49 protein-coding genes (2 of these 49 cut by a window edge) are annotated in these 57296 nt (G+C 71.4%); 25 read left to right on the forward strand and 24 right to left on the reverse strand.

Translation table 11 applies throughout. The features are described from left to right. Both ACLQ3F_RS00280 and ACLQ3F_RS00285 read left to right on the forward strand, forming a co-directional pair. On the forward strand, positions 1-171 hold the final stretch of the coding sequence (locus ACLQ3F_RS00280) for a VOC family protein (protein WP_357199553.1). 195 nt of this gene lie to the left of the window's left edge; 171 of the gene's 366 nt are visible here — the last part of the coding sequence; its start codon lies off the left edge, out of view; the stop codon is at positions 169-171. 223 nt (positions 172-394) lie between these two features. Continuing rightward, entirely contained in the window at positions 395-1405 is a 1011-nt protein-coding gene (locus tag ACLQ3F_RS00285; RefSeq protein WP_357199556.1) for an ADP-ribosylglycohydrolase family protein, read from the forward strand. A gap of 323 nt (positions 1406-1728) precedes the next feature. Here ACLQ3F_RS00285 and ACLQ3F_RS00290 read toward each other — a convergent pair whose 3' ends face one another. Further along, entirely contained in the window at positions 1729-2265 is a 537-nt protein-coding gene (locus ACLQ3F_RS00290; protein ID WP_355005347.1) for a type II toxin-antitoxin system PemK/MazF family toxin, read from the reverse strand. 310 nt (positions 2266-2575) lie between these two features. On the opposite strand from ACLQ3F_RS00290, the gene ligA reads away from it, so the two are divergent. From ligA to gatA, 4 genes are all read left to right on the forward strand, one after another. Beyond that, the gene (gene ligA / locus ACLQ3F_RS00295) at positions 2576-4711 is read left to right on the forward strand and encodes an NAD-dependent DNA ligase LigA (protein WP_425844972.1); all 2136 of its coding nucleotides are present in this window, start codon (positions 2576-2578) and stop codon (positions 4709-4711) included. A 157-nt stretch (positions 4712-4868) separates the two neighbouring features. Next, positions 4869-7529, forward strand: coding sequence for a putative bifunctional diguanylate cyclase/phosphodiesterase (locus tag ACLQ3F_RS00300; RefSeq protein ID WP_425844974.1), 2661 nt, complete (start codon positions 4869-4871; stop codon positions 7527-7529). 145 nt (positions 7530-7674) lie between these two features. Continuing rightward, the gene (gatC, locus tag ACLQ3F_RS00305) at positions 7675-7980 is read left to right on the forward strand and encodes an Asp-tRNA(Asn)/Glu-tRNA(Gln) amidotransferase subunit GatC (RefSeq protein WP_354889995.1); all 306 of its coding nucleotides are present in this window, start codon (positions 7675-7677) and stop codon (positions 7978-7980) included. Positions 7981-8056: 76 nt separating this feature from the next. Further along, positions 8057-9532 (forward strand): Asp-tRNA(Asn)/Glu-tRNA(Gln) amidotransferase subunit GatA, encoded by a 1476-nt coding sequence (gene gatA, locus ACLQ3F_RS00310; RefSeq protein ID WP_124859764.1) that lies wholly within the window; start codon positions 8057-8059, stop codon positions 9530-9532. 36 nt (positions 9533-9568) lie between these two features. On the opposite strand, the gene ACLQ3F_RS00315 is transcribed toward gatA, so the two are convergent. Then, on the reverse strand, positions 9569-10096 hold the full coding sequence (locus ACLQ3F_RS00315) for a hypothetical protein (RefSeq protein WP_425844977.1): 528 nt from the start codon (positions 10094-10096) through the stop codon (positions 9569-9571). A 195-nt stretch (positions 10097-10291) separates the two neighbouring features. On the opposite strand from ACLQ3F_RS00315, the gene gatB reads away from it, so the two are divergent. Together gatB and ACLQ3F_RS00325 are read left to right on the forward strand one after the other, a co-directional pair. Further along, positions 10292-11791, forward strand: a complete 1500-nt coding sequence (gene gatB / locus ACLQ3F_RS00320) for an Asp-tRNA(Asn)/Glu-tRNA(Gln) amidotransferase subunit GatB (protein ID WP_145785165.1) — start codon at positions 10292-10294, stop codon at positions 11789-11791. 122 nt (positions 11792-11913) lie between these two features. Continuing rightward, positions 11914-14271 (forward strand): transketolase-like TK C-terminal-containing protein, encoded by a 2358-nt coding sequence (locus ACLQ3F_RS00325; RefSeq protein WP_425844979.1) that lies wholly within the window; start codon positions 11914-11916, stop codon positions 14269-14271. A gap of 33 nt (positions 14272-14304) precedes the next feature. On the opposite strand, the gene ACLQ3F_RS00330 is transcribed toward ACLQ3F_RS00325, so the two are convergent. From ACLQ3F_RS00330 to ACLQ3F_RS00340, 3 genes are all read right to left on the reverse strand, one after another. Continuing rightward, a complete protein-coding gene (locus tag ACLQ3F_RS00330) occupies positions 14305-15915 on the reverse strand; it encodes a metallophosphoesterase (RefSeq protein ID WP_425844981.1) in 1611 nt (536 codons plus the stop codon). Positions 15916-15975: 60 nt separating this feature from the next. Continuing rightward, on the reverse strand, positions 15976-17148 hold the full coding sequence (locus ACLQ3F_RS00335) for a PQQ-dependent sugar dehydrogenase (protein ID WP_355005337.1): 1173 nt from the start codon (positions 17146-17148) through the stop codon (positions 15976-15978). A gap of 92 nt (positions 17149-17240) precedes the next feature. Then, a complete protein-coding gene (locus ACLQ3F_RS00340; protein ID WP_425844985.1) occupies positions 17241-19058 on the reverse strand; it encodes a SpoIIE family protein phosphatase in 1818 nt (605 codons plus the stop codon). Between the two features lie 185 nt (positions 19059-19243). Here ACLQ3F_RS00340 and ACLQ3F_RS00345 point away from each other — a divergent pair, with 185 nt between their 5' ends. Next, positions 19244-20170 carry a 2-hydroxyacid dehydrogenase gene (locus ACLQ3F_RS00345; protein ID WP_425844987.1) on the forward strand — a complete coding sequence of 309 codons (927 nt, stop codon included), beginning with the start codon at positions 19244-19246 and terminating at the stop codon, positions 20168-20170. Here the strand turns inward: ACLQ3F_RS00345 and ACLQ3F_RS00350 are convergent. Next, positions 20164-20556 (reverse strand): PH domain-containing protein, encoded by a 393-nt coding sequence (locus ACLQ3F_RS00350; RefSeq protein ID WP_425844989.1) that lies wholly within the window; start codon positions 20554-20556, stop codon positions 20164-20166. The two genes, ACLQ3F_RS00345 and ACLQ3F_RS00350, sit on opposite strands and share 7 nt — an antisense overlap. A 225-nt stretch (positions 20557-20781) precedes the next feature. Here ACLQ3F_RS00350 and ACLQ3F_RS00355 point away from each other — a divergent pair, with 225 nt between their 5' ends. Next, the gene (locus ACLQ3F_RS00355; RefSeq protein ID WP_425844991.1) at positions 20782-23154 is read left to right on the forward strand and encodes an EAL domain-containing protein; all 2373 of its coding nucleotides are present in this window, start codon (positions 20782-20784) and stop codon (positions 23152-23154) included. Positions 23155-23160: 6 nt separating this feature from the next. On the opposite strand, the gene ACLQ3F_RS00360 is transcribed toward ACLQ3F_RS00355, so the two are convergent. Then, a complete protein-coding gene (locus ACLQ3F_RS00360) occupies positions 23161-24180 on the reverse strand; it encodes a LacI family DNA-binding transcriptional regulator (protein ID WP_357221587.1) in 1020 nt (339 codons plus the stop codon). 112 nt (positions 24181-24292) lie between these two features. Here ACLQ3F_RS00360 and ACLQ3F_RS00365 point away from each other — a divergent pair, with 112 nt between their 5' ends. From ACLQ3F_RS00365 to ACLQ3F_RS00375, 3 genes are all read left to right on the forward strand, one after another. Further along, the gene (locus ACLQ3F_RS00365; protein ID WP_425844993.1) at positions 24293-26758 is read left to right on the forward strand and encodes a glycoside hydrolase family 2 protein; all 2466 of its coding nucleotides are present in this window, start codon (positions 24293-24295) and stop codon (positions 26756-26758) included. A 309-nt stretch (positions 26759-27067) separates the two neighbouring features. Further along, a complete protein-coding gene (locus ACLQ3F_RS00370) occupies positions 27068-27238 on the forward strand; it encodes a hypothetical protein (protein WP_425844996.1) in 171 nt (56 codons plus the stop codon). A 72-nt stretch (positions 27239-27310) separates the two neighbouring features. Beyond that, a complete protein-coding gene (locus tag ACLQ3F_RS00375) occupies positions 27311-27847 on the forward strand; it encodes a hypothetical protein (protein ID WP_425844998.1) in 537 nt (178 codons plus the stop codon). A 118-nt stretch (positions 27848-27965) separates the two neighbouring features. Here ACLQ3F_RS00375 and ACLQ3F_RS00380 read toward each other — a convergent pair whose 3' ends face one another. Genes ACLQ3F_RS00380 through ACLQ3F_RS00405 form a run of 6 tightly spaced genes read right to left on the reverse strand, consistent with a single transcriptional unit; the run spans position 27966 to position 32965 of the window. Continuing rightward, positions 27966-28709: a copper homeostasis protein CutC gene (locus tag ACLQ3F_RS00380; protein ID WP_425845000.1), complete on the reverse strand. Its 744-nt coding sequence runs from the start codon at positions 28707-28709 to the stop codon at positions 27966-27968. Next, complete coding sequence (locus ACLQ3F_RS00385; RefSeq protein ID WP_425845002.1) at positions 28706-29725, reverse strand: asparaginase; 1020 nt, start codon at positions 29723-29725, stop codon at positions 28706-28708. The genes ACLQ3F_RS00380 and ACLQ3F_RS00385 overlap by 4 nt, the downstream gene beginning before the upstream one ends. Continuing rightward, entirely contained in the window at positions 29722-30591 is an 870-nt protein-coding gene (locus ACLQ3F_RS00390; RefSeq protein ID WP_124859725.1) for an amino acid ABC transporter permease, read from the reverse strand. The genes ACLQ3F_RS00385 and ACLQ3F_RS00390 overlap by 4 nt, the downstream gene beginning before the upstream one ends. Further along, positions 30588-31232 (reverse strand): amino acid ABC transporter permease, encoded by a 645-nt coding sequence (locus ACLQ3F_RS00395; protein ID WP_112582064.1) that lies wholly within the window; start codon positions 31230-31232, stop codon positions 30588-30590. The genes ACLQ3F_RS00390 and ACLQ3F_RS00395 overlap by 4 nt, the downstream gene beginning before the upstream one ends. Positions 31233-31248: 16 nt before the next feature. Then, on the reverse strand, positions 31249-32217 hold the full coding sequence (locus ACLQ3F_RS00400; RefSeq protein ID WP_357203148.1) for a glutamate ABC transporter substrate-binding protein: 969 nt from the start codon (positions 32215-32217) through the stop codon (positions 31249-31251). Between the two features lie 19 nt (positions 32218-32236). Then, complete coding sequence (locus ACLQ3F_RS00405; RefSeq protein WP_425845005.1) at positions 32237-32965, reverse strand: amino acid ABC transporter ATP-binding protein; 729 nt, start codon at positions 32963-32965, stop codon at positions 32237-32239. Positions 32966-33128: 163 nt separating this feature from the next. On the opposite strand from ACLQ3F_RS00405, the gene ACLQ3F_RS00410 reads away from it, so the two are divergent. After that, on the forward strand, positions 33129-34304 hold the full coding sequence (locus ACLQ3F_RS00410; RefSeq protein ID WP_357203146.1) for an ROK family transcriptional regulator: 1176 nt from the start codon (positions 33129-33131) through the stop codon (positions 34302-34304). A 176-nt stretch (positions 34305-34480) separates the two neighbouring features. Beyond that, complete coding sequence (locus ACLQ3F_RS00415; RefSeq protein WP_425845008.1) at positions 34481-35308, forward strand: DUF3152 domain-containing protein; 828 nt, start codon at positions 34481-34483, stop codon at positions 35306-35308. A gap of 16 nt (positions 35309-35324) precedes the next feature. On the opposite strand, the gene ACLQ3F_RS00420 is transcribed toward ACLQ3F_RS00415, so the two are convergent. The 8 genes from ACLQ3F_RS00420 to ACLQ3F_RS00455 form a co-directional block, all read right to left on the reverse strand. Further along, positions 35325-35819, reverse strand: coding sequence for an RloB family protein (locus tag ACLQ3F_RS00420; protein ID WP_425845010.1), 495 nt, complete (start codon positions 35817-35819; stop codon positions 35325-35327). Between the two features lie 88 nt (positions 35820-35907). Beyond that, entirely contained in the window at positions 35908-37239 is a 1332-nt protein-coding gene (locus ACLQ3F_RS00425; protein WP_357230477.1) for an AAA family ATPase, read from the reverse strand. A gap of 442 nt (positions 37240-37681) precedes the next feature. Further along, positions 37682-37945 carry a hypothetical protein gene (locus ACLQ3F_RS00430; protein ID WP_425845014.1) on the reverse strand — a complete coding sequence of 88 codons (264 nt, stop codon included), beginning with the start codon at positions 37943-37945 and terminating at the stop codon, positions 37682-37684. Between the two features lie 94 nt (positions 37946-38039). Beyond that, positions 38040-38471: a hypothetical protein gene (locus tag ACLQ3F_RS00435; protein WP_425845016.1), complete on the reverse strand. Its 432-nt coding sequence runs from the start codon at positions 38469-38471 to the stop codon at positions 38040-38042. Then, the gene (locus tag ACLQ3F_RS00440) at positions 38419-39129 is read right to left on the reverse strand and encodes a hypothetical protein (RefSeq protein ID WP_425845018.1); all 711 of its coding nucleotides are present in this window, start codon (positions 39127-39129) and stop codon (positions 38419-38421) included. Before ACLQ3F_RS00440 ends, ACLQ3F_RS00435 begins: the two co-directional genes overlap by 53 nt. Beyond that, a complete protein-coding gene (locus tag ACLQ3F_RS00445) occupies positions 39126-39386 on the reverse strand; it encodes a hypothetical protein (RefSeq protein ID WP_425845020.1) in 261 nt (86 codons plus the stop codon). Before ACLQ3F_RS00445 ends, ACLQ3F_RS00440 begins: the two co-directional genes overlap by 4 nt. 87 nt (positions 39387-39473) lie before the next feature. Further along, entirely contained in the window at positions 39474-39668 is a 195-nt protein-coding gene (locus tag ACLQ3F_RS00450; RefSeq protein WP_425845022.1) for a DUF397 domain-containing protein, read from the reverse strand. After that, on the reverse strand, positions 39661-40641 hold the full coding sequence (locus tag ACLQ3F_RS00455; RefSeq protein WP_425845024.1) for a helix-turn-helix domain-containing protein: 981 nt from the start codon (positions 40639-40641) through the stop codon (positions 39661-39663). The genes ACLQ3F_RS00450 and ACLQ3F_RS00455 overlap by 8 nt, the downstream gene beginning before the upstream one ends. 108 nt (positions 40642-40749) lie before the next feature. Between ACLQ3F_RS00455 and ACLQ3F_RS00460 the strand changes: the two genes are divergently transcribed. Genes ACLQ3F_RS00460 through ACLQ3F_RS00470 form a run of 3 tightly spaced genes read left to right on the forward strand, consistent with a single transcriptional unit; the run spans position 40750 to position 43312 of the window. Further along, positions 40750-41043 (forward strand): DivIVA domain-containing protein, encoded by a 294-nt coding sequence (locus ACLQ3F_RS00460; RefSeq protein WP_425845027.1) that lies wholly within the window; start codon positions 40750-40752, stop codon positions 41041-41043. After that, positions 41040-41291 (forward strand): hypothetical protein, encoded by a 252-nt coding sequence (locus ACLQ3F_RS00465; RefSeq protein WP_425845029.1) that lies wholly within the window; start codon positions 41040-41042, stop codon positions 41289-41291. The genes ACLQ3F_RS00460 and ACLQ3F_RS00465 overlap by 4 nt, the downstream gene beginning before the upstream one ends. After that, positions 41288-43312 carry a hypothetical protein gene (locus ACLQ3F_RS00470; RefSeq protein ID WP_425845031.1) on the forward strand — a complete coding sequence of 675 codons (2025 nt, stop codon included), beginning with the start codon at positions 41288-41290 and terminating at the stop codon, positions 43310-43312. The genes ACLQ3F_RS00465 and ACLQ3F_RS00470 overlap by 4 nt, the downstream gene beginning before the upstream one ends. Before the next feature lie 126 nt (positions 43313-43438). On the opposite strand, the gene ilvD is transcribed toward ACLQ3F_RS00470, so the two are convergent. Continuing rightward, positions 43439-45286: a dihydroxy-acid dehydratase gene (gene ilvD, locus ACLQ3F_RS00475; protein WP_357200844.1), complete on the reverse strand. Its 1848-nt coding sequence runs from the start codon at positions 45284-45286 to the stop codon at positions 43439-43441. Positions 45287-45415: 129 nt separating this feature from the next. Between ilvD and ACLQ3F_RS00480 the strand changes: the two genes are divergently transcribed. The 5 genes from ACLQ3F_RS00480 (at position 45416) to serA (ending at position 53532) form a co-directional block, all read left to right on the forward strand. Continuing rightward, a complete protein-coding gene (locus ACLQ3F_RS00480) occupies positions 45416-47770 on the forward strand; it encodes a putative bifunctional diguanylate cyclase/phosphodiesterase (RefSeq protein WP_425846136.1) in 2355 nt (784 codons plus the stop codon). A 187-nt stretch (positions 47771-47957) separates the two neighbouring features. Continuing rightward, entirely contained in the window at positions 47958-49838 is a 1881-nt protein-coding gene (locus tag ACLQ3F_RS00485; RefSeq protein WP_425845033.1) for an acetolactate synthase large subunit, read from the forward strand. Between the two features lie 79 nt (positions 49839-49917). Then, positions 49918-50433, forward strand: a complete 516-nt coding sequence (gene ilvN / locus ACLQ3F_RS00490) for an acetolactate synthase small subunit (RefSeq protein WP_088991111.1) — start codon at positions 49918-49920, stop codon at positions 50431-50433. Positions 50434-50527: 94 nt separating this feature from the next. Next, positions 50528-51541 (forward strand): ketol-acid reductoisomerase, encoded by a 1014-nt coding sequence (ilvC, locus tag ACLQ3F_RS00495; RefSeq protein WP_425845037.1) that lies wholly within the window; start codon positions 50528-50530, stop codon positions 51539-51541. 392 nt (positions 51542-51933) lie between these two features. Beyond that, entirely contained in the window at positions 51934-53532 is a 1599-nt protein-coding gene (gene serA, locus ACLQ3F_RS00500; protein WP_357200830.1) for a phosphoglycerate dehydrogenase, read from the forward strand. 75 nt (positions 53533-53607) lie between these two features. Here serA and ACLQ3F_RS00505 read toward each other — a convergent pair whose 3' ends face one another. Next, positions 53608-53964, reverse strand: coding sequence for a hypothetical protein (locus tag ACLQ3F_RS00505; protein ID WP_091393184.1), 357 nt, complete (start codon positions 53962-53964; stop codon positions 53608-53610). Between the two features lie 309 nt (positions 53965-54273). Then, positions 54274-55116: an FAD:protein FMN transferase gene (locus tag ACLQ3F_RS00510; RefSeq protein WP_425845040.1), complete on the reverse strand. Its 843-nt coding sequence runs from the start codon at positions 55114-55116 to the stop codon at positions 54274-54276. A gap of 225 nt (positions 55117-55341) precedes the next feature. Between ACLQ3F_RS00510 and ACLQ3F_RS00515 the strand changes: the two genes are divergently transcribed. Both ACLQ3F_RS00515 and ACLQ3F_RS00520 read left to right on the forward strand, forming a co-directional pair. Then, entirely contained in the window at positions 55342-56373 is a 1032-nt protein-coding gene (locus ACLQ3F_RS00515; RefSeq protein ID WP_350863040.1) for a 3-isopropylmalate dehydrogenase, read from the forward strand. 143 nt (positions 56374-56516) lie between these two features. Further along, on the forward strand, positions 56517-57296 hold the 5' portion of the coding sequence (locus ACLQ3F_RS00520; protein ID WP_355005302.1) for a branched-chain amino acid aminotransferase. The gene runs 318 nt beyond the window's last position; the window shows 780 of its 1098 coding nt (coding positions 1-780); the start codon lies at positions 56517-56519; its stop codon lies off the right edge, out of view.

Below are 57296 nucleotides of genomic sequence, written 5' to 3' on the forward strand. Positions count from 1 at the left end.
CCGGATCCCGAGCGCCCACAGCAGTTCCACCTCGATGTAACGGTGGACGACATCGAGGCCGCCGAGAAGGCTGCGCTCGCGCTGGGCGCGCGGCGGCTGCCAGGTGAGGGTGAGGGCTTCCGCGTCTACGCCGACCCGGCCGGCCACCCGTTCTGCCTCTGCTGGGACTAGGGCCTGTGTCAAAGTCCTCGGTCGAGCCGAGGTGGAGTCCAGGCGGCGGTCCCGGCAAGGCGGAGATTCGTTCGGATACCGGTGTTGTATCCGGGCGGAGCTCCAACGCGGTCGGTCGTCGCCTGGGCCCGCCGCAGGCCGGCCAGGGGCTTTGACACAGGCCCTAGGGCGCTGGTTTCGGAAGAGCTGGCCGGACCGGCATGGGTTGCGGCGGCCGGGCATCATGGCCGCCGTGATCCACACCTCTGCGCTTCGCGCCTCCGGTTCGCTCTTCGGCCTCGCCTACGGTGACGCGCTGGGCAAGCCGACCGAGTTCCTGACCGTCGCCGAGATCGAGCGCCGGTACGGCCCGACCGGCCCACGCGAGCTGGTCGGCGAGCCCGCACTGGTCACCGACGACACCCAGATGGCCCTGGCGGTGGGTTGGGCGCTGCACGAGGCGCCGTCGTTCACGCCGGAAGCGGTCGAGCCACTGCTGCGGCGACGCTTCCTGGCCTGGGCGGTCAGCCCGGACAACAACCGTGCCCCGGGCATGACCTGCCTGCGCGCCTGCGCCGAGCTGAGCCGTGGGGTGCGCTGGCAGGAGGCCACCGTGAGCGGGTCGAAGGGCTGCGGGGCCAACATGCGGGTCACCCCGGTCGGGTTGCTCGACGTGGACCTCGACACGCTCGCCGGGTTGGCGCAGTTGCAGGCCGGGCTGACCCACGGCCATCCGACCGGGCTGGCCGCCAGCGAGCTGACCGCTTATGCGGTCTTCGTGCTGCGCGCGGGCGCCACCCTGCCAGAGGTGCCCGCGCTGCTCACCGAGCGGGCGCTCGCCCAACGCCGGATCTACCGGGAGCGGTGGCTGGGCGACCTCTGGCAGCGCCCGGGGGTCGGCTCGCCGGAGGAGTTCATCGCGCGAGGCTGGGACGAGTGCCTGGCGGTGCTGGGCCGACTGACAGACACACTGGCGCAGCCGGACGACGGTGGTGACCCGTGCCAGGCCACCGGGGAGGGCTGGGTGGCCGAGGAGGCGCTGGCCACCGCGCTGCTCTGCGCCGTACGGCACGCCGACGACCCGGTCTCGGCGCTGGCCCGGGGCGCGACCACCGCCGGGGACTCCGACTCGATCGCCGCCCTGGCCGGCGCGTTCGTGGGCGCGGCCGCCGGCATGACCGCCTGGCCGCGGGAATGGGTCAACCGCATCGAGTACGCGGACCAGCTCGCCACACTAGGCGCGACCTGGGACTGATCCGGCGCGGTCCGCCCCGACCGGCGCGGCTGGGGGCGGTCTGCCCCGACCGGCGCGGCCGGCGTGTTCTGCCCCGACTGACCCGGCCGGCGTGTTCTGCCCCGACCGGCGCGGCTGGGGCGCGGTCTGCCCCGACTGGCGCGGCCGGCGTGTTCTGCCCCGACCCGCGCGGCCGACCCCCGCTCATGACCAACTCGGGTTCCTGTAAATCGGGGCATCCGGGAGCTCGGGACACCGCGACTTTCAGGAACCCGAGTCGATCATGGCTGGCGGGCGGGCATGACGGCGGTCGAGGGTGGTCGACGGGCGGCCACGCGGGGTGATTAGGAGGTGGGGAGGTGGCGCAGGCTGCGGACCTTCCGCCACAGGTCGGCGTCGCAGCGGCCGGCGTGGTCGGCGAAGGCGGCCGAGTTGAGTCGGATCGGCTCGGTGAGGCTGAGGTAACTGTCGTGCTCCGCGCCCGGGTCCCAGTCCCGGGTCGGAATCCGGACGTGGTCGTCCCGGTCGCTCTTGTCCTGGCTGGTGATCTTCAGGACGTCGGCGCCTCGGGAGTCGGCACGCAGGACCAGGCACGGGCGCACCTTCGATCCGGTGCCGTCGGCGTACGGCACGTCGGCCCACCAGATCTCGCCGGCCGCCGGGGCGTCGCCATGCCGGTCGGTGTCGCGCGAGCGGGGTTTGGTGGAGGGCCGTTCGGCGCCACGGGGGCGCGGCGGGGTGGAACGACGGCCACCGGCGTCGCCCCGATCCGGCCGGGTGCCCGGACGCCGGTTGGCCACCCGGTGCCGCCAACTGTTCCACGCCCAGCCGGCGGCCACGGCCAGCAGGATCGCCACCGCCCAGAGCAGTGCCTCGCGCATCCGTACCTCCGTGTTGCGGCGACCCGCCGGTCGCACCGTCCGGCGATCCTTGCACGCCGCCGCCCGTGCCGCCCGCCAACCACACCGCCGCCGCCCGCACGCACGCCTCGACGACGCCACGCCGGCCGCCACTCGGTGGGTCGGTAGCTGGAACGGCCGGCCGACGGCTACCGAGCGTCACGGGATCACCGGACGCGGCTGAGGGCAGGGTCGCTTCGGGCGCGGGTGGGCGGCGGATTGTCCCACCGGCCCGATACGGTGCCGGAGTAGCGTGATCAGGGAGGTCGAAGGCGTGTCCGAAGGTGGCGGTGTGTCCGAGGAGCAGATCGGTCAGCAGGTCAGCCCGGCGCAGGAGGCGGCGGCCGGGGCTGAGCCGACGCCGCAGGCCCGGGAACGGCACGCCGCGCTCAGTCAGGAGTTGACCGAGCACCAGTACCGCTACTACGTGCTGGACACGCCGACCATCCCCGACGCCGATTTCGACAGGCAGTTGCGCGAGCTGGAGGCACTGGAGGAGGAGTTCCCGGCGCTGCGGACGCCCGATTCGCCGACCCAGCGGGTGGGTGGCACGTTCTCCACCGACTTCACCCCGGTCACCCATGCCGAACGGATGCTCTCGCTCGACAACGCCTTCGCCGACGAAGAGTTGGCAGCCTGGGCCGAGCGGGTCGAACGGGACGCGGGCGGTCCGGTGCCCTACCTGTGCGAGCTGAAGGTCGACGGGCTGGCGATCAACCTGACCTACGAGAACGGCCGGCTGGTCCGGGCCGCCACCCGGGGCGACGGGCGCACCGGTGAGGACGTCACGGCAAACGTGCGCAGCATTCGGGACGTGCCCAGCCAGCTCGTCCCGTCCGCCGAATTCCCGGACGTCCCCGAGTTGGTGGAGGTCCGGGGCGAGATCTACTTCCCGATCGCGGCGTTCGCCGATCTCAACGCGGGTCTGGTGGAGCAGGGCAGGGCGCCCTTCGCCAACCCCCGCAACGCCGCCGCCGGCAGCCTGCGACAGAAGGATCCACGGGTCACCGCCACCCGGCCGTTGCGCCTGGTGGTGCACGGCATCGGCGCCCGCCGTGGGTTCCAACCCACGGCGCAGTCCGAGTCGTACGCGGCACTCAGGTCGTGGGGGTTGCCGACCAGCGACCGGTGGCGGGTCGTCCCGGATCTGGCCGGCGTGGCGGAGTACATCGCCTACTACGCCGAGCACCGGCACGACGTCGAGCACGAGATCGACGGCGTGGTGGTCAAGGTCGATCCGGTCTCCATCCAGGGCCGGCTCGGGTCGACGAGTCGTGCGCCGCGCTGGGCGATCGCCTTCAAGTACCCGCCGGAGGAGGTCACCACCAAGTTGCTCGACATCGACGTCAACGTGGGGCGCACCGGCCGGGTCACCCCGTTCGCCGTGCTCGAGCCGGTGCGCGTGGCCGGTTCCACGGTCGCGCTCGCGACCCTGCACAACGCCCGCGAGGTGGAGCGCAAGGGGGTGCTGATCGGCGACACGGTGGTGCTGCGCAAGGCCGGCGACGTGATCCCCGAGGTGCTCGGCCCGGTGGTCGATCTGCGGCCCGCCGACGCCCGGCCCTTCGTCATGCCGACCAGTTGCCCGGCCTGCGGCACCCCGCTCGCGCCCTCGAAGGAGGGCGACGTTGACATCCGTTGCCCCAACACCCGCAGCTGCCCGGCGCAGTTGCGGGAGCGGGTGTTCCACCTCGCCGGTCGGGGTGGCTTCGACATCGAGGTGCTCGGCTACAAGGGCGCTGCCGCCCTGCTCGACGCGGAGATCATCAGCGACGAGGGCGACCTCTTCCACCTCGATGCCGAGCAGCTGTCCCGGTCGCCGTTCTTCGTCAACAAGGACGGCAGCCTGGGCACCAACGCCACCAAGTTGCTGGACAATCTCGCGGTCGCCCGGGAACGGGACCTGTGGCGGGTGCTGGTGGCGCTCTCCATCCGGCACGTCGGCCCGACCGCTGCCCAGGCGCTCGCCCGGCACTTCCGCTCGATGGACGCCATCGACGCGGCCACCGAGGAGGAGCTGTCCTCCGTCGACGGCGTCGGGCCGACCATCGCCGCCAGCATCCGGGAATGGTTCGCTGTGGACTGGCACCGCGAGGTCGTCCGCAAGTGGGCCGAGGCCGGCGTACGGATGGCGGAGGAGGCCGTCGACGAGGGGCCACGCCCGCTGGAGGGGTTGACGGTGGTGGTGACCGGCACCCTCGCCGGCTATTCACGCGACCAGGCCGCCGAGGCCGTGCAGAGCCGTGGCGGCAAGGTCAGCGGGTCGGTCTCCAAGAAGACGAGCTTCGTGGTGGTGGGGGACAACCCCGGGTCGAAGGCCGACAAGGCCGTCAGTCTCAAGGTGCCGGTGCTCGACGAGGGCGGGTTCCGGCTTCTGCTGGACGCGGGCCCGGACGCCGCGCGCGAGGTCGCTCAGCTGGGGGAGTGACCCGGCTGGTCGCTGGGCACGGCGACTGGCCGCGTATACCAACTTAATTACGACTACGACCGATTCGTGACTGTCATACCGGGAAACTGGGGGCCGAGGGCGTTTCATTGGGTCACGGCGCGCGCACCGGCACGCCGATGGTCGGTCAGGAGGTGTGGTGGAGGTCGCCGACCCACGCAACTCGCTTCCTGCGGGACGGGTCGCACCGTTCGCCGCCTTCGTCGCCGGCATCCTGGCGGTCGCCGCGCTGACCGCCGCCGTTCCACTCGCGACGCTCCCCGACGAGTTGCCCGACCTGCCGGTGGCGTTCTGGACGATGGCCGCGCTCGCTGTGGTCTGCGACGCGCGCCCGTTCGTGCCACCGGGGCGCCGGCAGACGTCGGCGGTGTTCCCGTCCACCTGCTTCACCTTCGCGATCCTGCTCGGCTGGGGTCTCGGCCCGGCGGTGGTGGTGCAGGCGGTGGGCGTGGTCGTCTCGGGTTGGCGGATGCGGCACGCCGCGTGGCGCACGGCCTTCAACGTCGGCCAGTACGTGTGTGCCCTCGCCGCCGCGTACGGGGTGATTCAGCTCGGCTCGGGCACCATCTTCTCCGGCGGGCGCTTGCACTGGACCGACGTGGCCGCCGTCGGCGGTGCCGCGTTGGCCTGGTTCGTCGTCAACTACGGGTTGGTCAGCTGGGCGGTGCGGCTGCGTTTCGGGGACCGGTGGTGGCCCACCCTCCGCCAGGGCCTCGGCTTCGAGTTGCTCTCCACCGGCTCGCTGCTGCTGCTCGCCCCGGTGCTGGTCGCGGCGGCGCGGGTCAGCGCCGCGTTGATCCCGCTGGTGCTGGTGCCGCTCTTCGCCGTCTACCGGATGGCGCGGTTGACCAACGAACAGCAGCAGCTTGCCGCCGCTGACCCGCTGACCGGTCTGCCCAACCGCAAGGCGCTGCTGGCCGAGGTGGCCGAGCAGGTGCACCTGCACGCCGAGCGGACCGCCCGCGGCGAACCCGACGGGCAGCTCGCGCTCCTGCTGATCGACCTGGACCGTTTCAAGAACGTCAACGACGCCCTCGGCCACGCCGTGGGCGACCGGCTGCTGGTCGAGGTGAGCGCCCGGCTGACCGACATGCAGCCCCGACCACAGATGATCGCCCGGCTCGGCGGTGACGAGTTCGCGATCGTGATGACCGGGCTGACCGACGTCGCTCAGGCGCGGGAGTTGGCCGACCGGGTGGTCCAGGCGCTGGCCGAGCCGGTGCCGCTCGACGGGCTGCCGTTGGACGTGGGCGGGTCGATCGGAATCGCCCTCTTCCCTGAGCACGGCGAGGACTTCGCCACCCTGATGCGCCACGCCGACGTGGCGATGTACGACGCCAAGCACCGCAACGACACGGTGGCCGTGTACGCCCCGGAGTCCGACCACAACTCCGCCGAGCGACTCGGCCTCCTCGCCGACCTGCGGCGCGTACTGGAAGCCAGCCCGTCGACCGAGTTGCCTGCGGAGGCCGAAGCGGCAGCCGAGGAGGAGGACGCGCAGCCGGACGGCAACGGCCGGCACAGCGGGCCGAGTGACGCCGAGCGGACTGCCGACGTACCCCTTGTCGCGTCGGCGGAGGTTCGCGGCGGTGACGGGGCGGCGCTGCCCACCGGCGCGCCGGCCGAGGGCGCGCTGCCCACCGCGGCGTCGGACCGGTCCGCGCCAGCGGCGGACCCGGCGTCGGCGGTCGCCACAGCACGGCCGGGAGCTGCCCGGTGGTGGGCCCGCCGTCGGCACACCGACGCCGACCTGGTGCACTCCGATGAGCTGATCAACCGGATCGCCACCGGAGCCGACCCGATCCGGGGCCGCAACGCCCGTGCCACTGTCGCCGGCACCCGTTCCGGCTCGGCCCGGGAGCGGCGCGCCGGGGGCGGGATCGGCCGGCGGTCCCCGAACGGGAGCGCGCTGGGCAGGGGTCGCACCGGGGCGCGGCGGGACGTCGGGCCGGGTAAACCCGGGCAGCCGCTCGAACCGACCGGGTGGGCACATGCGGACGAGGAGCCGGCCGACGACGCCGGGGAAATCACCATGTACTACCAGCCGCAGATCGCCATCGCGACCGGCGAGGTGGTCGGCGTCGAGGCGCTGCTGCGGTGGCGGCACCCCCGTCGGGGCATGGTCGACCCGGAGGAACTGATCCGGGTCGCCGAGCAGAGCGCCGTGATGCGACTGCTCACCCGTCGTGTCGTCGACGACGTGGTGGAGCAGCTCGCCAAGTGGTCGGCGGCCGGCATCGGCCTGCGCGCGGCGCTGAACGTGAGCGTCCGTGACCTGCACACCGGCGAGATCGCCGACCAGATCGCCGACCGGCTGGCCCGCTACGGGGTGCCGGCCGAGCGGCTTCAGGTCGAGATCACCGAGGGCGCGTTGATGGCCGACCCGCGTCGGGTGCTGGCCACCATCTCCCGGCTGCACCGGATCGGGGTAGCCATCGCGCTCGACGATTTCGGCACCGGCTACTCCTCGCTCCAGCACCTGCGCCGATTGCCGCTGTCCGAGGTGAAGGTGGACAGGTCGTTCGTCCTCGGTATGGCCGACGACACCGACGACGCGGCGATCGTCCGGTCGATGATCGAGCTGGCCGGCGCGCTGGGGCTGCGCGTGGTGGCCGAGGGTGTCGAGGACGAACGGACCTGGCGGATGCTGCACGCCGCCGGCTGCGACGCCGCGCAGGGCTGGTTCTACGCCCGGCCGATGCCGGCCGAGGAGTTGGTCACCTGGCTGACCCGGTACCGGCCGGTCCGGCCGACCGGCGGGCACCCGCAGCCGGATGCCGCTCGCCGCCCCACCCGTTGACCCGGCGCGAGGGCCGCTGGAGGGGGAGTCGGGGACGCGGCACCGGAGCGGAACAATAGACTCGCTCCGGTCACCGCGTGTCACGCTCCACCTGTCGCGCGGCCGGCACACCGCCCGACCAGCAGGAATTCAGAAGGGGGCACGGATGGCCGCCATCTCCCGCGAGGAGGTCGCGCACCTGGCGCGCCTGTCGCGGCTCGCCGTCACCGAGGAGGAGCTGGACACGTTCGCCGGCCAGCTCGACGTGATCCTCCAGGCGGTCGCCCAGGTCGGCGAGGTCGCCGCCGCGGACATCCCGCCGACCTCGCACTCGGTGCCGCTGACGAACGTCTTCCGCGAGGACGTCGTCACGCCGTGCCTGACCCCGGAGGAAGCGCTGTCGGGCGCGCCCGACGCCGAGGACCAGCGGTTCCGCGTACCGCGGATCCTGACCGAGGATGTGGCCTCATGAGCGAGCGGCAGCGAGCGAATCAGCAGTACAGCGTCGTGGTGCCTCATGGCGTCGCGGAGCGAAGCGGAGTGACGGCATGAGCGATCTCATTGGTATGACCGCGACGGAGATCGCGGCCCTGGTCGCTGGGGGCGAGACGTCCGCAGTCGAGGTGACCCAGGCGCACCTGGATCGGATCGCCGCGGTCGACGACCGGGTGCACGCCTTCCTGCACGTCGACACCGAGGGTGCGCTCGCCGCTGCCCGGGCGGTGGACGAGCGCCGGGCCGCCGGCGAGGAGTTGGGCCCGCTCGCGGGTGTGCCGGTCGCGGTCAAGGACGTGCTCGCCACCCGGGGCATTCCGACCACAGTGGGGTCGAAGATCCTGGAGGGCTGGCGCCCGCCGTACGACGCGACGATCGTGCAGCGGCTGCGGGAGGCCGGCACGGTGATGCTCGGCAAGACCAACATGGACGAGTTCGCGATGGGCTCGTCCACCGAATACTCGGCGTACGGCCCGACGCACAACCCGTGGGACCTGAGCCGGATCCCCGGTGGTTCGGGTGGTGGCAGCGCTGCCGCGTTGGCCGCGTACGAGGCGCCGCTGGCGATCGGCTCGGACACCGGCGGCTCGATCCGTCAGCCCGGCGCGGTCACCGGCACCGTGGGCGCGAAGCCCACCTATGGCGGCACGTCCCGGTACGGGCTGGTGGCCTTCTCCTCGTCGCTGGACACTCCGGGCCCGTGTGCCCGCAACGTGCTCGACGCGGCCCTCCTGCACCAGGTGATCGGCGGGCACGACCCGCGTGACTCCACCTCGATCCCGCAGCCGGTGCCGGACGTGGTGGCGGCGGCGAAGCTCGGCGCTACGGGTGACCTGACCGGTGTGCGGCTGGGCATCGTGAGCGAGTTCGTGGGCGAGGGTGCCGAGCCGGGCGTGATGGCCGCGTTCCGTGAGTCGGTGGACGCGCTGACCAAGATGGGTGCCGAGGTCGTCGAGGTGTCCTGCCCGACGTTCGCGTACGCCCTGCCGGCGTACTACCTGATCGCCCCGAGCGAGTGTTCCTCCAACCTGGCCCGGTTCGACGGTGTCCGGTTCGGCCTGCGGGTCGGCGACGACGGCAACCGGTCGCTGGAGGAGGTCATGTCGCTGACCCGCGAGGCCGGCTTCGGCCCGGAGGTCAAGCGCCGCATCATGATCGGCACGTACGCGCTGTCGTCGGGTTACTACGACGCGTACTACGGGCAGGCGCAGAAGGTCCGGACCCTGATCACCCGGGACTTCACTGCCGCGTTCGAGCGGGTCGACGCGCTGATCTCGCCGACCACCCCGTCGGTGGCGTTCCCGATGGGTGCGCGGACCGCCGACCCGTACCAGATGTACCTGGCCGACCTTTACACGATTCCGACGAACCTGTACGGCGGGCCGGGCATCTCGGTGCCGTGTGGGCTCTCCGAGGGGCTGCCGGTCGGTCTGCAGGTGATGGCCCCGACGATGGCCGACGACCGGATGTACCGGGTCGCCGCCGCGTTGGAGTCGGCGATCGGCACGTTCACCCCGCCGGCGCTGTAGGAACGAACGGGGCCGAGGCGGGTCGGGACGGGCGGTTCACGCCGGTCCGTGACCCGCCTCGGCTGTTTCGGCGGTTGGCCGACCGGCGAGATAGCGGCGGGCCCGTTGGGTGGTGCGCCAGTGCTGGTAGAGCACCACCGCCCAGACCACCGCGCCCAGCCCGGCTGTCCAGCGGGTGGACGTGCGGTCGGTGCTGATGGCGTGCAGCACCTGCAACGCCATGACCACACCGAGGGCCCAGGGCACCCACCGTCGACGTACCTGCTGCTCAGCCTCCTTGCGGGCCAGCGCGTCGACCTGTGGGTCGCTGGTCGACCCATCGCGCAGTGCCGCCTTCACCCGCCGCCGGCTGGCCGGGTCGGTGCCGTCGGACACAGAAGAGTTCTTCGTCATCCATGCGTTGATCAGCAGGATGACGGCGACGCCCAGCGTCGCAGTCACCAGGAGGAGCAGCAGCCGGATCAGCGGGTCGCCGGCATCCCGTTTCCCGTCGGCGATCAGCAGCCCGACGGCGAACGTGGCGGGGACGGTGGCCGCCAACAGCACCACCGCAGCCTTGGTCATCCGCCGGCTTGAGCGCCGCCGGGCCTCCATGACTGGCCGGGCCCGCACTCCTGGCTCTCTCCCCGTATTCGTCATCGCCGTTCCCTACCCCGCCGCCGATGACGCCACGCGCCCCTGACGAAACCCGCCCGAGGATTGATCGGACAACCCCATTAGGCTGGACACGTTCTGTCCGGATCGCGCCTGGAGCGTCTCATGACCACGACACTGCCCGCGTACGACGAGGTCGTTGCGCGCTTCGAACCGGTGATCGGCCTGGAGACCCACGTCGAGCTGGGCACGAACACCAAGATGTGGTGCGGTTGCCCGACCGACTTCGGCGGCGAGCCGAACACCCGGGTCTGCCCGGTGTGCCTGGGCCTGCCCGGGTCGCTGCCGGTGGCCAACAAGGCGGCCATCGAGGCGATCATCCGGATCGGCCTGGCGTTGAACTGCTCGATCGCCGAGTGGTGCCGGTTCGCCCGGAAGAACTACTTCTACCCGGACATGCCGAAGAACTTCCAGATCAGCCAGTACGACGAGCCGATCTGCGTCGACGGTTACCTGGACGTCGAGGTGGGCGGCGAGACGGTGCGGATCGAGATCGAGCGGGTGCACCTCGAGGAGGACACCGGCAAGACGCTGCACGTCGGCGGCGCCACCGGCCGCATCCACGGGGCGACGGAGTCGCTCGTCGACTACAACCGGGCCGGCATTCCGTTGGTCGAGATCGTCACCAAGCCGATCACGGGCACCGGTGCGCTCGCCCCCGAGGTGGCCAAGGCGTACGTCGCCGAGCTGCGGGACGTGATCCGCACCCTGGGCGTCTCCGACGTGCGGATGGAGGAGGGTTCGCTGCGGTGCGACGTGAACACCTCGCTCAACCTGCCAGGCGCGGAGTGGGGCACCCGTACCGAGACGAAGAACGTCAACTCGCTGCGGTCGGTGGAGCGGGCGGTCCGCTCGGAAATGCTGCGGCAGGCGTCGGTGCTGGACGCGGGCGGCCGGATCACCCAGGAGACGCGCCACTTCCACGAGGACACCGGTGACACCACCCCGGGTCGCTCGAAGGAGACGGCCACCGACTACCGGTACTTCCCCGAGCCGGATCTGGTGCCGATCGCCCCGGACCCGGCCTGGGTCGCCGAGCTGAAGGCCGCTCTGCCGGAGCTGCCCCGGGTGCACCGGCGTCGCCTCCAGGAGCAGTGGGGCCTTTCCGACCTGGACATGCAGTCGGTGTTGAACGCTGGCGCGGTCGAGCTGATCGAGGCCACCGTGGCCGCCGGCACCACCCCGGCGGCGGCCCGCAAGTGGTGGCTGGGTGAGCTGTCCCGCCGGGCCAACGAGAGCGGTGTGGAGCTGGCCGAGATCGGTGCCACCCCCGCCCAGGTCGCCGAGCTTCAGGGTCTGGTCGACGCCGGCAAGCTGAACGACAAGATGGCCCGCACGGTGCTGGAGGGCGTGGTCGACGGTGAGGGTTCGCCCACCGAGATCATGACCAGCCGGGGCCTGGAGGTCGTGTCGGACACCGGCGCGCTCACCGCCGCCGTGGACGAGGCGATCGCCGCGAACCCCGGCATCGCCGACAAGATCCGTAGCGGGAAGGTCGCGGCGGTCGGCGCGCTGGTCGGCGCGGTCATGAAGACCACCCGTGGTCAGGCCGACGCGAAGACGCTGCGTGAGCTGATCCTGGAGCGCCTCGGCGTCCAGGGCTGAGACCCGCCCGGAGAAGGCCGCTGCCGTGACCCGGCGGCGGCCTTCCGCCACCCCCTGCCGACTGAGCGGCCACCCCGCACCCCTCGCGAGGGCGTCAACGGCGACGCCTGGATGGAGCCACAGTGACCCAGCATGACCTCGATGTCCTCGACGAGATCCAGCGGCGGGTGCTCTGGCTCGCCACCCGGATCGTGGACGCCGCCAATCATGACCGGGCCACCGGCGACGGTGTGAAGGTCGGCGGCCATCAGGCATCCAGCGCCTCGCTGGTCACGGCGATGACAGCGCTCTGGTTCGCGCACCTGGACGCCGAGGACCGGGTCGCCGTGAAGCCGCACGCGTCTCCGGTGTTCCACGCCATCCAGTACCTGCTCGGCAACCTGGACCGCTCCTACCTGCCCCGGCTGCGGGCCCGCGGCGGCCTCCAGTCGTACCCGTCGCGCACCAAGGACCCGGACGCTGTGGACTTCTCCACCGGTTCGGTCGGCTTGGGCGCTGCCGCGCCGCTCTTCGCCGCCGCCACCCGGCGGTACGTCGACGCGCACTTCGGGGCCCGCCCGCACTCCCGGTTCGTGGCGCTGATCGGCGACGCCGAGCTGGACGAGGGAAACATCTGGGAGGCGGTGGCCGACCCGGCGACCACCGGGCTGGGCAACGTCATGTGGCTCGTCGACTTCAACAGGCAGTCGCTGGACCGGGTGGTCCCCGGCATCCGGATCAACCAGTGGCGGGGCCAGTTCGAGGCGGCCGGCTGGCACGTCGTGGAGGTCAAGTACGGCCGTAAGCTCGCCGAGGCGTACGCCCGGCCGGGCGGTGAGGCGCTGCGCGACTGGATCGACGCGATGCCCAACGAGCAGTACCAGTCGCTGTTCGGGCTGGCCGGTCCGGCCCTGCGCAAGCAGTTCCTGGACGGCGCGCCGGCCGGGATCGCCGAGCTGATCGCCGGCATCGACGACGAGGACCTCGGCCCGCTCGTCACCGACCTGGGCGGGCACGACCTTCAGGCGATGCTCGACGCGTACGCCCAGTGCGACGCGGTCACCGACCGGCCCAGCGTCGTCTTCGCGTACACGGTGAAGGGTTGGGGGCTGCCCATCGCCGGCAACCCGCGCAACCATTCCGCGCTGCTCAGCTCGGAGCAGGTCGACACGCTGCGCGCCGCGCAGGGGTTGACCGCCGAGACCGAGTGGGACCGCCTCGACCCGGCGTCACCCGCCGGGATCCAGGCCGGCGCCCGCCGGGAGGCGCTGTCCCGTGCGCCGCGCGAGCGTGCGCTGGGGGTCACCGTCCCGGAAAGCACAGGAGTACGCGCAACCAAGCCGATCTCCACCCAGGAGGTCTTCGGTCGGGTGCTGGTGGACCTGGCGCGCGACCGGGAGGTGGGCCGCTACCTGGTCACCACAGCCCCGGACGTGGCCACCTCCACCAACCTGGCCGGGTTCATCAACAAGACCGGGGTGTTCGCCCCCACCGAGCAGCGTTCCTGGACCGAGGACCGGATGCTGCGCTGGACGGAGAGCCCCGCTGGGCAGCACATCGAGCTGGGCATCTCGGAGATGAACCTGTTCCTGCTGCTCGGTCAGCTCGGGCTTTCCTGGGACCTGTCCGGGCAGCCGCTGCTACCGGTGGGCACCGTCTACGACCCGTTCGTGCTGCGCGGCCTGGACGCGTTCCTGTACGGCACGTACTCCGGCTCGCGGTTCGTGGTGGCCGGCACCCCGTCCGGCATCACCCTCGCCCCGGAGGGCGGCGCCCACCAGTCCACGATCACCGCGTCGGTCGGCCTGGAACTGCCCGGGGTGACCTTCATCGAGCCGGCGTACGCGGCCACCCTCGACTGGCTGCTCTGCGACGCGCTCGGTCAGATCGCCGGTGGGTCGGCACCGGCCGCCACCGCCGCACCCGCCGAGGACGGCGCGTACTACTTCCGGTTGAGCACCCGACCGCTGGACCAGGCGCCGTTCGAGGCGGCCCGGGCGCGGCTCGGCGACGCGGTGCTGCGCAGGCAGGTCGTCGCCGGGGCGTACCGGCTGGTCGACGCGCACCAGGCGTACCCGCACCTGGTCGACGCCCCGGTGGTGCAGCTGGCCGCCTCCGGCGCGGTGCTGCCCGAGGTGCTGGCCGCCGCCGCGGAGCTGGCCGACGAGGGCGTCGCCGCGCACGTGGTGGACGTGACCTCGCTGGACCGGCTCTACCGGGCCTGGCAGCGCACCCTTCGCCAGGGCGTGCGGACGGCCACGGTGCCCAGCGTGCCGGGCGCGTTGCGGTCCGCGTTCGCCGATCGGGTGCCGGTGGTGTCGGTGCACGACGCCGCGTCGCACGCGATGGCCTGGCTCGGTTCGGCGGTCGGCGCACCGGCGGTGCCACTCGGTGTGGACGAGTTCGGCCAGTCCGGCAGCGTCGCCGAGCTGTACGAACTGCACGACCTGCTGCCCGGCAGCATCGTCAACGCCGCCCTGGCCGCCATCGCCCTGCGCTGACCCGCCGGCCCGCTGGCGGACGTCGGCGTGGGCTCAGCCGGTCGGGGTGGGAGCGGGTGTGGCGGGGACGCCGCCGCTCAGCGTCGGTGTGGGCGTGGGTGTGGCGGGGACGCCGGCGGTCGGGTTCTCCACCAGGCGTCGTTCCAGGTTGACCTGGGCCTGCCCGGTGCCGCCGACGGTGATGGTGTCGTACGCCTGGAGCAGCTTCTGCTGGTCGAAGTAGAGCACGCTCATCGACAGCGGGGTGGGCTTCTCGCCCTCCAGGCCACGCAGCCCGGCACCGCCGGTGGAGCCCTCCACCATCAGCGTGGTGGGCTGCTGCCCGGGCGCCTGCGGCAGCTCGGAGACCTGCCGGGAGTGGGTGTGCCCGGCCAGCACCAACGGGCACGTGCCGGCGAGCGGCCCGGCCGACGCCGGGTCGTGCACCAGCGCGATGTTGACCGGTCGCGGTGAGCTGCGGACCGTCGCGGCGAGCTGGTTGCCGGCCCCGATCACCTGGTCGGCCACCTGCTGGGTCAACCCGCTGCCAGCCGGGGAGGTGTTCTTGTCCGGGGTGAAGCGCGGGTCGCCGATGCCGGCGATGGTCAGCCCGGCGACAGTCGTCGTCGTGTTGTTCAGCACGATCGCGTTCGGCTGACGGGCCACCGCGGCGGCGGTCTTGCCGGAGTCGTGGTTGCCCCGGATGAAGACGTACGGCTTCTTCAGCAGGCCGATCGAGGCCACGAAGGAGGCTTCCGGTTCGCTGCCCCAGTCGGTGATGTCCCCGGTGTCGATCACCACGTCGATGCCGAACTGCTCCACTACCGTCCGGATCAGCTGCCAGCCGGTCGGGTTGAGGTGCATGTCGGAGACGTGCAGCACCCGGGTGGTGCCCGGGGTCGGCTCCAACAGCGGAAGCGCCGACACAGTCGTGTAGAGCTGGCTGACGTTGCCGACCAGGCGCTGCAACTGCTCCGCGTACTTGGTGTAGTCGTTGGCGATCCGGCGGGCGTCACCGACGATGGCCGGCGCGTTGACCAGCAGCCCCTCGTAGCGCGGTTCCTCGATGGCCTGCGGGCGAAGGGTGGCCGCCGCCGTGCCGAGGCTGCTGGCGGTGACCAGCAGCGCCAACCCTCCCGCCCAGGCGGTCCGCCGGACGTCGCGGAAGATCAGCCCGGCCAGGATCAACGTGACGAGCACCGACGCGCCGAGGGTACGCAGACCGAGGCGCATCACCCCGGAGCGGACGTCCTCCACCGCGCTCTGGCTGGCCCGGCTGATGCTGGCGGGGTCGTCGATCAGCGCCTCGGTGCGCCCCTGGTCGAGGGCGCCCAGCCGGACGGTGAGATGGGTCGGCCCGTCGTGGCTGTCGAGCAGCAGCGCGCCGAGCGGCGGGATGTCGACGGTGGTGCCGCCGTCCCGGGCGGGGGAGATGCTGAGATTGGCCCGGAACGGGCCGATGTCGGTGCTCACCTGGCCACCGGCCAGCACCCCGAGCACCGCCCCGGCCAGGGCCACGGCGAGGACGGCGACGATCAGCCCGAGGCGACGCAGCGGGCCGGCCGCTCCGACCCACCAACCGGTCGGGCGCGGCCGATCGTCGCCGGTCACCGGGTCGTCCCGGTCATCGGCGTCGTCCTGCCGCTCGTCGCGTTGCCCGTCCATGCTGAGAGTCTGACCTGCCCGTCGGAAGATCTTGGCAAACCTGAACGGATGGTGACGCAATCAGCTGCGTCCGCCGTCACCACCCGCGAAGACCACCCGCAGGAGCCGGTCGTCGTCGCCCGCCGGGTCGCCCCGGCCGTCGTGGTTGGAGGTGCTCACCCAGAGCGACCCGTCCGGTGCCGCGGCCACCGCACGCAGCCGACCGTAGCGGTTGGTGAGCAGCTCACTGGGCTTTCCGAGCAGGGTGCCGGTGTCGGTCAGCTCCATCACCCAGAGGCGCTTGCCGCGCAGACAGCCGGTGACCAGCAGCCGGTCCGTGGCGGCCAGACCGGAGCAGGACGCGTCCGACGTCGCCCACTGCACGATCGGGTCGGTGAACCGCTTGTCGCCGGCCTGGCCCTCGACCTCCGGCCAGCCGTAGTTGCCGCCCTTGGTGATCTGGTTGATCTCGTCCCAGGTGTTCTGGCCGAACTCGACGGCGTACATCCGCTTCGCGGCGTCCCAGGCGAAACCCTGGACGTTGCGGTGCCCCAGGGACCAGACCGGGGAGTTGGGGTACGGGTTGCCGGCGGCGGGCTTGCCGTCCGGGGTGATTCGCAGGATCTTGCCGCCGAGGCTCTTCACGTCCTGCGAGAGGGGGCGCTGGCCGGCGTCACCGGTGCTGACGTAGAGCTGCTTGTCCGGGCCGAAGCCGAGCCCTCCGCCGTTGTGCACATTGGCTTTGGGGATGCCGGTGAGGATCGGGGTGGGCTGCCCGCCGAGTTGCAGTCGGGCGACCCGGTTGTCCCGTTCGGCGGTGTAGTAGACGAACACCGTCCGGTCCCGGGCGTAGTCGGGGGAGACGGCGATGCCGAGCAGGCCACCCTCGCCCGCCGCCGCCACGTCGGGGATCGTCTGCACCGGGCGGACCCGCAGCCCGTCCGGCCCGGACTCGGGCCCGACCTGGAGGATCCGGCCGTTGTCCCGTTCGGTGACCAGCGCGCCGCCGTCCGGCAGGAAGGCGATCGCCCACGGCACCCGCAGCCCCTTGGCGAGCACAGTCGCCACCGCCTGCTGGCCGGCGCCACCGGGGCCCGCCGACGCGGACGGGGTGGGCAGGTTGGGCGGTTCGCCGGCCGGGTCGGGCTCCGGCTCACCGAAACTGCAACCGGCGGTGAACAGCAGCGCCGCGCAGGACGCCGCGAGGGCCGCCCGGAGGCGGCGGATGCGAGGGTACGGGGGACGGGCGCTCACCCGGCCCAGGGTAGCCCGCCGCGCGACCCGGCCGGGCCCGTCGAGATGCAACGGATGCCGATGGACCCGCCCGATGAGCCCCGGTGGGCCACTCACCGAGCCCGCAGGGCCAGCAGCGCGGTGTCGTCCTCACGGTGCTGGATCGAGGCGAGCAGCAGGTCGCACAGGTCGTCGAGGGGCAGCTTGTCGGTGTCGGACAGCCGGCCCGCCAACTCGGCCAACCCCTCGTCGATCGAGCGGTCCCGCCGTTCGATCAGCCCGTCGGTGTAGAGCAGCAGGGTGTCGCCGGTGGCCAGGCTGCTGCTGTGGCTGCTCCGCGGCGACGGACGGGCCAGGCCGAGCAGCGGCTCCGGTGTGCCCTGGAGGACCTCGACCGCCCCGCCGAAGCGGACCACCAGGGCCGGCGGGTGCCCCGCGTTGGACCAGGTCATCTCGTGCACGCCGGCGCGCTGCGGACAGATCCGCAACAGAGTCGCGGTGGCGGCGATCGGCAGCCGCAGGCCACGGATGGCGCCGTCCAGGTTGCTCATCAGCACTCCGACCGCGTCCGGCCGGCCGAAGGCGTCGCCCCGCACCAGGTTGCGCAGCTGGCCCATCGTCGCTGCCGCCTCGATGTCGTGCCCGGCCACGTCCCCGATCGCCGCGATCACGTCGCCGTCGGGCTGCACGAAGGTGTCGTACCAGTCACCGCCCACCTCCACCCGGTCGGCCGCCGGCTGGTAGCGGGCCGCCAGCTCCAGCTCCGCCACCACCGGCAGCCGGGGCAGCATGCTGTGTTGCAGGACCTCGGCGACGTGCCGCTGCTCGCCGTACATCGAACTGTTGCCGACGGCCTGGCCGGCCCGGCGGCCGATGTCGACTGCGGTGAGCAGGTCGCGGTCGTCGAACGGCTGACGCTGGCCGCCGTTGACGAGCGTGATCGCCCCCAGCACCGTGCCGCCGGCGGCCCGCACCGGCACGCTCAGGTAGGAGGCGATGCCCAGGCGCTGCGCGATCAGTGTCATCTCCGGGTTCGTGGTGCCCCTCGTGACGTCGGCCGGGGACGCCACGCTGCCGAGCCGGGGCTGGCCGGTCCGGAGCACCGCCCGGATGACCGACTCGGGGCTCAGCCCGCTGCCCAGCAGCTCGCCGAACCGGTCGATGTCCGCGGTGCGGGCCGGGTCCCGGTGCACCGAGACCACCTCGCGGGGCAGGCCGGTCGGCCCGATCAGGGTGAGCAGGCACCAGTCGGCGAGCAGTGGCACCATGGCGGCGGCGAGCCGGCGCAGCGCGACGCCTACGTCCAGGGTGCCGGCCAACGTCTCGCTCACCCCGGCCAGCAGCTCCAGCCGCTCGTTCGCCTGCACGGCCCGCCGCTGCGCCTCCTGTGCGCCGTCGAGCGCGATCCGCAGCCGCAGCTCCGACGAGCAGGCGGCGGCAAGGTCGGCCAGGGTCCGCAGCTGCGCTGCCGTCCAGGCGCGGGGCTTGCTGTCGATGGCACAGAGCGAGCCGAGCACCCGGCCGGAGAGGTCGGTCAGCGGCATTCCCGCGTACGCGACCACGCCGAGGTCGTCGATGGCCAGGTTGTCCCGGACGCGGGGGTAGAGCCGGGCGTCCGGCAGCACCATGGGGGCCTCGATGTCCACCACGTGCTGGCAGAACGAGTGGCTCAACGGAGTCTGCCGCCGCTGCGACCAGGGGTCGGGCAACCCGACAGCGCCCGGAAAGAACTGTCGGTCGGCGGAGACCAGGGAGACCAACGCGACAGGCACGTCCAACAGGTCGCTGACCAGCCGGGCGAACCTGTCGAACGCCTCGTCCGGGGTGGCGTCGAGCCCGGTGTCGGCGAGCGCGCGCAACCGTTCCGGATCGCCGAGCGCCGCGGGTGGGGCGATCGAACGCCGGTTGGTGGCGGGGGAGCCGTCGGTCATCCTGCACCTGTCTGCCGGGCGGAGGCGGGCCGGCCCTCCGACCCTTCGTTATACCTCGCACGGGCTCGTGCCGAACGTCGGTGTGCTGAGTCTCGCCCGTCCCGGCCTCGTGCGCCACAGTCCGCCATACCCGTTCGCCGCCGTGCCCGAACCAGCCGCCGCGTCGGGGACTATCGTCGGCGGACGTGAAGGTATGGATTCCGCACCAGGCCGGCCTGAACCTCCTGGGCGAGCTGCCCGCGAACGTGACGGTGGAGGTCTTCGAGCACACCGACCGGATGCCGTCCGAGCCGGCCGACGTCCGCTTCTGGGTGCCGCCGTTCCTGGGTGGCTCGGACGGGACGGCGGTGCTGCGGGAGCTGCCCGACCTGGCGGTGGTGCAGTTGCTCTCCGCCGGGGCGGACGCCTGGGCCGGCCGGACACCGCCTGCGGTGACGCTCTGCGATGCCCGCGGTGTGCACGACCCGTCCACCGCCGAGTGGGTCGTCACCGCGATCCTCACCCAGCTGCGGGCGTTCCCGGCGTTCGTCCGGGCACAGGCCGAGCGGCGCTGGACGTTCGCGGAGAACACCCCGACCGACGAGCTGGCCGGCAAGCGGGTGCTCATCGTCGGGGCTGGCTCGATCGGCGCGGCAGTGCGCGACCGGCTCGCCCCGTTCGACGTGAGCTTCACCCTTGTCGCCAGGACGGCCCGCCCGGAGCAGGGGGTGCACGCCGTCGAGGAGCTGCCCCGGCTGCTGCCCGACGCGGACGTGGTGGTGGTGATCGTGCCGCTCACCGACCAGACCCGTGGACTGATCGACGAGAAGTTCCTGGCCGCGATGCCCGACGGGGCGCTGCTGGTCAACGCCGCCCGGGGCCCGGTGGCGCACACCGAGGCGCTCGTCGCCGAGTTGGGGACCGGTCGGATCTCGGCGGCGTTGGACGTCACCGACCCGGAGCCGCTGCCCGCCGACTCGCCGCTCTGGGTGATGCCGAACGTGCTTCTCACCCCGCACGTCGGCGGGTCGGTGCACGGGTTGTTGCCACGGGCCTACCGACTGGTGGGCGATCAGATCCGCCGGTTCGCCGCCGGGCAACCGCTGATCAACACGGTGGTCGACGGCTACTGACCGGGGGTTTCCGCCGCAGCGTCCGGCAGCGACTGGCCGGTCGCCGCGACCAGTCGGGGCAGATCCGCTCCGCGGACGGCCGGCAGTGTGACCTGGTGGCCGTCGTCGAGCCGGGCCACCGCGCGCCCGCGCTGGTCGGTGGTCAGCTCGAGGATCTGGTTCCAGTCGATCCGACGCTGCCCGACCAGCGCCCGGATGCGCAGCTCCCGCGCGTCGGCGTCGGTGCCGGCCCGCCAGGCCCACACCGCGACGGCGAGCGGGACGAGCAGCACCGGCAGCAGGTAGTCCCGGGCGTTGGCCAGCGGCAGGGCGCCGACGAAGGCGATGATCGCGGCCACCAGGATGGCTTGGTTGTACCGGAAGCGGACCGTGTCGGGCTTACTCACCCTCCGATGATCCCACTCCGGGTTGTTTCGGCTCGCGGCGGGCGGTGCCGGCAGCGTGCGGTACGCCGTACAGTGACACAGGTCTTTGTCTCCCCTGAGTGACCGGCAAGTAACCAATTCGGCCGTCCATCGTTGCCAATCGTGGGTAGCGGACTCGCAACGTCCGATGTCCCGCACCGCCGCACCGCCGCACCGCCCCCGTGCCCCCTCACGAAGGCGACCGCCGTGCTCCTCGCGTACCCGTTCCGCGTTCTCGTCCCCCGCCGTGCGGCACCGGAGGCCGCCACGTCCGTGGCGGTGGCGCTGCTCCTTCTCGCCGGCTCCGTCGACCTGGTCCCGCCCTCGGTGGTGATCGCGTTGGCCGCCGGTGCCGGCGCCACGCTCGCGGGCCTGCGACTGTCCCGGCTGGCCGCCCGGCGCGGCACCGATCCGACACCGCGTGCGGCGGGGGTGCTGCTCGACGCGGCGGTGGTGGCGGCGGGCCTCACCGCCGTCGTGTTGCCGCTGGCCGGCATCGGGCACGCCGTCGCCGTGCTGATCGGGTCGCTGGTCGTGGCGGCCCTCTCGACGGCCGGTCTGCACCGGCTCCCCGGCCGATCCCGGGCGGCGGCCCCGGTCCGGTTGCGGTGGCTGGTCGAGTCGACCGGCCCGGCCGTCGGTCTGGCTCTCGCCGGCTGGTTGCTGCTGCCCCCCGACGGCCCACCGGCCCCGGTCCGGCTGGTCGCCGCTTTGGCGCTCGGCGGGTTGGGCATGGCCGCGTTGAACGCGTTCGCGGGGCCACGACGGCGCTCGGGTGCCGCGGTCTGCCGGGGTGGCGTGCTGCTCACACTGGGCGGGCTGGTGCTGCTGGCCACGTTGCCGGCCGCGCCGGCCGGTCGGGTGGCGCTGCTGGCCGTACCCCCATTGGTGTTCGGGATGTTGCTCGTCGCCGTCGGCGCTGCGGATGCGGCTGACGACACGGAGCCGGTGGAGCCGGTCGCAGCGGCCTGGCCCCGGTCGGTGCTCCCCGCGGCGGTGCTGCTGCTGGCATCGGGTCTGCACCTGAGCGCCGGCCGCGCACCGGACCAGACGAGCGTGCTGTTGGCCCTGGCGGCGGTGCCGCCCCTGGTGCTGCGCGAGCTGCTGCGCGCCGGTGACGCGTCCAGGTCCGTCCGGCGGGCCGCTCATCGGCGACCGGCCGGCCGTTCGCTGCGGCACCGCCGTGGGGTGCCGGCACGCTGGCCGGACACGCCGGAGCCGCCGCCCGAGCAGGCCCTCGGCGTCCCGGAGGGCGCAGCCACCGCCACGGGCGTCGGCTCCACCTGGTCGCCTGACCACAGTTCCGCGTGGTCGGGGCTCAACCGGCCAGCCGCGTCGGCGGGCGGCACCCCCGGTGACCGGGTCGCCCTGCTGGACGCCCTGGCCGCGATCGGTGACGTTCCGGCGCCGGCCGGTGCGCTGCTGCTCGTGGACCTGCACGGCACCGAGGGGTTCGGCCCGACGGCCCGGGAGGACGTGCTGGCCGAGGCGGTGCACCGGGCCCGTGCGGTCATCGCACCCGACGACCTGGTCACCGGTTGCACGGCAACCGGCTTCGCGGTGGTCACGGCCGCCGGCCCGGTGCTGGCGTACGCGCTGGGCACCCGACTGTTGAGCGCGCTCGACCCGCCCTACCGGCTGGCCGGTGCGATGCTGCGCGTGCAGACGAGCATCGGGTTGGCCGAGGTGAGCGGCGCCGGGCCGGCGGACGTGCTTCGGCAGGCCGAGCTGGCCCGGCGACGGGCAGTGCAACTGGGCCGGGACCGGGTGGAGTGGTACGACGCGTTCCTGGAGGAACAGTTGGTGCGCCGGCTCGACCTGGAACGCGAGCTGCCCGGTGCGGTGGCGCGCGGGGAGCTGGACCTCGTCTACCAGCCGGTGGTCGACCTGGCTGACGGGCAGCCGGTGGGCGCGGAGGCGCTGCTGCGGTGGCGCAGCCCGGTGCTCGGCACTGTGCTCCCGGCCGAGTTGCTGCCGGTCGCCGAGGACCTGGACCTGGTCGGCGAGTTGGAGTGGTGGGTGCTGGACCGGGCCTGCCGGCAGTTGTCCAACTGGTCGGTGGGCGTCCGGGAGCTGTGGATGGCCGTCAACGTCACCACCCGGGAGCTGACCACTCCCGACTTCGTCCAGCGGCTCGCGGCCGTGCTGGCCGCGTACGGGGTGCCGCCGGAGCGACTGGTGGTGGAGGTGAGCGAGCCGAGGGTCGCCGGTGACCTGTCGACGGTGGTGGCTCGGCTGGCCGGGCTGCGGTCGCTGGGCGTACGCACCGCGTTGGACGACTTCCGGGCCGAGCACGCCTCGCTGGCCCAGCTTCGCCGCCTGCCGATCGACCTGCTCAAGGTGGGCCCGGAGTTGGTGGGCGCACGGCCGGACGGGCAACCGCCGTTGATCGACGTGGTGGTCAACGTGGGCGAGCGGTTGGGTGTCGAGATCGTCGCCGAGGAGTTGGAGTCGTCGACGGAGGTCGAGGGCGCGCGCCGGGGCGGTTGCCGGTACGGGCAGGGGTTCGCGCTGTCCCGGCCGGCGACTGCCGAGCGGGTCGAGGCGTACTTCGAGGAATTTCCCTCAGCGTCCCGCTGAACCGGTTCATCTCCCTCGCGGCGGTGCGGTGCTGCCACGCGGCGTGAGGTGGGGTGTCTCGTCCTGCACCCGCCCGGCCGGTTGCCCGGCGACGACGGCGAGCAGTTGCCGGGCGGCGTGCGCGCCGTACGCCGGGATGTCCCGGCCCAGCGCGGTCAGCGGCGGGTGCACCAGCCGACACAGCGGCGAGTCGTCCCAGGCCACGATGGACAGGTCGCCGGGCACGGTAAGGCCCATCTCCTGAGCGACGGAGAGGCCGGCGATGGCCATCACGTCGTTGTCGTAGACGACAGCTGTGGGCCGGCCGGCCGAACTGAGCAACCGGCGGGTGGCCCGGCCGCCCTCCTCGCCGGTGTAGTCGGACCAGACGGTGACCGCGTCGACCAGACCGAGCCGCTGGCAGACCGCCGCGAAGGCGTCGGTGCGGATCTCGGTGTGCCGCAGCTCGGGCAGACCGGCGACCCGGGCGATCCGGCGATGCCCGAGCGCGGCCAGGTACTCCACCGTCTCGGTCAGCGCGGCGGCGTCGTCGGACCAGAGACTCGCCAGCTCACCGGTGCCGCCGGGACCGCCGATCACCACCGCCGGCAGTTGCAGCTGTTCGAGTGCGGGGATGCGACGGTCGTCGGTGCGCAGGTCGCAGACGAGCACCCCGTCCACCCGTCGTTCGCCCCACCAACGCCGGTAGACCGCGATCTCGGCGTCCGGGTCGGCCACCACCTGGAGGGTCAGCGCGTACGAACGGGCGGAGAGTTCGGCCTCGACGCCACTGATCAGCGCCATGAAGAACGGCTCGACGCCGAGGGTCCGCGCCGGGCGGCACAGGGCCAGGCCGACAGCCCCGGCGGTGGCGGCCGAGAGGGCGCGGGCGGCGCTGCTGCGGCTGAAGCCGATCTCCGTGGCGATGGCGAGGATTCGCTGCCGGGTGGCCTCGGAGACGCCGGGCTGCCCGTTGAGCGCGTACGACACGGCGCCCTTGGACACCCCTGCGCGTTGGGCGACGTCGGCGATGGTCGGCCGCTTCACCGGCGTGCTCCTTCGCTCTCTGGCCGTTGACAGCCCTGATTCCGGACCGTAGCGTGGCTCAGCTTATCCGGTTCAGTTGGCATCTTTCGATGCGGGAAGGTGCGGTGACATCGTGAGTCGACAGGCACTCTACGACGGTTGGACGGTGCGGGCGGCCCCCGGAGCGCAGGTGCCCGAGGAGGTCGCCGGTCGGTCGGTGCCGGCGACAGTGCCGGGCTGCGTGCACACCGATCTGCTCGACGCCGGGCTGATCGGAGACCCGTACCTCGACGACAACGAGGTGGCGCTGGCCTGGATCGGGCGCACCGACTGGGTCTACCAGACCACATTCGTCCACCGGGCGGGCGACGAGGAGCGCGTCGACCTGGTCTGCGCCGGCCTGGACACCGTCGCCACGCTCACCGTCAACGGGGTGGAGGTCGGCCGGACCGCGAACATGCACCGCGGCTACCGGTTCGACGTGCGACCGCTGCTGCGCGACGGCAACAACGACCTGGTCGTCACGTTCGACTCCGCGTACCGCTACGCCGAGGCACAGCAGGAACGGCTCGGCGACCGACCGAACGCCTACCCGGAGCCGTTCCACTTCATCCGCAAGATGGCCTGCAACTTCGGCTGGGACTGGGGGCCGACACTGGTCACCGCCGGCATCTGGCAGGAGATCAGCCTGCACGCCTGGTCGACCGCTCGACTGGCCACCGTCCGTCCGCTGGTCACCATGGACGGTCGCGACGGCCGGGTGGAGGTGCACGTCGAGGTCGAGCGTGTCGCGGACGTCCCGCTGACCGTCCGCGCCGCCGTGGCCGGCGTCCGCGCCGAGGTGGTCGTCCCGGCCGGGCAGCGCACGGCCGTGCTCACCCTCACCGTCCGCGAGCCCGCGCTGTGGTGGCCCCGGGGGTACGGCGAGCAGGCCCGCCACCCGATCGCTGTGACACTGCACGCACCGGACGGCGACACAGTGGACAGCTGGTCGCACCGGATCGGCTTCCGCTCGGTACAGCTCGACACCACCCCCGACGCGCACGGCACCCCGTTCGCGTTGTCGGTCAACGACGTCCCGGTCTTCGTCCGCGGGGTCAACTGGATCCCGGACGACGCGTTCCCCACCCGGATCACCCGGGCCCGGCTGGCCGAGCGCTTCGACCAGGCGGTCGCGGCCAACGTCAACCTGTTGCGGGTCTGGGGCGGCGGCCGGTACGAGTCGGCGGACTTCTACGACCTTGCCGACGAGCGCGGCCTGCTCGTCCAGCAGGACTTCCTCTTCGCCTGCGCCGCGTACCCGGAGGAGGAGCCGTTCGGCACCGAGGTCGCCGCCGAGGCCGCCGAGCAGGTGACCCGCCTCGCGCCGTACCCGTCGCTGGTGCTCTGGACCGGCAACAACGAGAACATCTGGGGTTGGCACGACTGGGACTGGCAGCAGGCCCTCGCCGGGCGCACCTGGGGGCGCGGCTACTACCTCGACGTGCTGCCCCGGATCGTCGGCGAGCTGGACCCGACCCGGCCGTACTGGCCAGGCAGCCCCTGGTCGGGCAGCGAGGCGCTCCACCCCAACGACCCCGCGCACGGCACCACCCACATCTGGGACGTGTGGAACACCGACGACTACACCAGATACCGGGAGTACGTCCCGCGCTTCGTCGCCGAATTCGGCTATCAGGCCCCACCGGCGTACGCGACGCTGCGCCGCGCGTTGAGCGACGAACCCCTGGCCCACGACTCACCGGGCATGGCGCACCACCAGAAGGCGGCCGGCGGTGACGCCAAGCTCCAACGGGGCCTCGACGCGCACCTGCCCACCCCGGCGGACTTCGACGACTGGCACTACCTGACACAGCTCAACCAGGCCCGGGCGATCCAGCTCGGGGTGGAGCACTTCCGCTCCCACCGGGACGTCTGCGCCGGCACCATCGTCTGGCAGCTCAACGACTGCTGGCCGGTGACCTCCTGGTCGGCGGTCGACGGCGACGGCCGCCGCAAACCCCTGTGGTACGCGCTGCGCCACGCGTACGCCGACCGGCTGCTCACCGTGCAACCCCGCGACGGCGGCCTGGCCCTGGTGGCGGTCAACGAGACCGCCGAGGCGTGGGCCGCACCGGCTGCGGTCACCCGGTTCACGCTCACCGGGGAGCCGAGGGCGAAGACCTCGGTCGACCTCGACGTCCCGGCGTACTCCTCGGTGGTGCTGCCGTTGCCGGCGGACCTGGCACGGCCGGAGGATGCCCGGCGCGAGTTGCTGGTCGCGGAGTCCGGTGGCACCGCGGAGCGCGCCCTGTGGTTCTTCGCCGAGGACCGGGAGGTGGACTGGCCGGCGGCGGCCTGGGACGCGACGGTCGAGCCGGTCGACGGTGGGCAGCGGGTCCGGGTCACGGCCCGCACCGTGCTGCGCGACCTGACGCTGTTCGCGGACCGCCTCGACGGCTCCGCCACGGTGGACACGGCCCTGGTCACGCTGCTGCCCGGCGAGTCGACGACGTTCACCGTGCACGTGGATCGGTCGCTGGACCCCGCCGCACTGACCGCACGCCCGGTGCTGCGCTGCGTCAACGACATCGCGTCGAGTCAGCTCACGGTCCCATGATCAGGCTCGAACGATGAAGTAGTGGGCTCCCACGGCTGCGGAGGCCGCTGCTTCCTGATGTCGGGTTGCGTGGCCGCTGGGTGTCACTGGTGCTGGGTGCCTGAGGTGTCCGGGAAGTAAGGGCTCGTCGATTGTCCTTTGCTCTGCACCCGCGGATGCGACGGCTACGGTCTGCGACTGGTGCTTATCGGGGTGCAGAGCAAAGGGGGCGGGGGTGGCCTGTGCCCCCTCACCACTCGAAGGGGTCCTCGAACTGCTCCAGGATGGCCCGAAGCCGGTCCGCGACCTGCGCGCCACGAGCGGACATCGATGAGCCTCGCCATCCTGGTGGCCCGAGAGCGGCTCCTCGGGCTGCTGCCCGGCCGGGCCGACTGGGTGGCGGTGCACCGCTCGCCGCGCCGGGACCTGCTGGCGGGGCTCACCGTGGCGGGTGCGGGCAGAGCAGCCGCCCCGCTACGGCAGTATCTACCGCGATCATGATTGCCGCTCGCCAGTGCGGCTCACAGACGAGGCGAAGACAGACGTCGAGCCCAGGAAGTAATCGGGGAGCCAATGATCACCGACCATGTCCGGGACGCGGCGGCGACGGCGTTCGTTTTCGGCTTCTTCGCCACCAGCTGGTTCGGTTGGGCGCAGGAGGCGCCCCCGAAGCCGTGGCGGCCGGTGCTCATCGCCGGTTCGGTTCTTTCCCTGCTCACGGCTGCCGCCGGGGCCTTGCTCGCCTGGCGTCACTGGTCGGGCGGTACGGCGTTCGACGCCGACACCAGCCCCACCTTCGGCATCGTCGTCGGCATCGAGTTCGGCGTCGCCGCGGTCGGTGCGGGGGTGCTCGCTCTGCTGCGGCGCAATGAGCTGGCCGCCCCCTGGGTCGCCCTCGTTGTGGGCGTGCACCTCTTCCCGGTTGCGGTGCTGATCGACTACCCGTTGATCTACTTGGTCGCCGCACTCGTCACCGTGGTGGCCCTCGCGGCGGTGCCGGTGGCCCGGGCCCGCGTCGTGGCGGTGAGCGCGGTGGTCGGGCTCGGCACCGGTGGTGTGCTCCTGGTCGCCGCGGTGTCCTCGCTACTCATCGCCCTGTTGGGCTACTGAGGCCGGTCGCCGTCACACCGGGGTGACATCGCCGGCGCTGGCCCGTCGGTTGACACCCGTGACCGGCGGGCCTGAAGGTCTTCCTCCAGGCCCGCCGCTGGTCAGGACGTGTTGTCGGTCAGGCGCTGGCGGCGGCGAGCACCTGGCCGACCAGGGTGCCCGAGGTGCCCGAACGCTCGTACTCGGGCCGGTTCAGGCTGCCACCCATCAGCGGCGCCGGGTTGCGGTGCACGGCCGGGCTGTCCGAGCTGACCAGGGCCGCGAAGTGGTACTCGTCGGCGCCGGTCGCCTCGACGATCCGGGCGATGTTGCGCGGCGTGATGCCACCGCCCGGCATGACGACGATCCGGCCGGCGGCCCGGCGCACCAGGTCGGCGATGAGCGGAGCACCCTCCAGCACGCTGACCTCCTGACCCGAGGTGAGCACCCGGTGCACGCCCAGCTCGATCAGCTGCTCCAGCGCCGCCTGCGGGTCACGGGTCATGTCGAACGCCCGGTGGAAGGTGATGCTGGCGTCGCCCGCGGCGGCGATCAGCCGGCGGGTGGTCGGCACGTCGACGTCACCCTCGGCGGTCAACGCGCCGATCACGATGCCGTGCGCGCCGGCCGCCACGGCGGCCCGGACGTCCCGCTCCATGGCCTCGATCTCGAACGGCGAGTAGATGAAGTCGCCGGCCCGGGGACGGACGATCACGTGTACCCGAATCCGGCTGACCGCGCGCATTGTCGTCTCGATGGTGCCCAGGCTGGGGGTCAGCCCGCCGTCGAAGAGCGCGGAGCACAACTCCACCCGGTCGGCGCCGGCCTCCTCGGCGGCGACCGCTCCCTCGACGCTGTCGATGCAGATCTCGAATGTGTTCATGATTCTTCCTTTTCCGTGCGAGGCGATGCCGCTTCGGTCCGAGACGATGCTGTGGCCCAGTCGATGACGGCCGTGACGGCACCAACGGGTACGCCGCCGCCGAGCACCGGCACCTGGCGCAGCGCGTCGGCTCCACCCACCGGTACGCCCACGGCGTCGAGGGCGGCGAGGGCGATTGCGGTGGTGGCTCGGGGCGAACCGTCGATCGCCTTCACCGCCACCGCGTGACCATCCGGTGCGGCCACCGCGAGCACGCCTTCGGCCCCACCCTTGGCGAGGACGCCGGGCAGCGCCCGCATCAGGTCGGTGTTCGGGTGCCCGTTCCAGCCGCCGACGTACTCCGGGTGTTGGCGCATGGCCTGCGCGACCAGCGCCTCGTCGCTGCCGGCGGGCGCGGTGACCAACGCCTGGAAGGTGCGGGCCAGGCCGGTCAGCGACAGGCCGAACAGCGGTGCACCGCAGCCGTCGACCGCGTGGTGCGCGACCGGCGTGCCGGCCAGCCGGGCGACGGCGGCGGCGGTTTCCCGCTGGAGCGGGTGGTCGGGGTCGAGATAGTCGTGGGTGCTCCAGGACCTGGCGACGCAGGCGACGAGCATCGCGGCGTGCTTGCCGGAGCAGTTCATCCGGATCCGGTCGCGCTGTCCGCCGGCGCGGATCAGCCATTCCCGGGTCGGTTCGTCCTCCGGCCAGTCCACCGGGCAGCCGAGCGCGTCCTCGGTCAGGCCGGCCCCGGCCAGCATCGTCCGAACCACCTCGACGTGCCGGTCGTCGCCGGTGTGACTGCCGGCGGCGACGGCCAGCGCCGGGCCGGTCAGCTCGTCGCCGGCAGCGATCCGGCAGGCCAGTGCCTGCACCGGCTTGAGGGTGGAGCGGGGCAGCACCGGCTCGTCGGGTACGCCGGCGGCGAGGGCGACAGCCCCGTCCGGGGAGAGCACCACGACGCTGCCGTAGTGCCGGCTCTCGACGAAGCCGTTACGCACGACCCGGGCCAGTTCGGCGTAGCGGAAGATGCTCACCGGGGGGTGTTCCCTTCGAGGAGTGGCGGGGGCAACTCGGCGGTCCGCCGGCCGCGCCGTCCGCCGAAGCGGCCGTTACGGGCCTGGAGTACGCGGGCGAACTTCGACAGCGAGGCGTTGACCACCAGGTAGATCAGCGCCACCACCAGGAACGTCTGAATCAGCAGGTGGGTGTACGAGGAGAGCACCTGGCCGCTGTAGAGCAGCTCGGTGTAGCTGACCACGAAGCCGAGCGAGGTGTCCTTGAGCAGCCCGACCAGCTGGCTGACCAGGGACGGGGCAAGTTGGAGCAGCGCCTGCGGCAGGACCACCAGCGCCATCACCTGCCCGCGGCGCAGCCCGACCGCGAGCCCGGCCTCGGTCTGCCCCCGGTCCAGCGCCAGGATGCCGGACCGGAAGATCTCCGCGAACGCCGCCGAGTTGGAGACCACCAGCGGCACCACGAGCTTCCAGAACAGCGGGAAGTTCAGCCCGTACTGCGGCAGCGCGAACAGCGTCACGTAGATCAGCAGCAGGGTGGGGACGGTCCGGAAGATCTCCACGTACGCGCCGGCCAGCCAGCGCAGCGGTCGATGTGTCGACAGCCGGCCGAGCGCCAGCAACAGCCCGAGCGCGGCGCTCAGCACGGCGGTCGCGGCGGCGGCGCGCAGCGTGGCCCACAGGCCGTTGAGCAGGTACCGCCAGATGGGCCAGGTGGTGAACGGCTCCCACCGGGCGGCGGCCAACTCGCCGTGGCTGGCGAACTGGTAGACCGCCGCGACCAGGGCACCGGCCAGGACGACGGCGCCCAGCACTGTGGCGATCCGGATCCGCCGTTGGGCGCGCGGGCCGGGTTCGTCGAAGAGGATCTGTTGCGTCTTGTTCATCGGACGATCGCCAGCCTTCGTTCGAGCAGGCCGGTGACCTGACCGATGATCAGCGCCAGCAGCATGTAGGCGAGGCCGGCGCCGGTGAAGACGGCGATCGGTTGAGCCTCGACCAGGTTCACGGTGTTGGCCGCCTGGGTCAGCTCGACCACGCCGACGGCGGCGGCCAGCGAGGTGTTCATCAGCAGCGCGATGCAGATGTTGCCGATCGGCTGGATCACCGCCCGGAGTCCCTGCGGCAGGATCACGTGCCGCAGGGACTGGCCGAAGGTGAGCCCGATGGCTCGGGCCGCCTCAGCCTGGCCCACACCGACCGTGTTGATCCCGGCTCGGATCGCCTCGGCCAGATACGCCCCCTCGTACACCGCGATGACGATCGCGGCGGACGTGAACAGCGGGAACGTGATGCCGATCGTCGGCAACGCGAACACGAAGAGCACCAGTAGCGCCAGCAGCGGCAGGTTCTGGAACACCTCCACGTACGCGGTGCCGATGGCGCGCAGCAGCGGGACGGGGGCGATCCGCAGAGTGGCCACGACGATGCCCAGCAGCATCGCGCCGACGGTGGTCACGACGGTCAGTTCGACCGTCGTGACCAGGCCGTGGCCAAGCTCGCTCAGGTGGGCGGTGAGGGCTTCCATCGGTACGAGAGGCTGCTCAGGAGCCGTCGGCGGAACCGAGGGCGGGCGGGGTGGGCGCCCCACCCTCCACCACCGAGCCGAGGGTGCCTTCCCAGACCTTCGCCCACGTGCCGTCGGCCTGGATCTTCTTCAGCCAGTTGTTGACGAACTCCTTGAACTGCGCGTCCTCCTTGTTGAGGCCGATGCCGTAGGCCTCGGTGGTGAACGGTTCGCCCACCACCTTCATCCCCGGGTTCGCCTTGGCGCCCGAGGCGAGCAGCGTGAAGTCCTGCACGTACGCGTCGCCGCGCTTCTGCAGCAGTGCCTGCAACGCCTGCGGGTCGGTGCCGAAGGCGATCTGCTTCGAGCCGGGCGCGGCGGTGGGCAGCGCGGTGACGGCGGGGGTGTTCGCCCCGACGATCACGGTCTTGCCGGCGAGGTCCTTGACGCTCTTGATCGAGGTGTCGTCCTTGCGGACCCCGACCGCGAGGCCGGAGGTGAGGTACGGCCCGGCGAAGGCGACCTGGGTGGCCCGCTGCGGGGTGATCGTGTACGTCTGGAAGACCGCGTCCACCGACTTGGCCTGGAGCATGGCCTCCCGGGTCTGGGTGCCGATGGTCGTCGTCTTCACCTCGGGCTTGCCGATGATGTACTTCGCCAGCAACTTCGCCATGTCGGCGTCGAAGCCCTCGATGGTGCCGCTGACCGGGTTCTGCTGGGCGAGCAGCGGCGCGTCCAGGGATCCGCCGATGTTCAGGTAGCCGCGCTTGCGGATCGCCTCCATCGTCGAACCGGCCGGGATGTCCGCGTCGGTGGCGACCGGAGCCGCGTCGTACACCGACTGGGCGACCACGCCGTCGCCGCCCAGACCGGGGTTGCCGGGCAGCGTCGGAGCGCTGCCGCCACTGTCGCCGCCGCAGCCGGCGGCGGCGAGGGCCACCGCCACCGCGGTGGCGGTGAGGGCGAGCGACCGCCGCCCGGTGAAGCTCATCTTGAGGATTGACATGACACCCTCCCGTTGGGGGCTAGTGCTGGAGGATCTTGGATAGGAAGTCGCGGGCCCGCTCGGTGCGCGGAGCTGCGAAGAAGTCGTCGGGTTCGCCGGATTCGACGATCCGGCCGTCGTCCATGAAGACCACCCGGTCGGCGGCGCGACGGGCGAAGCCCATCTCGTGGGTCACCACGATCATGGTCATCCCCTCGGCGGCGAGGGAGACCATCACGTCGAGCACCTCGTTGACCATTTCCGGGTCGAGGGCCGAGGTCGGCTCGTCGAAGAGCAGCACCTTCGGTTGCATCGCCAGGGCTCGGGCGATCGCGGCCCGCTGCTGCTGCCCGCCGGAGAGTTGGGCCGGGTGGTGGTCTGCCTTGTCGGCGATGCCGACGCGCTCCAGCAGGGCCAATGCCTGCTGCCGCGCCTCGGGTCGAGGGATCCGGCGGACCCGGGTCGGGCCGAGGGTGACGTTGTCCAGCACCGTCTTGTGGCCGAAGAGGTTGAACGACTGGAAGACCATGCCGACGTCGGCGCGCAGCCGGGCCAGCGCGCGGCCCTCGGCGGGCAGCGGCTCACCGTCGATCTCGACGCTGCCCTGCCCGACGGTCTCCAACCGGTTGAGGCAGCGGCACAGTGTCGACTTGCCGGAGCCGGAGGGCCCCACCACGACGACCACCTCGCCGGCGGCCACCGTGAGGTCGATGTCCTTGAGCACGTGCAGCGGACCGAACCACTTGTTCAGGCCGCGTACCGACACCATCGGTCGGTCCGCACCCGTCGTCTCCGGTGCCACCAGGCGGCCTCACTTCCTTCGACTACAAAACTAAGTCAGCTTCATATCGAACCAACAGCGCCATCTAAAGGTAGCTAGCAAACTAAGTCAACCGGTTGCTTGAACAAACTGCGGGTGCTAAGAAGCTGACGTGACGATTGACGACGCGCCACGCGATGCCCTCCGGGGCGGCCCCCGGGAGCTACTGCGCTGGGTGGCCACCGGTGCGGCCGTCAGTCGGGCCGACCTGTCCCGCCTCTCCGGGCTCTCCCCGTCAACGGTTTCCCAGCGGGTCGAGGCGTTGATCAGCCAAGGGCTGCTGGAGGAGGCCGGTGCCGGGCGGTCCCGGGGTGGACGGCGGCCCCGTCAACTCGCCGTGCCCACCGGCGGCGCGGTGGTCGGCGCCATCGACCTCGGCGCCCATCACGCCCGCGTCGGAGCACTGGATCTCTCCGGGCGGGTGGTCCAGGCCCGCACCCTGCCGGTCCGCATCGAGGACGGCCCGGAGGCGGTGCTCGGCGCGCTACTCGCCGAGGTCGCCACGCTGGTCGGCGGCGATCCGGCGGCCGGCGGCGGCTCGGCGCCAGGTGCGCTCCGCGGCGTCGGCATCGGGATCCCCGGCCCGGTGCAGCACTCCACCGGGCGGATCGTCAGCCCGTCGCGGATGCCCGGCTGGAACGGCTTCGACGTCGCCGCGTTCTGCGCCGGTCGCGTCGACGTGCCGGTCGTCGTGGACAACGACGCCAACCTGATGGCACTCGGCGCGCACCGCACCGCGCATTCCGAGTTGGACCACGCCGTCTACATCAAGGCTGGCACCGGAATCGGCTCCGGTGTGATCTCCAGTGGACGGTTGCACCGGGGCGCGCAGGGGTCGGCCGGGGACATCAGCCACTGTCGGGTGGTGGCCGATCCCGCGCCGCCGTGCACCTGTGGAAACGCCGGCTGCCTGGAAGCCGTGGCCAGTGGTGCCGCGCTGGTCACCGCGCTCCGGGAGCAGGGCGTGCCGGTCTCCGACCTGACCGGTGTGATCCGGCTGATCGACGACGGTGACCGACAGGCCACCGCTCTCGCCCGGCAGGCCGGCCGCGCCGTCGGCGAGATCCTGGCCGTGGTGGTCAACTTCTTCAACCCGCAGGTGGTGGCCATCGGTGGTCGGCTCGCCGACTGTGAGCCGCTGCTGGCCAGCATGCGGGCCACCCTCTACGAGCGGTGCCTCCCGCTGGCCACCCAGACCCTGCTCATCGAACGGGTCGCCGCCGGCCAGGACGTCGGCATCACCGGTGCCGCCCACCTGGTGATCGACCACGTCGTAGCGGCCGCCTGACCTCGCTCACAGCGACCGCGTCGCTCACCTAGGGTGACTCGCATCTGTGTTTCATGCCAGATTTATCTGCTTTTGCGCATGCGGCGGCACCGATCATCCTGACATTTTCCTTACAGGCAGTCACGTAGCCTTCCGGTGTTCCTCACCCACCCGTGACTGCTCCTGGAGGTTCCGACGTGCGGATCAACGGACGGCTGCTCGCGCCGATCTCGTTGGCAGCGGTGCTGGCGACCGCCGCCTGTGGCCTGTCGGCACCGGCGTCCGGGCAGGCCGAAGTCCCACGCCCCGCCCCGAGTACGCAGAGCTCAGCTCCAAGCCCCGACGACACGCCGACCTCCAGCCCGACCCCGGACATCCCGACCGACGCGCAGGTCCCCACCAGGGCCGCCGGCACCTTCACCACCGCCACCGGCAACGGTCGCGTGATCGGCAAGGGCAAGAAGCGGGTGCGCTACAGCGTCTCGGTGGAGAAGGGCATCGCCTGGGGTGACATCCCCGCCTGGAAGCCGGCCCGGTTCGCCGCGAGCATCGAGCAGGTGTTGGCCGCACCGAACGGATGGGCCACGTCGGCGCAACACCCGGTCACCAACGCGGCGGTGAACCTGAACCGGGCGTCGTGGTCCTTCCAGCGGGTGGGCAGCTCGACTGTCGACGTCGACGTGCGGCTCGCGACACCGAGGACAGTGGACAGACTCTGCGGCGCGAGCGGCGTCGACACCGAGGGGGTCTACTCCTGCAAGTACGGCAAGACCATCATGATCAACCTGCGGCGGTGGCTTCAGGGGTCACCGGGATACCCGGTCAGCATCGACGAGTACCACGCCGGCGTGATCAATCACGAGTTCGGCCACTTCCTCGGCTTCGCCCACATGAAGTGTGGCGGTCGCGGCAAACCGGCCCCGGTCATGATGACCCAGACGATGGGCCTGGGCGGGTGCGTGCCGAACGTCAGCCCGTTCGTCGGCAACGGCAAGTTCGTCAGCGGACCGTGGGCGCGATCCTGACCTGGCCTTTGCTGTCTCAACGAAGCGCAGCGACGATGTGTCCGACGGAGGTAGACGGATTGCCATCCGGGGGCGGGTCGAGTCGACCAGCCCGCTGACAGGCGTCCTCAATTCGGTCGCGGAACTTGCCGAAGTCGAGCCTGGTCTTGTCCCAAAAGGGGTCGTGCTCCCGCAGCAGGTCGCGGGCTCGCTTGGCGTTCTCCACGAATCGGCTGCAATTGCCATAGTGGAGCAGCAGCCACACCTCGAAGCAGGGATTGGACCAGGCCAGATTGACATCGGCGTCTACAGCTTCGCGGGATGCTGGCTCGGTGGCGAAGTCATCGACGTCGCAGACCGCCCACGCTTCGTCGAAGTCGTCGCGCCGCCGGCGGCGCGCCGCACCTCGTACGACGTTGACCGGTGAGCCGCGCTCTGCCACGACGACCACCCGAGGCCGTACCCACTCCTCCTGCTTGAGGCCGTTGAAGTAGTCCCGTTCCGTGGACTCACCGTTGGTGGCGATCAGCACGGTTGTCCGCTGCTCTCGGGTCGATACGCGGCGGCGGAGGTCGGTCTCGCGGCCACGGCCGGACCGTATCGAGCCCGAGGTACGCCGGTCACCCTGCCGGGGTGTCATCCGAGCCTCCACGGGTGGCAAGGGCCTGCTCAAACAGGTCGGTGGACAGGTTGGGAACTGCGCCGTAGTTGCCGTTCAAGTAACGGCGCTGACGGTTCTCGCCTTCTTTTCGAGGCTTGAAGTCGGTCAACGGATACAGCGAGGAGGCACCCTCGTTGTCCTTCTCCACGAACCAGATCTCATCGCGGCGGAGGATCTCCTCAGCGTCGAGGGTGCCGAGCAGGGCGGCATCGTGGCTGGTGAAGATGAGTTGGCCGCCAAGTGGGTTCGCGGCCGGGCTGCGGAACAGGCTGATGAGCTTGGCGGTCAGGATCGGATGCAAGCTCGCATCGATCTCATCGATCAGCATTGTGGTGCCGGTACGTAGCATCGCTGCGGCATGCAGACCCAGGGTCAGTAGTTGCCGGGTGCCGGTCGACTGGTCCTGGAGGTCGAGCAGTGCGGTGCCGTGCGGACCCTGATGCGCGAACTGGACGCGGGGCGAGGGCCGGATAGCCGCGACGGCTTTCTTCAGCCGGTCGCTCAATCTCCTGGCTGGGAGGACGGACCAGTCCGCCTGATCATGGCCCGGATCAGGAGCGATAACGACGTCGACGATCCCCACATCGGCAGCCTGCAACAGGTCAACGACCAGGCGGCGTACCTCATCGGCATCCGATTGGCCGATACGGACGAGGGCGGACAGCCCAGAGTTGGGGTCGGTACGTTGGCCCGTCAGGTAGAACCACCGGTAGGTGTCGTGCAACGGCTGTGGGTTTGTCGGATCCGGTTGGGGACGGCTCTGGCCAAAGCGCGCGACAGTGCTGAGAAATAGGGCTGTTGGCGCGGTGATGCCAGCGATCTGCTCCAGGTCGCTGCGCCGGCCCGACTCCTCGCCCCAGTTGAAGGCGTCACCGTCTCGCTCGAATACGCGCCGCCGGCGCCCTAGTGGAAAGTGGTAGAGCCACTCCTCCACCACCCGGTCGTCGTCGATCGTGAAGCCATAGGTGTGTCTGACTCCGCCGAGCCGAAGGTCGACGACATAGCGAGATGGCTGGACGGCGACCTCCGAATCCAACCGGAACGGCTCCCGGGACAGGCCCACACCGGGCTCGACCGCCCGGTCAGACTCCACGACCAATTGCCGCATGAACGCCAGCGCGCCCAGGCAGTTCGACTTGCCCGACGCGTTGGCTCCGAAGATGCCGACGACTTGGACTGCCTGCGGAGCCGGCTCGTCGGCCTCGGCCCCGTCGCCGTAGACGGGCGTCAGATTCAGCTGATGCTCGTCGCGAAACGAACGATGGTTGGCGAAGCGAAAACTCAGCAGCATTGGCCGCGTGCCCCTAGCTCGTGGGCGGTTACAAGTACATCTCTGCGAGTAAACCACGAGAAGGCGGCTCAAAGGGCCAGCGCAGCCAGCCTTGCCGCTGGCGGCGCTTTGATCGGCGTATGCCGTCAGTGCCGAAGCCGCGCGCCTCAGGCCCGCGAGGAGAGGCTGACCGCCTCAGCGAGCATGGCATCCAGCTCGTCGTCCGCGATGTGTCGGGGGCAGCCTCGGCCAGGAGGCGGGCGTAGCGGCCGGCCTTGTTGCGGGTCACCTCGGCGTCCGCCACTACCGCGCTCAACCACTGCGCGTTGGCGTCCGCCATTCGGGTTGCCGCCTCGGCGTCGGAAGCGGCCTGGTCGAACACCCGACGTCCCTGACGGGCAGCTTCGATGGCGGCGCGAAGGGACGCCTTGACCTCGCCAACACTCATCGTGGTGGTCGGTGATCAGCCGAGGACGCTGATGTAGCGGCGTGCCGCCTCCGAACTGCCCTGCACCAGGGCCATTGCTTCGGCCAGGCGCTGCTTGCTCTGTTCGCCGCGGGCGATGGCCTCGGCGATGGTCGGGTGCCCGGTGCCGGCGGAGATGGCGCGTAGCCGGGCCAGCATCTGCTCGGTGTTGTCGGCGGCGGCCCGGATCTGGGTGATGGTGGCGTTGCCCTGCTCGGCGGCCTGCATCAGCGCTGCCTTGACTTCCTCGATGCTGGCCATGCCGCCCTCCGTCTGATGATCGCGCTAACGAGTTCACGTTTGCGTGGTCGGACGGACACTATCGGAGATGAAGGTGGCATGCAGCCCCCGCTGGTTACAGGTACTCGGCGGCCGTGCGCTCCACGTCGGCGATGAACTCTTCAAGCTGCGTCTCGGTGGGATCGCGGTCCTGAAGCAGCTTGCCGAGGAATACGATCTGCATCTGGAGGGCGGTCTCGGGGCTGAGATTGTCGATCAGCCCGACCTCGCCGAGGGCCGCGCGGACGAGGCCTTCCATCTCCAGGGTGGGCAGCGACTCCGTTCCCGGAAATTGGGTGCGAGTCTCGGCGACGAAACGAGCGACGTCGGTGGGGGAGTGAGCGGCGCCGAAGCGGTCGTTGACCGCGATGGCAAACGCTGCGCCGATCACCTGGTTCCCGCCGCGCCATCCGGAGGCCTCGAGCCCGTCCAGGAGTTGGTCCACGGTGCCCCAGTCACGCCGTGCCATCGCGCGAATCAGGTCGCTGAACTCGGTCCGTACGCTCACGATCTCGTAACCTCGCTATTCCCTTGCGGATTGATTGAACGGATCGGTGGACGGCGATGCTCGCCACCAACCCCACCACGACGAGGTGTCCCGCCGCATCCGGTGCTTCGTTGAGGAGACGCTGCCCCACTGTAGGGCCGACCGTCGGGGGTGTTGTGCCGGCTTGTTGCGCCCCTGGTGGGCCCTGCGGACCCCGAATGATCGTGAACGCTTCCCTGGCCGCCGCCACCGACTTTTGGGTGTTCTCCTGGACGTCCTCAACCTTCCTGGTCATCGTACTAAGGAAGGAGGCGACGTTCCTTCGTGCGGAATCGCGCTCGACAGTCTCGGCGAGCAGATCCTCACCGGACGGTGTGGCTGAGTCGGATGGCTGCGTGGTCGGGGCGGAGCCGGGAGCGACCGCATTGGAGTAGGCGGCTACGCGGTCGGCCGCCTCGCTGATCAGGCGGGCGAGTTTGCCGGCCTTCTCGCCAGCGGTCTTGCTATCGGTCACAGCGCCGGTGAGTTCGGGATGCCTGCTGCCCTGCGCTGCACGGGCGTAGTGCGTATTGGCCTGTTCCGCGTCAGCCTGAGCGCGTCGCGCGACAACGGCGGCGCTGTGGAGGGTGTCGATGGCGCTTCTCAGTTGGGCGACGACTTCGCCGATGCTTCCGCTCATCCGATGATGGCGACGTAGGCGGCAGCATGGTCCTTGGCAGCCTCGATTCGGCGAAGCACCAACTCGACTTCGTCGGCAGCCTCACGGAGGGCCTTGCGGGACTGCTTCGCCTCGCCGCGTTCGCTGTCGTGAAGGGCTGCGATGGCCAGAGCGGTTGCGTCGGCGAGCTTGGCGTTGGCCTTCTCGACGCTCATCCGAGCGTTGTCGAGTGCTTGATCGCCCTTCCGGATCGTCACCTTGACATCGCCGATGGTCACTGCCGCACGTTAACCGAACCTGGTCGTCGAGCGCAGCCCTCGCGGCGGGTGGGTGCCCCAGGAGACCCCGAAACACCCACCGAAGCTTCAGCGGGAGACGCGGGTCGAGCGCACGAAGCTTGCCCAGGCGGTGGGGGAGAAGGTGAGGGCCGGGCCGTGCGGGTCCTTGCTGTCGCGCACGGCGACGACGCCAGGCAGGTTGTCGGCGACCTCGACACACTCGCCGCCGTTGCCTGCGCTGCGGGTGCTCTTGCGCCAGGAAGCGCCCGTCAGGTCAACCATGGTGAACCTCCCCGATGATCTTGTTGATCAGTTGGAACGATTGTCCCTCATCAAGAGCGAGCGACAGCAGGCTCGACCAGACCTTCTCATAGGTCGCGAACTCATTGGCACGGTCGAGGTAGAGAGCGCCCGTGATCGCCTCGCTGTAGACCAACGGCGGCTCAGGCGTGCTTCGGTTGCCGAGCGGAAAATCAAGAAGCACGAACTCGCCAGCAACGGTCCCGTGGTGAGGCCCCGCGATCAGGGGTAACACGCGAATCGAGATGTTCGGTAGGCGGGTCAGCCGTAGCAGGTTGTGGAGTTGATCCGCCATGGTCTCTGGGCCGCCTACCGGCCGAAGGAGCACCGACTCGCAGAGCACCACCTGCACCTGCGGAGCTCGTGGCAGGCGACGGGTCAGCAGCGACTGCCGTTGCAGTCGAAGCTCGACCGCGCGTTCCCGGTCGTCGTCGCACATGTCGGGCTGGTCGATGCGGTAGATGCCCCGGGCGTAGTCGCGGCTCTGGAGGATGCCGGGCACGAGACTGTTCTTGTAGAAGCGGAGCTTCGACGACGCGGATTCGAGGCCCACGTACAGCTCGAACCATTCGGGCACGGCGTCGCCGTACGCGTGCCACCAGCCCTTCGCTTTCGTCTCGCCGGCCAGGGAGGTCAGTGCCCGGGTCAGCTCGCCTGTCGCCCCGTACAGCTCGCACATGGCTCGGACGTCGACGCCGCGCACTGAGCCGAGCCCGCTCTCGATCCGCCACACCTTCTGGCGGCTGCACTCCAGTGCTTCGGCGACCGCGTCGAGGGTCGCTCCCGCCTCGGTGCGCAGGTCACGCAGCGCCCTGCCGAGCTGGCGTCGAGGCACCGTCGAGCCCATGTCATCGGCCACCCGGCTCTCCTTCCTGTTGATTTTTGCAACATCCCGACAGCCGTTCTGCAACAGGGGAATGTTGCCCACAAATAGCGGAACAGTGTGAGTCGACATTCATTGCGATGGTGCCTCCGACCTTACAAGATTGGTCCGACATCAGCGATGGACGCGCAATTACCGAGCCGGTGATCGATCAAATAAGAGGAAGGGTGGTGCTGCTTCGTGCGCGCGTTTCTCCGTCATCTCCGGGCCGGGCCACCCCGGCCGGCGCCCTATCGGGCGGCCAACTACGTACCCCTCAAGCCCTGGCAGGTCCGCGGGCGCCGGTTCACCCGCCGTGGCCGGCGTGGCGTGGACGCCGTGGAGGTCGCCGAGTTCCTCGACCGGGTCGCCCACGATCTCGCCGAGGTGTACGCGGCGCTGGGCAGTAGCCGGCGGGAGACCGAGCGGATCAAGGATGCGCTGAGGTGCTGGCAGTCGCGGCGGGCCCGCGAGGACCTGGTGGCCCGCCGATGAGCGCCCGCTGGGTGGCGCACCTGCCGTTCACCGCCGCCGACCTGCCGGCCGCCCAGCAGTTCGCCGGCACCCTGGCCCGCTCGCTGAGCTTCCTCACCGAAGTGGACGCGGGTGAGACCACCGTGTCCGCTGAGGACGCTCAGGGCGTACGCCATCGGGTGTTCTGCGACCTGCCGCTCGACGGCGGCCGGCGGTGCGTGCGGCGGGTGGAACACGACGGTGACTGCGCAACCCGGCGGTGTCGGTGACCACCGTGCCCGTCGTCGTCTGCCCGGACTGCCACGGGGCGACCTTCACGCTGGAACCGTGCCGGTGCACCACCTACGGCGACCGGTTCCTCGCCGACGCCGACGTGCTCGGGCCGCGCCGGGAGGCGTACCGGAGCTGTGAGCAGTGTCGCGGCGCGGGCACCGTCGCTTACCCCTGTTATCGCTGCGGGCGGCGCGGCCGGCGGCGGGCGCAGCTCGTGGTCACCGTCGCCAACCTGGACACCGGCGCGGTCGCTTCCCACCAGGTCGTGCCCGGCGGCCTCGACCCCCACCCCGACCCGGCGGGCCACTGGGTGGTCGACCTTGCTTCCCGGGTACGCGAACTCGCCGCGACCGTCGGCGCGGTCCTGGACGAGGCCGACGTGCCTTCGCTGTGGCTGGACCGGCAGTGGCGGCCCGACCTGCCGGCCGCGCAGCGGTACGAGCTGGAGGCGCACGCCATCCTGCGGGCCGATCACGCCTCCTGGAGGCTGGTGCTGGGCCGATCCACCGCCCCGCCGACCGTTGACCCGGCCGCACAACTGGCCCGGCTGTGCGCGCTGGCCGACCTGCTGCTGCTCGACCTGGTTGTCGAGGTCCGCCGGCAGGGCGTGAGCTTTTGCTGGGCCATTCGATACGAGGTGCCCGGCTCACCGGTGCCGCTCGGGTTGCCCGGCTGGTGCCGGGACCTGCCGGAGGTGTTGGCCGGCACCGACGTGGCCAAGGCGCTCATCGGCCTTGCCGAGCGCGGCCTGGCCGCTACTGCCCGGCTGCTGCACCCCGACTCGCCGCGCCCGCCCGCCGCGCCGGCCGTGGACGTCGACCAACTCGAACGGCGCGTCCTCGCCGACTGCGTCGACGCGGCCCACGGCGACGAGTTGCCCGGCGCGCAGGCCCTGTGGCGCAACGGCCGCTGGTGGCACACGACTCTGCGCACTGGCGAGCCGGTGGAGACCCTCGCGGAGCAGCCCACCGGCCAGGTCGTCCGCCATGTGCGGGTGCCGGTGAGCCGCGGCTACGAACCACCCGACCCGCCCTGGCTGGGTGAACCCGTCCATTGGCGGCCCTGCCCGGACTGCCGACCCCACAGCCGGCTACGCGCCTGCGACTGCCGGCTCGGCGGTCGCGCGGCCGACCCCGACTGCCCGCACTGCTGCGGCGCCGGCCTGCGCCCATCCGCGTTGCACTGCTTCACCTGCGGCGACAACCAGCGGCTGCATCAGACCGTGCTGGTCACCGTCACCGACCTGCGGCACCGGGTGATGCACCTGGCCTGGCAGGCCGGTACGCCCGAAGTGGCTCCGCTGGTCGCCACCCAACCGGGCGGCAGGCCCGTCGTCCAGCTTCCCGACCGTTACCGGCTCGGCTCCTGGGCGGCCGTGCTCGGCACGCGGCCGGACGACCTGGCCGACGCCGACGGCGGGCAGCAGATCGGCAAAGACCTCCGCGACGGTTACGTAACCTTGCCCTGGGCCGGGGCTGACCCGGTCGGGGAGCACGTCCGCAGCGCAGGCCGGGGCACGGCGGCCGGCCGTCTGATCGTGGTGGCGACGCCTCCCGACGCGCCACCGCTGGCCGAGTTGCTGCGGCTCGCCCTCGGCCTTGACCTGACGCTCGTAGTGGCCTTGTGCGACCTGCGGCACAACGCCGCAGACCCACTGCTGGCCGACGGAATGCGCTGGTCGGTCGAGGTGAAGCCGCTTGATGCACCTGTCCGTCCCGACGACTTCCCCTACCGACCAAGTCTTGCCGCCGCGCTCTCCTGGTGTGTCGAGTGCCTGACCGACGCCGTCGCCGGGGCCGCCCCAACCGACCCGAGGGAGTCCATCCCGGTGCCCTGCTCCGGGCCGCGTCATGTCGCCGATCCCGAGCAGGATCTGTTGCGCCTGGCGGCCCGGCACGCCGGGCATGTGGTCACCGTGCGCTTCACCCGCGCCGGCTGCACGGTCCACCGGCACGACGACGACGGAGTACGGCTCCTCGCCGCTGCCCCCGACCTGCGCGATCTACGGTTGACCTGAGGGTCGCCACGCAGCGGTGATCGACACGAGATTGCAGAAATCGGGGTGTCCCGGTCGACGGGACACCCCGATATCGCGGAACTCGTGTTGATCTTGTCGCAGCGGCGGCGCGGCGTTGCCCGGTGGTTACTCCGGGACGCGGCGGTAGGCGCCGTCGCTGGCCGAGGTGGCCATCGAGGCGTACGCGCGCAGCGCCGCCGACACCGGCCGCTGCCGATCGGTCGGGGTGTACGGCTTGTCGCGCTTCTCCTCGGCCACCCGGCGAGCCTCCAACTCCTCGGCGGGCACGTTCAGCTCGATCGACCGGGCCGGGATGTCGATGACGACCTCGTCGCCGTCGCGGACCAGGGCGATCAGCCCGCCGGAGGCCGCCTCGGGGGAGACGTGCCCGATGGAGAGCCCCGAGGTGCCACCGGAGAAACGGCCGTCGGTGAGCAGCGCACAGGAGCGGCCGAGCCCGCGGCCCTTGAGGAACGAGGTGGGGTAGAGCATTTCCTGCATGCCGGGGCCGCCCTTGGGCCCCTCGTACCGGATCACCACGACGTCCCCGGCGACCACCTGCTTGGCGAGGATCGCTGTCACCGCGTCGTCCTGCGACTCGTAGACCTTCGCCGGGCCGCGGAAGGTCAGACAGTCGTCGGGCACGCCGGCGGTCTTCACCACGCTGCCCTCGGGTGCCAGGTTGCCGTGCAGGATGGCCAGCCCACCGTCGGCGGAGTAGGCGTGCTCGCGGTCCCGGATGCAGCCGCCGGCCGCGTCGGTGTCCAGCGACGACCACCGGTTGGTGGTGGAGAACGGCTCGACGGTACGCACCCCGCCCGGCGCGGCGTGGAACAGCTCGACAGCCGTCGGGGTGGGGGAGCCGCCGCGCACGTCCCAGTCGGTCAGCCACTGCGCCAGCGAGGGGGAGTGCACGGCGTGCACGTTCCGGTTGAGCTGCCCGGCCCGGTCCAGTTCGCCGAGGATCGCCGGGATGCCGCCGGCCCGGTGCACGTCCTCCATGTGGTAGTTCGGCGAGTTCGGTGCGACCTTGGCCAGGCACGGCACCCGGCGGGAAATCGCGTCGATGTCGGTGACGCCGAAGTCCATCTCCGCCTCGCGGGCGGCGGCCAGCAGGTGCAGCACCGTGTTGGTGGAGCCGCCCATCGCCACGTCCAGGGCGACAGCGTTCTCGAAGGCGGCCTTGGAGGCGACAGTACGCGGCAGCACCGAGTCGTCGTCGCCGTCGTACCACCGCTTGGAGATCTCCACGACGGTCCGGCCGGCCTCGACGAACAGTGACCGGCGGGCGGCGTGGGTGGCAAGTGTCGAACCGTTGCCGGGCAGCGCCAACCCGATCGCTTCGGTGAGGCAGTTCATCGAGTTGGCGGTGAACATGCCGGAGCAGGAACCGCAGGTCGGGCAGGCGGAGCGTTCGATCTCACCGAGCTGCTCGTCGGTGACCGCCTCGTTGGAGGAGGCGATCATCGCGTCGATCAGGTCGATCTTGCTGTGCACAACGCCCTCGATCGCCATCGTCTTGCCGGCCTCCATCGGGCCGCCGGAGACGAAGACGGTCGGGATGTTGAGCCGCAGCGCGGCCAGCAGCATCCCGGGGGTGATCTTGTCGCAGTTGGAGATGCAGACCAGGGCGTCCGCGCAGTGCGCGTTGACCATGTATTCGACCGCGTCGGCGATCAGCTCACGGCTGGGCAGCGAGTAGAGCATGCCGCCATGGCCCATCGCGATGCCGTCGTCGACAGCGATGGTGTTGAACTCCCGGCCCACCCCACCGGCCTCGGCGACCGCGTCGGCGACCAGGCCACCCATGTCCTTGAGGTGTACGTGACCGGGCACGAACTGGGTGAAACTGTTGGCGATGGCGACGATCGGCTTGCCGAAATCGTCGTCGGTCATCCCGGTGGCCCGCCAGAGGGCCCGGGCGCCGGCCATCGTCCGACCGTGTGTGGAAGTCCTCGACCGCAGCTCAGGCATGCATACCAGCATGACACCGTCGACGCACCGGCCCGCCCCCGTATCTGCCGTGTCCCAACAGATGCACACTCAGCCCCCCATGACGTGCGCCCATCCGGCACTCTTGGAGGCGTGCATTTTCCACCGGGCATGGTCGCTGTCGCGGCGCTCAGCGGGCTCGTCGCCGCGGTGGCCGCCGTGCTGCTGACCGTCGTCGCCCGGCGGCGGGCGGTGCCGCGTCGGCCGGCACACGTGCTGCTCGCAGGCGCCGCCGGAGTTGCCCTGCTCAGCCTCCTGGCCGGGGTGGTCGCCACGCTCAGCGCGAACGACCACTGGGCCCACGAGCAGGGGCAGCGCACCGGTTGGGCGACGATGGTGGCGATCGGCGCAGCGGTGAGCGGGCTGGCCTTCGCGGCTGGTCTGCTCCGGCTGCCCGGGGTGGCCGCCACCGCGGCCGGGACGGCCCGGCTCGCCCTGGACGGCCTGGTCATGGCGGCGGCGCTGTGGTTCGTCGGTTGGGTGCTCTTCTCCGAGCCCACCAGGTTGCTCGGTGCGGCCACCCCGATGGCCTGCCCGGCGATCCTGGTGGCCACTGTGAGCGCCGCGCTCAGCGCGGGGCTCGTCGTGATCATCGTCTTCCGGGCCGCCACCCCACGTCGACGGCTCGCCGCGCTCGGCGCCGGCATCAGCGCGGTGACCTGCGGTGGGCTGGGTCTGAGCGCCGGGCTCTGCCAGGCCGGGCCGACAATGGCGCTGACCGGCGCGGTGGTGCTCGCCGCCGGCCTGCTGACCGTGGCGCTCACTGTTTACCGGGCCGACCGGCCGGGGCAGATCGACCTTGACCTGGTCGGTAGCGACGGCGAGTACGCGATCGCCCCGATGCTGGCGATGGCCGCCTCGGCCATGTACCACCTCGCCCAGGACGGCCGGTTCACCGCGGCGGGCATCGTGGCCGGCAGCGTGGAGGGCTTCGCCCTGGTGGCACGGCAGTACCTCACCCTTCGCGACGTCCGGGGGTACGCGAGCCGCCTGGCCGAGCGGGAGGCGCACTTCCGTGAGCTGGCGCACACCGATCCGCTGACGTCGTTGGCCAACCGGCGCGGGCTGCTTCGGGCGCTGCACCGCAACGCCGCCGACCACAACCCGTGTGTGCTGCTCGGCCTGGACCTGGACGGCTTCAAGAACGTCAACGACATGCGGGGCCACGACGTGGGCGACGCCGTGCTGGCCGAAGTGGGCCGGCGGCTGCGCGGCAACCTGCGCCCCGGCGACGTGGCCGCCCGGCTGGGTGGCGACGAGTTCGCCGTACTCATGCAGGGCCGGCCGGTCGAGGCGGACCGGGTCGCCGAACGGCTCCTCGGGGTGATCAACCGCCCCTACGACCAGCCGGAGGGGCCGGTCTTCCTGTCGGTGAGCATCGGGGTGGCCGACTGGGCCGACGAGCCCGACGTGGAGCTGCTGCTGCGCCACGCCGACCTGGCGTTGCGCTACGCCAAGCAGCGTGGCAAGAACCGCATCGAGCGGTACGACGCCGCGTACGACCAACTGCTGCGCCGGCGTACGACGGTGGAGCACGAGCTGCGCGGCGCGATCGACCGCGACGAGCTGCGGTTGGCGTTCCAGCCGGTGGCGTCGCTGCCGTCGGTGCGGCCGGTCGGCGCCGAGGCGCTGCTCCGCTGGCACCATCCTGAGCTGGGCAACGTGCGTCCGGACGAGTTCATCCCGCTCGCCGAGGAGTGCGGGATGATCGCCCCGCTCGGTGCCTGGGTGCTGCATCAGGCCTGCTACCAGCTCTCCCGGTGGCTCGCGGACGGGCACGACGTCTGGGTGTCGGTCAACGTCTCCCCGCGCGAGCTGCACGCCCCGGAGTACGTGGTCCAGGTCGCCGAGGCGCTGCGCGCCCACCACGTGCCGCCGCAGCGGCTGGTGCTGGAGGTCACCGAGCACGCGGTCGCCACCGACCTGGACGAGCTGATCCGGCGGCTGACCGCGCTGCGCTTGACCGGTGTCCGGATCGCGCTCGACGACTTCGGGGCCGGTTACTCGTCGCTGGGGCAGCTGCGTCGGTTGCCGATCGACATCCTCAAGATCGACCACAGCCTGGTCGCCGAGCACGAGCCGGTCCGCCCGGTCGGCCAGGACGGCCCGGCGTTCGCCCCGATGGTCGACATCGTCATGCGCCTAGGTCACCAGTTGGGGCTGGAGGTGATCGCCGAGGGGGTGACCACCCCGACCGAGTTGGCCGCGGTGGTGGCGGCCGGTTGCCGCTTCGGCCAGGGCGCGCTCTTCGGCTGGGGCGTGCCGGCCGAGCACCTGGAGGCGATGCTGGAGGCGGCCACGTCACCGGGTGCGCGTCCCGCTCCGGTGCCCGCGCCACGCCGCGTTCCGGGTATGTCCGGGCAGCTCAACCCGCCCGCCGATGGCGCGTCGCCGGTCGACGCGCCGACCTCCGTTAACCAACATGTGGGATCAGTTGACTCATCGCGTGAGATGCGTCAGGCTTAGCCGCATGTCGTCGTACCGGTCGCTGCGAGTACTTACCTGAGCGCACTCTCCCTCACCGAGAGTGCGCTGGCCCCGTGCATCTGCACGAGGGCCGTTTTTATTGCCATCGGAACCTGGCGAGCGGGCCCCGCCCGCGTCGCATCGCTTGACTAGCCACCAGCCACTCCAGCCGAAGGCCAGAACCGCCATGACGAGACCCACGCCCGAGACCCTCGCCCACACCGCCCGCCGGGCCCGCGCGACCGCCGACCCGACCGTCGACGTCGACCAGGCCGCCACGCGCACGGCCAACCCGGCCGCCCCGGCGGTACGGCCCGCCGCCGCGACCCCGATCTCCGGGGCCGGCTCGCTCGTGCGGTCCCTCGAGGCGCTCGACGTCGACGTCGTCTTCGGCATTCCGGGCGGCGCGATCCTGCCGGCGTACGACCCGCTCTACGACTCGACGGTCCGGCACATCCTGGTGCGGCACGAGCAGGGCGCGGGGCACGCGGCAACCGGCTACGCGCAGGCCACCGGCAAGGTCGGGGTCTGCATCGCCACCTCCGGCCCGGGCGCGACGAACCTGGTCACCCCGATCGCGGACGCGTACATGGACTCGGTGGCGATGGTGGCCATCACCGGGCAGGTGGCCAGCCCGTTGATCGGCACCGACGGCTTCCAGGAAGCGGACATCCAGGGCATCACCCTGCCGATCACCAAGCACAACTTCCTCGTGCAGAACGCCGAGGAGATCCCCCGGGTGCTGGCCGAGGCGTTCCACCTGGCCAGCAGCGGGCGACCCGGCCCGGTGCTTGTCGACATCCCCAAGGACGTGCTCCAGGCGTCGACCACCTTCTCCTGGCCGCCCACCCTGGACCTGCCCGGCTACCGGCCCACCCTGCACCCGCACGGCAAGCAGATCCGGGAGGCGGCGCGGCTGATGGCCGCAGCCCGACGCCCGGTGCTCTACGTCGGCGGCGGGGTCCTCAAAGCCGGTGCCACCGACGGGCTGCGGCGGCTGGCCGAGCTGACCGGCATCCCGGTCGTCACCACGCTGATGGCGCTCGGCGCGTTCCCCGACTCGCATCAGCAGCACCTGGGGATGCCCGGCATGCACGGCACCGTCGCCGCGGTCTACGGCCTGCAGAAGGCGGATCTGATCGTCGCGCTCGGCGCACGCTTCGACGACCGGGTCACCGGCAAACTGGACTCGTTCGCCCCGGACGCGGTCGTGGTGCACGCGGACATCGACCCCGCCGAGATCGGCAAGAACCGGCACGTGGACGTCCCGATCGTCGGCGACGCCAAGCACGTCATCGACGAGCTGATCGCCGCTGTCACCGCCGAGCGGTCGTCGGGGCGCACCGCCGACCTCGCTGACTGGTGGACGCAGCTCGACGACCTGCGCAACCGTTACCCGCTGGGCTACGACGAGCCGGTCGACGGGACCCTGTCCCCGCAGTACGTGATCAAGCGGCTGGGCGAGATCGTCGGCCCGGACGCGATCTTCGTGGCCGGGGTGGGCCAGCACCAGATGTGGGCGTCGCAGTTCATCTCCTACGAGAAGCCGTACACCTGGTTGAATTCCGGCGGTCTCGGCACGATGGGTTACGCGGTGCCGGCGGCGATGGGCGCCAAGGTCGGCAAGCCGGACACTGTGGTCTGGGCGGTGGACGGGGACGGCTGCTTCCAGATGACCAACCAGGAGTTGGCCACCTGCGCGTTGGAAGGCATCCCGGTCAAGATCGCCGTCATCAACAACGGCAACCTCGGCATGGTCCGGCAGTGGCAGACGCTCTTCTACAACGAGCGCTACTCCAACACCGAGCTCGGCACCCACAAGCACCGCATCCCCGACTTCGTCAAGCTCGCCGAGGCCCTGGGCTGCGTCGGGCTGCGGTGCGAGAGCGCCGATGACGTGGACAAGACCATCGCCGCCGCCATGGAGATCAACGACGCCCCCGTGGTGATCGACTTCGTGGTCGGCAAGGACGCGATGGTCTGGCCGATGGTCGCCGCCGGCACCAGCAACGACGAGATCATGTTCGCCCGTGGCGTCCGCCCGGTCTTTGACGAGGATGACATCTAATGAGTGAGCGAAGCGAACGAATCATCAAGCTCAGTGTTGCGCATGGTCATGCCATGACCGAGCGAAGCGAGGCCGTGGCATGACCATGCACACCCTGTCCGTGCTGGTGGAGAACAAGCCGGGCGTGCTCGCCCGGGTCTCCGGCCTGTTCTCCCGGCGCGGCTTCAACATCGACAGCCTCGCGGTCGGCGAGACCGAGAACCCGGACGTCTCCCGGATCACCATCGTGGTCAACGCGGAGTCGTCCCCTCTGGAGCAGGTCACCAAGCAGCTGAACAAGCTCGTCAACGTGCTCAAGATCGTTGAGCTGGATCCCCAGGTCTCGGTCGCCCGGGAGTTGCTGCTGGTGAAGGTGCGCGCCGACCGGGCTGCGCGGTCGCAGGTGCTGGAGACCGTCAACCTGTTCCGCGCCCGGGTGGTCGACGTCGCACCGGACACACTGACCATCGAGGCCACCGGCACCCCGGACAAGCTCGACGCGCTCCTGCGCGACCTCGAGGCCTTCGGCATCAAGGAGATGGTCCAGTCCGGGCTGGTGGCCATCGGGCGCGGCTCGCGTTCGATCACCGCCGGTCCCGCGCTGCGGGCCGCCTGACCCGCCACCGGTCGGCCTCGGCCGACCGTCCGGCGCATTCATCCGCACAGACCACGACGGGCCGCCCCGGCCGTCGTACGAAAGGGAAGTTCTCATGAGCGTTGAGGTGTACTACGACGACGATGCCGACCTCGGCCTGATCCAGGCCAAGAAGGTCGCGGTGATCGGCTACGGCAGCCAGGGCCACGCCCACGCGCTGTCGCTGCGCGACTCCGGCGTCGACGTGGTGATCGGCCTGCCGGAGGGCTCGAAGAGCCGTCCCAAGGCTGAGGAGCAGGGCCTTCGGGTGCTCACGCCGGCCGAGGCCTCGGCCGAGGCCGACGTGATCATGGTGCTCGCACCGGACACCGCCCAGCGCAAGATCTATGCCGAGTCGATCGAGCCGCACCTGGCCCCCGGCAAGGCGATCTTCTTCGGCCACGGCTTCAACATCCGGTACGGCCTGATCAAGCCGCCGGCCGAGGTGGACGTGGCGATGGTCGCCCCCAAGGGCCCCGGCCACCTGGTCCGCCGCCAGTACAGCGACGGCAAGGGCGTGCCCTGTCTCGTCGCCGTCGAGCAGGACGCCAGCGGCAACGCGCTCGCGCTCGCCCTCGCGTACGCCAAGGGGATCGGCGGCACCCGTGCCGGCGCGATCAAGACCACCTTCACCGAGGAGACCGAGACCGACCTCTTCGGCGAGCAGGCGGTGCTCTGCGGCGGCGCCTCGGCGCTGGTGCAGACCGGTTTCGAGGTGCTCACCGAGGCGGGCTACGCCCCGGAGGTCGCCTACTTCGAGTGCCTGCACGAGCTGAAGCTGATCGTCGACCTCATGTACGAAGGCGGCATCGCGAAGATGCGCTACAGCATCTCCGACACCGCCGAGTACGGCGACCTGTCCCGCGGCTCGCGCATCATCGACTCCCGGGTCAAGGACGAGATGCGCAAGATCCTGAGTGAGATCCAGTCCGGCGAGTTCGCCCGCGAGTGGGTCGCCGAGGACGAGGCCGGCCGGCCCAACTTCACCAAGTGGCAGGCCGAGGGTGCGGCGCACCCGATCGAGGAGACCGGCAAGAAGCTGCGCGGCATGATGAGCTGGGTCGACCGCCCGATCACCGAGACCGCCTGACCCGTCCGACCGACGATCCACCGACAGCCCCTGGGCCGGCGCTCTCCCCAGCGCCGCCCCGGGGCTGCCCGGCATGCTGCCGCCCGTCGATACGTCGGGCGGCAGTGTTCGTGTGCCACGACTCTCCCGCAGTGACCGGCTGACCAGCGCCGCCGGTGCTCGGCGCGGCCGGAGCAACAGTGTCGGTGCGGTGAACGGCCGATGTCCGTCGCTCGACCGGGCGTGTGAGGGCACTCACCCCGAAGACCGGAACACGCCGACCAGCGGGGCCCCTACGATCGCCTGTAGGTGCAGCAGCCGGCACCTGACGGCCACGGCACGGATCAGCGCAGGGCGCAGTGCGGCGCCCCCGCCGCCCGGGCCGATCGCATACACGACCTCTACGAGGACCGATGAATCCTGTCGTACTGATCGCCGAAGAACTCGCCCCCGCCGCCATCGAGGTGCTCGCCCACGACTTCGACGTCCGTCACGTCGACGGCACCGACCGTCCGGCCCTGCTCTCGGCGCTCTCCGAGGCCGACGCCGTCATCGTGCGCAGCGCGACCCAGATCGACGCCGAGGCGGTCGCCGCCGCGCCGCGACTCAAGGTGGTCGCCCGGGCGGGCGTCGGGCTGGACAACGTCGAGGTGCCGGCCGCCACCGCGCGGGGCGTCATGGTCGTCAACGCGCCCACCTCCAACATCGTCTCCGCCGCCGAGCAGGCCGTCGCGCTGCTGCTCGCCGTCGCCCGTAACACCGCGAGCGCCAGTTCCGCGCTCAAGGCGGGGGAGTGGAAGCGGTCGAAGTACACAGGCGTCGAGGTGCAGGGCAAGACGGTGGGCGTGGTCGGGCTCGGCCGTATCGGGGTGCTCTTCGCGTCTCGCATCGCCGCGTTCGGCACCCGGCTGATCGCGTACGACCCGTACATCCAGCCGGCCCGCGCGGCGCAGCTCGGCGTCCGCCTGGTCGGCCTGGAGGAGCTGCTGCGGGAGAGCGACTTCATCTCCATCCACCTGCCGAAGACGCCGGAGACGGTGGGGCTGATCGGTGAGAAGGAGCTGGCGCTGGTCAAGCCCGGCGTTCGAATCATCAACGCCGCCCGTGGTGGGCTGGTCGACGAGCAGGCGCTCGCGGACGCGATCGCCGAGGGTCGGGTCGCCGGCGCCGGTGTCGACGTTTACAGCAAGGAGCCGTGCACCTCGTCGCCGCTGTTCGCCTTCGACAACGTGGTGGCCACCCCGCACCTGGGCGCCTCCACCCACGAGGCGCAGGACAAGGCCGGTCTCGCCGTGGCCAAGAGCGTCAAGCTGGCGTTGCAGGGCGAGTTCGTTCCGGACGCGGTGAACGTGCAGGCCGGCGGTGTGGTCGCCGAGGACGTTCGGCCGCTGCTGCCGCTGGCGGAGAAGCTCGGCCGGGCGTTCACCGCGGTCGCCGGTGGGGTCGCCGCCAGCGTCACTGTCGAGGTCCGCGGTGAGATCGTCAGCCACGACGTGTCGGTGCTCAAGCTCGCCGCCACCAAGGGCCTGTTCAGCTCCGTGGTCGAGGAGCAGGTCACCTACGTCAACGCCCCGCACCTGGCCGCCGAGCGTGGCGTTGAGGTCACCCTGGCCACGCTGGGCGAGACGGCCGAGCAGCCGACCCTGGTCACGGTGCGCGGCGCGCTGCCGGACGGCCGGACGGTCAGTGTCTCCGGCACTGTCACCCACTCCGGCGCTCGGGACGTGCTGAAGCTGACCGAGGTGGACGGCTTCGACGTGGAGATCGGCGCGGAGGGCATCCTGCTCTTCCTTCGCTACGCCGACCGGCCCGGTGTGGTCGGCACTGTCGGTACCCTGCTCGGCGAGTCGGGCATCAACATCGCCGCCATGCAGGTGGCTCGTCGGGAGGCGGGCGGCGAGACGCTGATGACGCTCACCGTCGACCAGGCGCTCGGCGCCGACCTGCTCACGTCGGCCGCCGATTCGATCGGCGCCACGGCGGCCAGCGCCGCCGACCTGCGCGACGAGTAGTAGACGACAAACACCGTGGGGGGCCTGGCGATTCGCCGGGCCCCTCGTCATTTCCCGTCCGTGCCGCCGGTCAGGTCAGCCGGGCAGCCGCGCCGGCGGCGGGTAGACCGAGCCGTCCTGCGGGTCGAAGAGCATCAGCCCGTGCTCGCCGGCCAGCCGTTCGATGTCCAGTAGCACCTGGTCCGCGCAGGTCGGGTGCAGGTTCAGCTCGACGTGGTCGTGGGCCGCGTGCAGCGGTGCCACCGCCCACGGGCTGTTCGGGCCGGGGTGACGGTCCGGATAGGAGGCGGTGATCGCCCGGTAGAAGCTGACCACCCGCGGATCGGGGTAGCGGTCCACGTGCCGCCCCTGCCGGCAACCGTTGACCGCTGTCCGCACGTCCTCGGGCGTCGCCCCGTCCTCCAGGGCCCACACGCTCAGATCGAAACTCACGGCGGATAGCGTGCCATCCGTCGTTCATCATGTCGAAACTGCCTCGCCGCCGGTCAACCACAGATCAACGCAGTCTCCGGTAGCGACGGTCCGGTGTGGAGACTCTTGCGTCGAGTTGCGTCGATTCGCTAGCGTACGCACTGCGGTCACTGGCCGAGTTCGAGGCGCCGGCCCGTCTTCGGGTGGCGCGGTCGACGTCCGGCCCGACCGGTCCGCACCCCTCGGTTGTGCGAGCCACGCGCACTCGTCGCTGACCGGCCCCCACTGTCGTTGCCGAGACCGTGGGGGCCGATCGCTACGTCGTTCCGCTCAGCGACGGTGGGCGAAGAGCGCGCGATAGTCGGAGTTGCCCCGGAACCACGCCAGGCCGGTGGGGCCGGCGGCGTAGAGCGCTGTGGCGTAGGCGTCGGCGATCGTCAGGTCGGGGCCCACCACAGTGGCGGCGACGAGGTGATCGGCCGGCTCGCCGGTGTGCGGGTCCACCACGTGCCCCTGCCGCCCGCTCACCCCGGAGGTGCCGACCGCACCGGCGGTCATCTCCAGCACCAGCGGCGCGCGCTCGGGTGCGGTCGGGTGGTGCACCGCGACCCGCCAGGGACCGCCGTGCGGCGCGCGGCCCCGGACGACGAGGTCAGCGCCGGCGAGTACGGCGTAGTCGTGGATGCCGGCGTTGCGCAGTCGCTCGGCGGCCCGTTCCACAGCCCAACCGCCGAGCAGGCCGCCCGGGTCGAAGCCGCCGGGCACCGCCCAGGCGTCGAACCACCCGTCGGTGGCCGCGCGCATCGCGGCGCAGCGGTCCACCAGATCGGCGAGCGGAGGGTACGACTCCGGGCTGATCTCGCCCCGACGCAGTCGGGAGACCAGGCTCTCCGGCCGGTTGGGCCCGTAGGTGAGGTCGATGGCGCGCAATTCGGCGACGCTGTCCCGCAGCGCCTCGCCCACGCCCCGGCGGCCGAGCCACTCGGGGGCGTTGAGCAGCAGGGTGTACTCGGCGGTCGCGGTGCGTACGGTGTGCTGCACCGCGATCCGGCCCTCGGTGGCGGCGGCCGGGTCGATCCGGTGCCGGCGACTGCCGAGTCGAAGGTCCGGCCGGCGGTTGCGGAACGCGGACGTGTCCGGCCAGCGGGTCCGCGGCTGCTCGTCGATGCGCATCGCATCTGCCCCCTCGCACATGGCGCCGCGTCACCGCGACCCCGTCGGTCAGCAGGCCCCCGCGACCCACTGGGTCCTACCGTAGGCAGCGGAGATGACCGCCCCATGAGTCCCAGCTGAGAGGGTGCTGTGCATCCGGAATCCCAAATCGTGGACGCCGCGTACCGGGAGGCGGGACGGCGACGTACCGTTGCCCGAACAACCGTTGAGCAGAGGAGTGCGGTCGTGGCGCGGATCGCGGTGGTGGCCGGAGATGGCATCGGGCCCGAGGTGGTCGCGCAGGCCCGCAAGGTCCTCGACGCGGTGCTGCCCGACGTGCAGGCCACCGAGTACGACCTCGGCGCCGCCCGCTGGCACCGTACCGGGGAGGTGCTGCCCGACTCGGTGCTGACCGAGCTGGCCGGGCACGACGCGATCCTGCTCGGCGCGGTCGGTGACCCGACGGTCCCGCCGGGTGTGCTGGAGCGTGGGCTGCTGCTCAAGCTCCGTTTCGCCTTCGACCAGTACGTCAACCTGCGCCCGTCCCGGCTCTGGCCCGGGGTCGCCGGCCCGCTGGGCAACGTGAAGCCGGGCGAGGTCGACCTCGTGGTGGTGCGCGAGGGCACCGAGGGGCTCTACGCCGGTGCCGGTGGTTCCCTGCACCGGGACACCCCGGCCGAGGTCGCCACCGAGGAGAGCCTGAACACCCGGCACGGCGTGGAGCGCGTGATCCGCGACGCGTTCGCCCGCGCCGGCCGCCGGGAGCGGCGCAAGGTCACCCTGGTGCACAAGACCAACGTGCTCACCCACGCCGGGTCGCTCTGGGCGCGTACGTTCGACGCGGTCGCCGCCGAGCACCCGGACATCGAGACCGAGTACCAGCACGTCGACGCGGCGGCCATGTTCCTGGTCACCCAGCCGCAGCGCTACGACGTGGTGGTCACCGACAACCTCTTCGGCGACATCCTCACCGACATCGCCGCGGCCGTCACCGGCGGCATCGGGCTGGCCGCCAGCGGTTGCATCAACCCCGAGGGGGCGTACCCCTCGATGTTCGAGCCGGTGCACGGCTCGGCGCCGGACATCGCCGGGCAGGGCATCGCCGACCCGGTCGCCGCGGTGCTCTCCGCCGCGTTGCTGCTGGAGCAGCTCGGGCACAGCGAGTCGGCCGCTCGGGTCAACGCGGCGGTCGCCGCCGAGCTGGCCGGCCGCGTGCCGGGCGTGACGCTGCGTACCGAAGAGGTCGGCGACCGGCTCGCCGCCCACGCCGTAGCCTGATCATCCCGGCCCGCGGGGCGCCCGGTCTGCCGCAGGCAGCCCGACCGGCGTTACCCGCTGAACGAGCGTTCGGGGTAAGTTTCTGGCACAGCCATGTCGGTGTGCGGTCCCGCATGCCGTTGTCCCGCAGGGAGGTCAGCGCGATGAGCGGTGGTGACAAGCTCGATTTCGAGATCCGTCCGAATCTCGCGCCGGTATCCGTCGCCGACCGGGCCGCACTGTTGACCAACCCCGGGTTCGGCCGGGTCTTCACCGACCACATGGTCACCGTCCGCTACGCCGACGGCAAGGGCTGGTACGACGCACGGGTGGAGGCCCGAGCCCCGATCCCGATGGACCCGGCCAGCGCGGTGCTGCACTACGCGCAGGAGATCTTCGAAGGGCTCAAGGCGTACCGCACTGCCGACGGTGGCGTGACGATGTTCCGGCCCGATGCCAACGCGGCCCGCTTCGCCACGTCCGCGCAGCGGATGGCGATGCCGGTGCTGCCGCCGGACGTGTTCGTCGACTCGCTGCACAAGCTCATCGAGATCGACCGGGAGTGGATCCCCACCGGCGAGGACGGCAGCCTCTACCTGCGGCCGTTCATGTTCGCCAGCGAGGTCTTCCTCGGCGTCCGGCCGGCCAACGAGTACCTCTACATGGTGATCGCCTCACCGGTCGGGGCGTACTTCACCGGTGGCGTCAAGCCGGTCACCGTCTGGGTCTCCCCGGACTACACCCGGGCCGCGCCCGGTGGCACCGGCGCGGCCAAGTGCGGCGGCAACTACGCCGCGTCGCTCGCCGCCCAGGCGGAGGCCATCGAGGCCGGCTGCGACCAGGTCGTCTTCCTGGACGCGGTGGAGCGCCGGTTCGTCGACGAGTTGGGCGGCATGAACGTCTTCTTCGTCTACGACGACGGCACAGTGGTCACCCCACCGTTG

The organism is Micromonospora sp. DT15 (assembly GCF_049841475.1).
Taxonomy (GTDB): Bacteria; Actinomycetota; Actinomycetes; order Mycobacteriales; family Micromonosporaceae; genus Micromonospora.

Coding starts and splice junctions, on each gene's coding strand:
- ilvN (WP_088991111.1), top strand. CDS start 49,918: ATGACCATGCACACCCTGTCCGTGCTGGTGGAGAACAAGCCGGGCGTG.
- ACLQ3F_RS00480 (WP_425846136.1), top strand. CDS start 45,416: ATGGTCGCTGTCGCGGCGCTCAGCGGGCTCGTCGCCGCGGTGGCCGCC.
- ACLQ3F_RS00375 (WP_425844998.1), top strand. CDS start 27,311: ATGATCACCGACCATGTCCGGGACGCGGCGGCGACGGCGTTCGTTTTC.
- ACLQ3F_RS00390 (WP_124859725.1), bottom strand. CDS start 30,591: ATGAACAAGACGCAACAGATCCTCTTCGACGAACCCGGCCCGCGCGCC.
- serA (WP_357200830.1), top strand. CDS start 51,934: ATGAATCCTGTCGTACTGATCGCCGAAGAACTCGCCCCCGCCGCCATC.
- ACLQ3F_RS00290 (WP_355005347.1), bottom strand. CDS start 2,265: ATGCGCGAGGCACTGCTCTGGGCGGTGGCGATCCTGCTGGCCGTGGCC.
- ACLQ3F_RS00450 (WP_425845022.1), bottom strand. CDS start 39,668: ATGGTTGACCTGACGGGCGCTTCCTGGCGCAAGAGCACCCGCAGCGCA.
- ilvD (WP_357200844.1), bottom strand. CDS start 45,286: ATGCCTGAGCTGCGGTCGAGGACTTCCACACACGGTCGGACGATGGCC.
- ACLQ3F_RS00425 (WP_357230477.1), bottom strand. CDS start 37,239: ATGCTGCTGAGTTTTCGCTTCGCCAACCATCGTTCGTTTCGCGACGAG.
- gatC (WP_354889995.1), top strand. CDS start 7,675: ATGGCCGCCATCTCCCGCGAGGAGGTCGCGCACCTGGCGCGCCTGTCG.
- ACLQ3F_RS00510 (WP_425845040.1), bottom strand. CDS start 55,116: ATGCGCATCGACGAGCAGCCGCGGACCCGCTGGCCGGACACGTCCGCG.
- ACLQ3F_RS00440 (WP_425845018.1), bottom strand. CDS start 39,129: ATGAGCGGAAGCATCGGCGAAGTCGTCGCCCAACTGAGAAGCGCCATC.
- ACLQ3F_RS00400 (WP_357203148.1), bottom strand. CDS start 32,217: ATGTCAATCCTCAAGATGAGCTTCACCGGGCGGCGGTCGCTCGCCCTC.
- ACLQ3F_RS00285 (WP_357199556.1), top strand. CDS start 395: ATGGCCGCCGTGATCCACACCTCTGCGCTTCGCGCCTCCGGTTCGCTC.
- ACLQ3F_RS00330 (WP_425844981.1), bottom strand. CDS start 15,915: ATGGACGGGCAACGCGACGAGCGGCAGGACGACGCCGATGACCGGGAC.
- ACLQ3F_RS00370 (WP_425844996.1), top strand. CDS start 27,068: ATGAGCCTCGCCATCCTGGTGGCCCGAGAGCGGCTCCTCGGGCTGCTG.
- ACLQ3F_RS00340 (WP_425844985.1), bottom strand. CDS start 19,058: ATGACCGACGGCTCCCCCGCCACCAACCGGCGTTCGATCGCCCCACCC.
- ACLQ3F_RS00455 (WP_425845024.1), bottom strand. CDS start 40,641: ATGTCGACTCACACTGTTCCGCTATTTGTGGGCAACATTCCCCTGTTG.
- ACLQ3F_RS00405 (WP_425845005.1), bottom strand. CDS start 32,965: ATGGTGTCGGTACGCGGCCTGAACAAGTGGTTCGGTCCGCTGCACGTG.
- ACLQ3F_RS00380 (WP_425845000.1), bottom strand. CDS start 28,709: ATGAACACATTCGAGATCTGCATCGACAGCGTCGAGGGAGCGGTCGCC.
- ACLQ3F_RS00485 (WP_425845033.1), top strand. CDS start 47,958: ATGACGAGACCCACGCCCGAGACCCTCGCCCACACCGCCCGCCGGGCC.
- ACLQ3F_RS00395 (WP_112582064.1), bottom strand. CDS start 31,232: ATGGAAGCCCTCACCGCCCACCTGAGCGAGCTTGGCCACGGCCTGGTC.
- ACLQ3F_RS00465 (WP_425845029.1), top strand. CDS start 41,040: ATGAGCGCCCGCTGGGTGGCGCACCTGCCGTTCACCGCCGCCGACCTG.
- ACLQ3F_RS00430 (WP_425845014.1), bottom strand. CDS start 37,945: ATGGCCAGCATCGAGGAAGTCAAGGCAGCGCTGATGCAGGCCGCCGAG.
- gatB (WP_145785165.1), top strand. CDS start 10,292: ATGACCACGACACTGCCCGCGTACGACGAGGTCGTTGCGCGCTTCGAA.
- gatA (WP_124859764.1), top strand. CDS start 8,057: ATGAGCGATCTCATTGGTATGACCGCGACGGAGATCGCGGCCCTGGTC.
- ACLQ3F_RS00315 (WP_425844977.1), bottom strand. CDS start 10,096: ATGACCAAGGCTGCGGTGGTGCTGTTGGCGGCCACCGTCCCCGCCACG.
- ilvC (WP_425845037.1), top strand. CDS start 50,528: ATGAGCGTTGAGGTGTACTACGACGACGATGCCGACCTCGGCCTGATC.